Here is a 57671-nt window from a genome sequence, read left to right on the forward strand (position 1 = left end):
ATCCCGCGCCACGACATCTCTTCCGGCCACCATCGCGAACTGCGCACGGCGGCGATGAGGCTGTGGGCGAAAATTGCCCGAGCATGAGAGATATCCGCAGATGGCGTCTTTCGCTGGCCATTCCTCCGTTAAGTTTACGATGCCGTGCCGCTTTCGGTCTCGCCGATGATCCAGCGCACGGTGTCGCCGGCAGCGACGGGCCGGATCCGACAAGCTGCTCACCGGGCTCAAGTGCGATGTCGGCGATCTGACCGGACGAAGGTTACGGCAATAACAGTCAATTGGCAAACGATTGCCAAAAAATACTTGCATAAAAAAACGACTTGTCTACTATCTGGGCACGGCAAACGATTGCCATTTGCAGTGCATTGAAATTATTCGGATAAATTAATGCGGACCTCGCTTCCGCAAGCGATTTCCCGTGCCTGGAGAACGGATAGCGTCATGACTTCAACCGAACGGCTTCGCTTCGGCGTCGATCTCGTCACCTTCTTCCATCCCGGATTCTGGGGTGTCGAGGATTATGACGGCATCATCGCCTTGTCCCGCAGCGAACCCCGCGCCTTCTGGGACAAGATTCTCGACAGCGTGCAGGCCTCCGGCGTCACCGGCGTGGAGCTGACCTTCTCGCCCTTCAACTGGCAGGATGCGACGAAGACCTATGGTTCAGTCGAAGCTTTCGCGGGCGAACTCTCCAAACGCGGGCTGACGCTGGCGAGCGGCTTTTTCGCCGAACTCGAGGCCGCCGGCGATTTCACGGAAGGCGCGGCGCAGGCCGCCATTATCGACAAGGCGAAGAAATATGCCGAATTTCTGAAGGCCTGCGGCAGCGACATCATGGTCATCGGTGGTCCGTTGCGCCAGACGCTTGGCGCCCAGCCGGTGCGATTTTTCGATTTCGAGCAGGCGCGCAAGATCGCCGACTTTTTCAATCGCCTCGGCGCGGCCCTTTACGCCAAAGGCGTTCGCCTGGCGATCCATACCGAGGCACACTCGATCTTTGCATCCGCACGCGACGTCGATCTGCTGATGCTGCTGACCGACCCTGCCTATGTGCATATGTGCCCGGATACGGCGCATATCATTGTCGCGGGGTCCGATCCGCTCCAGCTCGTCGACCGCCATCATGAGCGTGTTATCATCGCTCATTGGAAGGATGCGCTCGGGCCGATGCCGGCAGATACCCCGATCGACAAGCATATCCATGATCGTCATCGCCCCTATTTCTGCGGCTTCGGCCTCGGCCGCGTCGATTGGCCGGGCTGGATCCGGCTGCTGCGCGATCGCGGCTATCAGGGCTGGGCCATTCTCGAGCTTGACGCCGCACCCGATCCGGTCGGCGATATCGCAAACGGGCTGACACTCGTCCGGCAGGCACTCTTGCCGATCTATCGCTGAATTTCATAAACCTAGAACCAACGGCCCCGCCAAGAGGGCCTTTTGAAGAGGTGGAACAATGAAGAACAAAGTGAAACTGCTACTGGCGGGTGCTGCACTGTTTGCAGCCCTCGCTCCGGCCCATGCCGAAGACAAGCCCAAGGTGGAGGTGATGACCTCCTGGACCTCCGGCGGCGAGGCAGCAGCTCTCGACGTCATCAAACAGGAATTCGAAAAGCGCGGCGGGGTCTGGAAGGATTCCTCCATCGCCGGTTTCGGCGCCGCCGACGCCGCTTTCCAGAACCGACTTGTCGCCGGCGATCCGCCGACCGCCAAGCAGAGCGTACTCGGAGTCGCCAACGCCGATTTCGTCAATCAGGGCCTTATGAGCCCGATCGGCGAGGTGGCTAAAGCCGGTAAATGGGCCGATGTACTACCGAAGTCGATCTATGATCTGATCTCCTATAGTGGCCAGGTCTACCTTTCCCCGACCGGCGCCCATGGCGAAAGCTGGGTATTCTATTCCAAGGACACCTTCGCCAAGGCCGGCATAAGCGAAGAACCGAAGAGCTGGGACGAATTCTTCGCGGCGCTCGACAAGCTCAAGGCCGCCGGCGTGCAGCCAGTCGCCTGGGGCGGCCAATCCTGGCAGGAATCCAAGGTCTTCAACATGATCCTGTTGACCCAGGTCGGCATTGACGGCTTCCTCAAGATCTATGCCGACAAGGATAAGGGCGAAGCCTCGACCGCCGGTGTGAAGAAGACCCTCGACATCCTCGGCAAGCTCCGCGCCTATGTCGATGAAGGTGCTCCCGGTCGCAACTGGAACGACGCCACCGCCATGGTCATCACCGGCAAGGCTGGTGTGCAGTTCATGGGCGATTGGGCCAAGGGCGAGTTCATCGCCGCCGGTAAAGTAGCAGGCAAGGATTACGGCTGCATGCTCGCCCCGCAATCGCCGGGCATGGTCTATGTCGCCGATTCCTTCTCCTTCCCCAAGCTTAGCGACCCGGCCGCCCAGAAGGGCCAGGCACTGCTTGCCGAAGTCGCCATGGATCCGGCCGTGCAGGTCGAATTCTCGCTGAAGAAGGGCTCCGTGCCGATGCGGACCGATGTCGACAAATCGAAGCTCGACGTTTGCGCGCAGAAAGGTCTCGAGCTGATGAGCGCCGGCAAGATCGTGCCGGATCAGGCCCTGATCCTGCCCCCGCAGCAGGCCGGCGCGCTCAATGACTTCGTCGACGAGTTCTGGAGTAATCCTTCCGAGGATAGCACCGCCGGCGCGGAGAAGTTCTTCGCGATCTTTGAATAGAGCCGTGCAGCGGGCCGGTTGGAAAGAAAACATCCGATCGGCCCTGCATCTTCCTTTTGAGAAAGTTTGCTTATGCAAGCCAAGCGCAGACGTTCCCCCGCTGCGACCATCGCGCTCCTGCCGACATGGATCGCAGCGATCTTCATCTATATCGGCACCATGGTCTGGTCCGTGAGGCTGTCGTTCACGGATTCTACCATCTTTCCATCGTCCAACTATGTCGGCTTTGCCCAGTATGCGAAGCTGTTTCGGACGTCGAGATGGCTCGCCTCCCTGGAGAATGTCCTGATCTTCGGCGTGCTTTATGTCGCGGGCTGTCTGGTACTGGGCTTCGTGCTGGCGGCGGCGCTTGACCGCAAGGTGCGCTTCGAAGCCGTGTTCCGCACCATCTTCCTCTATCCTTACGCCATGTCCTTTGTGGTCACCGGCCTCATCTGGCAATGGATGCTGAACCCGACCTTCGGCATTCAGGCAACCGTCAGGGCGCTCGGCTGGCAGAGCTTCGCATTCGACTGGATCGTCAGTCGCGACATGGCGATCTACACCGTCGTCTTTGCCGGCATCTGGCAGGGGGCCGGCCTCGTCATGGTCATCGCGCTCTCCGGCATGCGCGGGATCGGCGAAGAGCAATGGAAAGCCGCGCAGATCGACGGCATTCCTGTCTGGCGCATCTACCTGTCGATCATCCTGCCGCAGCTGGGGCCGGCGCTTGCGGCCTCCGGCATGCTGCTCTCCATGGGCGTCATCAAGACCTACGACCTCGTCGTGGCGCTGACCGGCGGCGGGCCGGGCAATGCGACCGAAGTGCCGGCAAAATTCATCATGGACAATCTTTTCGAGCGGCAGAACCTCGGCCTGGCGAGCGCAGCCGCCACGGTGCTGGTGCTCTCCGTCGTCATGGCCGTCGCTCCGTTTCGTTATGCGCTCTACCTGCGCGCCAGAAGAAAGGGAGCGCATTGATGACAGCCCTTCGTCCAAACGGCCCCAAACCATCCAGGCTGACGGTCGGCCGCATCGGGCTCTATGCCTTCCTGATTTTTTCGGCGCTGTTCTTCCTGTTGCCGCTCTATACGATGCTGGTCACCTCATTGAAGACGATGGAGGAGATCCGCCAGGGCCGCATCTTCGCACTTCCCGGCGCCTTCGATTTCAACGCCTGGAAAACCGCCTGGTCGGGCGCCTGCATGGGCACGCAATGCCTCGGTGTGCGCCTCGGCTTCTGGAACTCGGTGAAAATCACCGTGCCGGCGGTGGCGATTTCCGTCTTCATCGGCGCGATCAACGGCTATGCCCTCTCCTTCTGGCGGCCGAAAGGCTCGGGCTTCCTCTTCGGGCTGCTGATGGCCGGCGGGTTGATCCCCTATCAGATCTTCCTCTATCCGCTGGTGCGGCTGCTCGCCAATCTCAGCCTCTATAATTCGGTGGCGGGTGTCGTCCTCGTCCATGTGATCTTCGGCTTGCCCTTGGTGACACTGCTCTTCCGCAACTATTTCGTCGCGATCCCCGAAGAGCTCTGCAAGGCCGCGCGCGTCGACGGCGCCGGCTTCTGGCGGATCTTCTTCGAAATCATGCTGCCCATGTCGGTCCCCATGGTGATGGTCGCCTCCATCTTTCAGTTCACCGGCATCTGGAACGATTTCCTGATCGGGCTGGTCTTTGCCGGGCGGGACAACCTGCCGATGACGGTTCAGCTCAACAATATCGTCAACACCACCATGGGCGAGCGCGCCTACAATGTGAACATGGCCGCCACCATCCTGACCGCCATCGTTCCGCTCGCCATCTACTTCTTTTCCGGCCGCTGGTTCGTGCGCGGCGTGGCCGCTGGCGCAGTGAAGGGATAATTCCATGCAATCCGCTGTTTCCGTCAAGGATTTGAAGATCGCCTATGGCGATCATACCGTGATCGAGAAAATGTCGATCGATATCGCCCCGCGTGAGTTTCTTGTGCTGCTGGGACCGTCGGGCTGTGGAAAATCTACGCTGCTGAACGCCATAGCGGGACTGCAGGACATCACCGGCGGCGAGATTTCGATTTCCGGCAGGAACGTCACCTGGGAGGAGCCGAAGGATCGCGGCATCGGCATGGTGTTCCAGTCCTATGCGCTTTACCCGCACATGACGGTAACGAAGAACCTCTCCTTCGGTCTGCGCGTGGCAGGTCTTCCCAAAGACGAAATCGAGGCGCGCATCGCCCGCACCGCATCGCTTCTACAGCTCGAAAAACTGCTCGATCGCCGCCCGTCGGCACTGTCCGGCGGCCAGCGCCAGCGCGTTGCGATCGGCCGTGCGCTGGTGCGCCAGGTCGACGTCTTCCTGTTCGATGAGCCGCTCTCCAATCTCGACGCCAAGCTGCGCAACGAATTGCGTGTCGAAATCAAGAAGCTGCACCAGAGCCTGGGCAACACCATGATCTATGTGACGCATGATCAGGTGGAGGCGCTCACCCTTGCCGACCGCATCGCCATCATGCGCGACGGCGTAATCCAGCAGCTCGGCAGCCCCTCCGAGATCTATCACCGCCCGGCCAATCTTTTCGTCGCCGGCTTCATCGGCGCGCCAGCCATGAACTTTATCGAAGGTGAGATTGCGTTCAAGGCAGGTGTTCCGGTCTTCGAAAGCAACGGGCTCAGCATCGACCTCTCCGACTATCCCTTTCTCGCAGCTCCCAAAGCAGGTTCGGCCACCCTTGGCGTCCGCCCGGAACATGTCGCGCCGGACGGCCGCGCGAAGGGCTGGCCCACCATCCCGGGCGTGGTTTCCGTCGTCGAGCCGATGGGAGCGGACGCGGTGATCTGGTTCGATTGGGCGGGGCAAAGCCTTTCCTACCGGATCATGGGCGATGCGATGCTCGATCCAGGCGCCGAGATCGCGCCTGGGCTCGATATCGCCAAGGCCTCTATCTTCGGCGCCGATGGTGCACGCCTCTAACACCGCTTTCAGACCATACGGAAATTGCTCATGTCTCAGACTATCTATGATGCGCTGGTGATCGGCTCCGGCGCGGCGGGCTCCTTCGCCGCCAAGGAATTGACCGCTCAAGGGCTTTCGGTGCTGCTGCTCGAAGCCGGGCCTGCCGTTTCGCATAGGGATTTCGATCCATCGCGAAAGAAGGAGCCGGCGAGCAGCATCAATATCTGGGAACGCGCTCGCGCCACGCTCAAGGGCCAGCCCATTCAGGCACGCGCCGCCTTCTTCACCGAACGCTTCAGCCACTTCTTCGTCAACGACCGCAAGAACCCTTACACGACGCCGAAGGATGCGCCGTTTCTCTGGATTCGCGGGCGCCAGAGCGGTGGACGCCTGCACAGTTTCGGCCGCGTGTTGCTGCGCTGGACCGACGATGATTTCAAGATCCAGTCGCGAACCGGCAAGGGCGTCGACTGGCCCGTTTCCTATGACGAACTGGCGCCCTATTATGCCGAGGTCGAATCCTATCTCGGGCTCTATGGCAATCAGGACGGTGTGGAGACCCTGCCGGACGGCGTCTATGCCCATCCCGCAAAACTGACGCCGGCCGAAGAGACCTTCAAGACCGAAGTGGAGGGCCGCTGGCCGGAGCGGAGCGTCGTCTCCTGGCGCTACATCGCCCCGGACGCCGAGCGCACGCCAAAACCCCTGCGCGAAGCGCTGGCGACCGGCCGCCTTACCGTCCGTCACGACGCCATCGTTCGCCGCATCACGACGGACGAGGAGAGCGGCCGGGCGACCGGCGCTGAATTCATCGATCGCGTGACGGGCGGAATTGAGACCGTGCACGCCGCGCTGGTGGTACTTTCTGCCTCCCCGATCGAAAGCGTGCGGCTGCTGCTCAATTCGGCATCGCCCAAGCATCCCAACGGGCTGGGCAACAGCTCAGGCACGCTCGGGCGCTATTTCATGGACCAGTTGCCCTGCCTCGCCTTCGGGTCCTTCCCGAAAGCAAAAGGCTGGGCCGCTGACACTTCCGCACCGGCCGATCCGTTCTATAATCCCTCGGGCGGCATCTTCATCCCGCGGTTCGGGACAAGCGACGCTTCTCGCGGGGACTTCGACTATCAGGGCAGCGTCGGCCGCGCGCCGACGCCGAATGACCAGCCCTCGCGGCTCGCCTTCTTCGGCTTCGGCCGGATGCTGCCCTATGCTGACAACCGCATCACACTCGACCCCAGACGCAAGGATGCCTGGAATATTTCGGTCCCGCATATCCGCTGCGCCATGGGAGAGGAAGAACACGCCCTGCTGCGCCATCAGGAGGAAACACTGATCGAGACGGTGCGTGGCGTCGGCGGTGAGCTGGAGTTCATCGGCTCGCCCACCGGTCTCAAGGAAATGGGCCGCGGCGCATTTCCCGACGCGGATGCCTTCAGCCGCTTCATGTTCCGAAAATGGTTCCGCAAGACCATGTGCATGGGAGCCGCGATCCACGAGACGGGCGGCGCACGCATGGGGGCATCCGAAAAGGATTCCGTGCTCAATGCCTATAACCAGAGCTGGGACGTTCCCAATCTGATCGTAACGGACGCATCCGCCTTCCCCGGCAGCGGCATTGCCGGCACGACGCTGACGGTCATGGCGTTGACGATCCGCGCCTGCCGGAACCTCGTTACCAGATATCGCGCCGGGCAAATGTGATCGCTTAAACAGCCCCGTGCATTGATGCCATGGGCCACGAGTGGCACTATATCTCTAAATACTGCGATTCGCGGTCTGTGGGGGAGTAAGCAGTGCGCTTCTCTGCCCGCGTCTTTCTCGCCCGAAGACCGCTTAAGATATTTGTGGCCGAAGTTGTCAGTTTAGGCTGCGAGCTCTTCGATTTCCCTCTTGTTAACCGATGGTTAACCATAGTCGCGCTTATCTCGATTTTGACGGGCGCATGATTTGCTCCACGAACAAGATGATGGACGACGGCCGCGAATTCAAAGATGCACCTGTTCAAATTAATAGCACTGCTGACGTTGGCTGGATTGGCGACCGGTTGCACAACAACGGGCGGCGTGCGGCAATCGACAGGGCCCGAAACCGTTGCCAATGAAAAGGCGCTGGCATTTCCGCCACCGGGTGGTCCCGCGATCGTCACCGTGGTCGAGCGCAGGCATAAGGATGATGTGGAGCAGACGATTTCGCTTGCCACATCCTCGTCGGTTGTCGGTCAGAATTTTCTGAAAATACAGTTCCTTGGCGTCTCTGGAGGCAGTCCTGGGCAGGGCAGCACGCCTTACAAAGCCGTCAGCGAAAATGCGATAGCGCGCGAGCTGGCCGCGGCAATACCGGGCATCAGGCTCGCTCGCTCAGCGACTTTTGTACAGAACACCTATGGCCCGTTCGGTTACGCTTCCGGTCAAAGCCGCGCTGGCGACACCTGCCTTTACGCCTGGCAGCAGATTCGGGCAGGTCACTCCACGCAAGCGCAATTGCAAAACTTCAGCATGGTTCAGGTCCGGGTCCGGCTATGCGACGCCCATGCCAGCGAGCGTCAGCTTCTGAGCACCGCCTATGGCTATACAATTGCCGGGGGATTTGTGAACGAAGCACTCAATCCGTACGGAACGGTGCGCGGAGCCGACGCGGTGCTCGGCAAACCCGGAGATCCCGTCTATCCGGACGTAACCGGCTATCGAAGCAACGCCACGCCGATCGGCTATGAAGCTGCCCCTCCTGCTGTGCGTTCTGTGGTCGTGCGCCGCCAGGTCGCCGCTTCGCCGCAGACCTTACCAGCCGCGCCCCTCCCGCAGGCAATCGGGCCACGGGTGCCATTGCCGGGGGAACAATATGGCCAGGCCCAGACGAACGCGGTCCCAATGCCGGCAACGACAACAGGACAAGCTCAGCCAGCAGCGATACAGACCTATAGCACTATCGTACCCTCACCGGATTGTATCGGCGCAGCGGCCAACGCCGCCTGCCCGAAATAGATTTTAGTTGTTTGGAGCGCCAGGATGGCGCTCGGCCAGTACCTTTGAAGGAACAACGATGCAGACAGCACGAAGCATCTTGATATGGGCTGCCGCTTCCATATGCGGGCTCGTGCTGATCACCTTGCCGGTCAACCTGCAAACCCAACTTATCGCCAGCACGGTTGTCGTCACCTTCATGGCCGTCATCAAGGTTCTGAAGCGTCAGGGCACCTGGCGGCTGGTTGCCCTTGCCTTGGGCACTTCGATCGTACTGCGCTATGTCTACTGGCGCACGACCAGCACCCTGCCGCCCATCAACCAACCCGAAAACTTCATTCCCGGCCTGCTGCTTTATCTTGCGGAAATGTACAACGTGGCGATGCTGATGCTCAGCCTGTTCATCGTCGCAACGCCCCTGCCCCCACGCCCTGCCCGCGCAGCGAAAGTGCAGCACTTTCCTTCCGTCGATGTTTTCGTCCCGTCCTACAACGAAGATATCAACCTTCTGGCCAATACACTGGCGTCAGCCAAGGCGATGGATTATCCAGCCGACAAGCTTCAGGTCTGGCTGCTCGACGATGGCGGCACATTACAGAAGCGCAACTCCACCAAGGTGCTGGAATCGCAGGCAGCGATTTCGCGCCACGATGAGCTCCAGCGCCTTTGCCAGGAACTCGATGTCAAATATCTGACGCGTGAGCGCAACGAACATGCCAAGGCCGGAAACCTCAACAATGGCCTTCAGCACTCGACCGGCGACCTGATTGCCGTCTTCGACGCCGACCACGCACCGGCTCGCGACTTTCTGCTCGAAACCGTCGGCTATTTTGAAGACGATCCGAAGCTCTTTCTCGTCCAGACCCCGCATTTCTTCATCAATCCGGACCCGCTTGAGCGCAATCTGCGAACCTTCGATAGCATGCCGAGCGAGAATGAGATGTTTTACGGCATCATTCAGCGCGGCCTGGACAAATGGAATGCGGCCTTCTTTTGCGGTTCAGCGGCGGTGTTGAGCCGCAAGGCGCTTGAGTCCCAAAGCGGCTTCAGCGGCATCAGCATCACGGAGGATTGCGAGACCGCTCTTGCGCTGCATGGCGCCGGCTGGAACAGCATCTATGTCGACAAGCCGCTGATTGCCGGTTTGCAGCCCGCGACATTCGCGAGCTTCATCGGCCAGCGCAGCCGCTGGGCGCAAGGCATGATGCAAATCCTGCGTTTCCGCTTTCCTCTGCTGAAGCGCGGCCTCACCTTGCCGCAGCGCCTCTGCTACATGTCCTCGACGCTGTTCTGGCTTTTTCCCTTTCCACGCGCCATCTTTCTGTTTGCCCCGCTTTGCTACCTGTTCTTCGATCTGGAGATCTTCACCGCGTCCGGCAGCGAGTTCCTCGCCTATACGCTGGCCTACATGCTCGTGAACCTGATGATGCAGAACTATCTCTATGGGTCCTTCCGCTGGCCGTGGATTTCGGAACTCTATGAATATGTGCAGATGGTGCATTTGCTGCCCGCCGTCATCTCCGTCATCTTCAATCCGCGAAAGCCGACCTTCAAGGTCACCGCCAAGGATGAATCGATCGCGGTCAGCCGCCTTTCCGAGATCAGCCGTCCCTTCTTCGTTATTTTTGCCGTGCAGCTCATCGCGCTTGTGATCACGATCTATCGCATCTATGCCGAGCCCTACAAGGCTGACGTGACGCTTGTCGTCGGCGCCTGGAACCTCATCAACCTGATCCTGGCCGGCTGCGCATTGGGCGTCGTGTCGGAGCGTGGCGAGCGATCCTCTTCCCGTCGCATCAGGGTCGACCGTCGCAGCGAGCTTGGCGTCAACGGCAAATGGCATACCGCCTCGATCGAAGACGTTTCAGTCCATGGCGCGCGGCTCAACGTGTTCAACAAGGAGCTCGATCCGCTGGTTGTCAGTGCGGAGGCGACACTGCGCTTCCAACCTTATGGCGGTGGCGAGATGCAAACCCTGCCCATCATCGTGCGCAATATCCAGCCGTCCGGCGAGATCACGACGATCGGGTGCCAGTATGTGCCCAAGGGCGCATCGGATCATCGTTTGATAGCGGATCTGGTCTTTGCAAATTCCGACCAATGGACACAGTTTCAACAGGGCCGCCGCCGCAACCCCGGGATTATCCGCGGTACGGTCTGGTTCCTGGGATTGTCATTGTACCAGACAAGCCGCGGCCTGCTTTATTTCTTCCGTGGCATGCGACCGGAACGAGAGGCAGAGCAACAACGGGCAAAGGCAGGTAACGGATGAAAGCGATCCTTTCAGCTGTCATTTTGGCAATAGGTGCCTCGACGCTCGCCTCCGCGCAGACCATGCCTTTCGATATGTCGCGGGAGCGGCCGCAGACATCGGCGCCGACCGTGCCGCGAGCAGCTATACCAGCGCCGGCGACGGCGCAAAGCACACCCGCGCCCAAGGAGGCCCCCGCGACATCCGCCAACAGCGACTTTCAGCGATATGTCGTGCCCTTCACGAACTTTCGGCTGGAAGGCGAATATGATCGAAAGTCATGGTCGATCTACCTGACCCCCGAACAGGCCGCCGCGCCGGCTAAATTCAATTTCGCCTACCAGAACGCCGTGGTCGTCGCGCCCGAGGCGTCACAACTGACGATCTTTCTCAACAACCGCCCGATCGGCCAGCAGCAAATTGGGTCGCCAGACAATCCGTCGACGATCAGCTTCGACGTTCCACGCGGCCTTCTGCAGCCAGGAGCCAATCTGGTGTCGTTTGAAGCGACGCAGCGACATCGCACCGACTGCAATATTCAATCGACCTATGAACTCTGGTCCGATATCGATCCCGCCAGGACCTATTTGAGCTTTGCCGAAGAGAACGCGCAAAAACTGTCCGGCACGGACGCCATTCGCGCCATCGGTGTCGATGGCGCCGGCAAGACGGAATTCAACCTGGTGGTGCCGGCGCTGGCCCAGCCCGGCACCACAAAGCCCCTGCTCAGGCTGACACAGGGCCTTTCGGTGCTCAGCGGAATGCCGAATGAGACTTTCTCCTTCAGCACGGATTCATTGCCGCCGCCCGGCCCCGGAAAGATGACTGTGGTCGTCGGCACGCCCGCCGAACTGCAATCGCTATTTCCGACGCCGGCAGCTGCGCAAAATGCGGCCCTTGCAGCATTCGTCCGAGATCCGCGCTCCGGTTCGACAGTTCTTCTCATCAGCGGGCCGTCGTGGCAGTCGGTTTCGGCAGCGATTGATATCGTCGTGTCCCCCACCGACAGGGATCCGGATGTCCGCCGGGACTTGCTGTTGACCCAGCGATGGACCGCCCCGGATGCACCGTTGATCTTTTCGGAGACAAGCCTTTCCTTCTCACAATTGGGTATCGAGACGACCGAATTTTCAGGTCGCCGCTTCCATACGAGCTTCAATGTGGCGATCCCGGCGGACTTCTATGCCAACGCCTATGGCGAAGCGACTATCTATCTCGATGCCGCCTATGCCAGGAATGTTCGGCCCGGCAGTCATATCGATGTCTATGTCAACGGTAGCATTGCCACCACCAAGCCGATTACCTCCCCCGGTGGCGGTATTTTCCGGAAACTGCCCATTCGCGTAACGATGCGTCACTTCAAGCCCGGCCTCAACACCGTAACATTGGAAGCGATGCTGCTGACCGACGACGACGAAGTCTGCGCGCCCGGCACGACGGCCGACAAAGCGGCGCGTTTCGCGCTTTTCGATACGAGTACTTTTGAGATGCCGGATTTCGCCAGGGTCGCCCAGCGTCCCAACCTCGCGGCTCTCGCCGGCACCGGCTATCCCTATGGCCGCGGCAACGCCCCCACGGCACTGTTCATCGACCGGACCGATCCCGATACCCTGTCTGCGACTGCAACGCTGTTGGGCCAGATGGCAATCGTCGCGGGACATCCAATCGCGGTCGATCTTATTGCTTCGCCGGGCAGCGCCGGAGACCGCAACGCGATCTTTATCGGTCCCATCTCGCAGATACCGACAACGACATTGTCGCAAATGAACGTCGCGGCGGCGAGCCAGGCATCCTGGCGTCCTCCCCTGCCCGGACAAGTGGCCCCGCAGGAGACTGCCGCCACAGTCGACGAATGGCGCTCTCGAATTGGAGGCGGCCTGCTGCAGGTGCAGCTTCGGTCGTTCCAGGACTGGATGCATCGTAATTTCGACATCTCAGGAAGCTCGCTGCAGTTCATTCCGGGGGCCGAGCAGATCTTCACACCTTCAAATCTCAACAGCTTCATGATTGCCCAAGGGGAAGGCGCGACGGCAAACTCTACATGGACGATCGTGGCGGCACCCTCGGCAAAGGATCTGCGCGCAGGCGCCAACGCTATCACGTCGCTCGGCGAATGGTCGCAGATTGCCGGTCATGTGACCGTTTACTCCGCCAAAACCGGAAAGATCGACACCGTGCCCGTAAGCCGCTTCGATTTTGTGACGACGCAACCCTGGTCGTTTACCAACTATCGTCTGATTGCCGCGAACTGGCTTTCAAGCAATATCCTGTCCTATGCGCTGCTGCTGATCGCGTCTTCGTTGCTGATCGGTATAACGACGGCGGGTGTTCTCGCAAAGATCGGCAGGCGCGGATGAGACGCTGGCGCATCATGGCCGCCTTGAGCAGCGTCGTTTTCATGGCGATGAGCCAGCCGATTGCGGCGCAACATGCCGCGATCGATCCGCAAGCCTGGGAGGCCTACAAAGCGAAATTCCTCGACGCAAGCGGCCGGATCGTCGACAATGGGAACGGCAATATCAGTCATAGCGAAGGGCAAGGCTACGGCCTGCTACTCGCCTATCTTTCAAACAGTCCCGCCGATTTCGAACAGATCTGGTATTTCACGCGAACGGAACTGCTCCTGCGCGACGATGGTCTGGCGGCTTGGAAATGGGACCCTGCGACGACGCCTCACGTCGTAGACACCAACAATGCATCCGATGGCGATATACTGATCGCCTATGCATTGGCGTTGGCGGGATCCGCCTGGAGCAAAAAGGATTATTTGAGCGAGGCGTCGCATATGGCGCAGGCGCTGCTTTCCCACGTCGTCGTTCAGGTCGGCGGTCGGACTCTCCTTCTTCCCGGCGCCCAGGGCTTTGGCGCCACCGATCGTGATGACGGCCCGGTGATCAATCCGTCCTACTGGGTTTATGAGGCGCTCCCCGTCATGGCGGTCCTGGCGCCGTCCGACGATTGGCAAAAGCTTGAGACTGACGGTCTCTCGCTGTTGCGCTCGATGCAGTTCGGTCCACGAAAGCTGCCAGCGGATTGGGTGAGCCTGCATGCCAAGCCAAGCCCGGCGGCAGGTTTCGACGCTGAATTCGGCTACAACGCCGTCCGCATCCCGCTTTATCTCGCACGAGCGGGAAAAGCCGACAAGGCGCTGCTGATGCGATTGCAAGCGGGCATGACCGCCGACGGCGATGCCCCGGCCATAATCGACCTCACGACCGGCAGATCGAAGCAGCCGCTGACGGAGGCCGGTTATCGAATTGTTAACGATGTTGTGGCGTGTGTGACGAGTGGGACGAAATTACCCGCGTCGGTTCGCCAATTCGCACCGTCCCTTTATTACCCGTCGACCCTCCAATTGCTGGGCCTGGCTTTCATCGAGGAGAAGCATCCGGAGTGTTTATAAAATCCTCCCTGATTACAGTTTCCTTAGCAGTCGCGGCAACAGCAGTTGCCATGACGATGAGAGACCGTGAGACGATCGAGGACAAGCTCCGAGTATCAGCGGTGCATCATTCCGACATGCCGTCCGGGCCAACCTCGCGCATCAAGCAAGACGATGTGGCGTTCGATACGTCGTCCTCTGACATGAAGGCCATCGCCGATCGCATTCAGGCGAGTGCTCCTTCCGCGGTCTTGCCGAACGCACCGACGGCTATCCAAACCACCACCGATACGCCAGCCGCCGCCGCCCAGGCAGCTCCTCAGTCCGGCGCGCCGCAAGCCGCCGCGGAACAGAAAGTCGACGAAAGTGCGCTGCGCTATTTCGCCAGCCGTGGCGACAAGGCACGGCTTCAGGCCGAGATATCCAGGCTTCAGGCGCTTTATCCGAACTGGGTACCACCCGCCGACCCGTTGGCCATACCGCAAAACAGCGACAAGCAACTTGAAGCGATGTGGCAGCTTTATTCGGAGGGCCGCTATGCCGAGCTGCGCAAGGCGATCACGGATCGCCAAGCAGCGGAATCCGGATGGCAGCCGCCTTCGGATCTGCTGGAGCGCCTGGATGTCGCCGAAGCCCGCACGCGCCTGATCAATGCCTCCGATCTCAAGCAATATGCGACCGTCGTCGAGATTGGCGCCAGCACGCCAAGCCTGCTCACCTGCAGCGACATCGATATTCTATGGCGCGTCGCGGAGGCCTTTATCCGAACAGATCGGGCCAACCGCGGCCAGGACACCTATGCCTATATTCTGAAGAATTGTGTCGCCCCTCAAGAGAGGCTTGCAACAGTGCAGAAGGCCGCCGCCCTGCTGCCGTACCAGCCCATGCAGGATATCCTGGCGCTCGAGAAGCCGGATGGCAATAACGGGCGGGAATTCGACAGCATCCGCACCGACCTTGCGCGCCGGTTTGTCGCCGAGGGCAACGACGATCCGAAATTGGACGTCGCGCCGAATTATCTGGCGGAGGTCGAACGTGTCGGCCAAAGCCAGGGCCTTGCTTCCGACGCCGTTCTTCTTGGTTGGTACTATCTCCGCCGCCAAAACAACGGCGATGCGGAAAAATGGTTTCGGATCGCCCATGACAAGGGAGATTCGGCTACGGCATCGCAAGGCTTTGCACTGGTCCTGATTGCCGACGGCAAGCCCCAGGAGGCAGAAGACGTCATGTATAAGTGGCGCGGCGTCTCCAAGGACGCGACGGCGACCTACCTCGCGGCGACGGCCAATCTGATGGCATTGCAGCCGCCGGCCGCTCTTGGCGAGACCGTGCTCAGCCGCATCGCCACCGAAGTCATCGCCCAGAAATACGTTCCGACCGCGCAGCAGTTCGGCTGGTTTGCGCGCTCGCTGAACCAGCCGCAAACCGCGCTACGCTGGTTTGAGACCGCGCTCAACTGGAAACCCGATGACGAACCGTCAGCCTATGGGCTCGCCATTACCCGAAATCAGCTCAACGATCGGCAAGGCGTTGCGGAGATCCAGAGACTTTGGGCGGGACGGTCCGAGCGCATCGCCAGGCTCAACGAGGTCAAGCCACAAGTGCCTGCCGGCTCCGCGCCGCTGCCTTCGCCAAATCAGGCTGTACCGCAAACGGCGGCGGCCTCGTCACAGACCCCTGCCACACCGCCCGCAAAATCCGAGACCACTGTGACCACAGGCGAAGGCTCTTCGCCACCGGTTGGATATAGCCAATCCCAGAGCCGAACATCGCCGGCACGGCGCGGCCCCCGCCAGCCCCGCGGCTGCTCCACGACGATCAACTCCCAGTTTCTCACGCCGGGGGATGCGCTATCACGCGGCTGGTGCCTGATGGATCTCAACCGCCCGATGGAAGCGATTGCGGCATTCGAAACGGCGATGAACGCGCCTGCCGGCAAGTTGCGGGAGGATGCCGCCTACGGACAAAGTCTTGCCTATCTGCGCGCCGGGCTCACCAACAATGCAGCCGTTGCCGCAACCAAGGCACCTCTCAGCCGTCAGCGCGCCGCCGAGTTGCAGGTTGCGATCCTGGCCAACCGCGCGCTCTCCGCATTCAGCGCCAAGCGCTATCAGGAGACCCTGATCTATCTTGATCAGCGTGCGCAACTGCAGCAGGAGCGGATGGATCTCATGGTGCTGCGCGGTTATTGCTATCTCAATCTCAAAATGTATGACGACGCGGAGCGCATATTCACCGCCGTGGCCGCGACCGGCAGCAAGGACGGGAATCGTGGCCTGACTGATTTGCGGCTTACGCTTCATCCAGACCATGCTGAATGATCGAGGCAGGATGCGATCGGGAGCGGCGAGAAGATTTCGATAAGCCAGCATTCACGGACTTGCCACGATGTCGGAATATGGCAACGCTATTATAACGAATTACAAGTATGGTGACGTGCTTTAAGATAGGTTTTTCCGAGTGACCCAAGCCTCGCCGAAACACACTGAAACCGACGGCAATGTCATCAGACTATGGGCGGAGCTCGAACATCGCACCAAGGTCACCCCCGCGATGCTCCATTCGATCAACAAAGAGGGTCGGCTGATCTCGGTCAGTGATGCCTGGCTTGCGAAACTTGGCTATACGCGTGAAGAGGTGATCGGCAGACCGTCTTCGGATTTTCTGACGCCCGAATCACGCGCCTACGCGATCGAGAAGGTTTTGCCTGCTTTCTTCCAGTCTGGCCGCATCGATGATGCGGAATATCAGATGGTATGCAAGAATGGACAGGTCATCGACGTTTTGCTGTCAGCCGTGCTGGATGATAGTGCCCCCGAAATCGGCAGCGTTTCTCTAGCGGTCGTCACCGACATAACCGCGCTCAAGACGATCGAACGACAATTGGCTGTCAGCGAGGCACGCTACAGAGGCCTGGTGGAAGACCAATCGGAGCTGGTTTCGCTTGCAAGTCCGGAGGGCGTGCTGCGCTTCGTCAATCATGCCTATGCGCGTCACTATGGACTGCAGCCGGATGAAATGATTGGCCGGAGTCTCTTCGATTTCATTCCCGAAGACAGCCGCGACGCGGTAGCGGAGCATCTGAAGCATGTCTGCAGTGTCAATCATAGCGTGGAGGACGAGAACCAGGTAATTCTGCCAAACGGCCAAACCCGATGGATGGCCTGGAGGAATAGAGCGCTCACCGATGCCAACGGACACGTCGTGGCTATTCATTCGGTGGCTCGCGATATTGATGAACGCGTTGCGGCGGAGCAGCGTCTCAAGGAGAGCGAAGCACGCTATCGTCTGTTGGCGGATCACGGCACCGACATGGTGTTTCAACTCGATCGCGATTTGGTCCGCCGTTACGTCTCGCCGGCCTGCCGCGAAATTTTGGGTTACGAGCCGGAGGAGTTGATCGGGAACAAGCCCATAAACTTGGCCCATCCCGACGAGCGCCCGCAAGTGATGCTCACTTTTCAAGCGTTGCTGAACGGCAGCGCCGAGCGACGGTCGATCATCAATCGCTTTCGCCATCGCGACGGACACTGGATTTGGGTGGAGGCACAGCTAAAGGCGGTGAAGGACCCACGGACGGGAACGCCGTCGGGGATCATCGGAACGCTGAGAGACGTTTCGGCTCGAAAGGCTATCGAGGACGAACTGCATGATGCCAATCGGCGTCTGCAAGCGCTTGCCGAGCAAGATGGACTGACCGGCCTGTCAAACCGACGCTTTTTCGACGCCGCGCTCTTGCGCGAATCCAGGCGGGCCTGCCAGGACAAAGTGAGTCTCGGATTGCTCATGATCGACGTCGATTGGTTTAAAGCCTTCAATGATTGCTATGGCCATCCGGCCGGCGATGAATGCCTGAAGAGGATTGGCGCGACAATCCAGCACATCGTCAATAGGCCAGGCGACGTTGCCGCGCGTTATGGCGGAGAAGAATTCGCAGTCCTCCTGCCGGATACCGACGAGCCGACCGCAGCCGCGATCGCCGAGCTGCTTCGGCAAGCTGTGCTTGAGCTTTCGATCGAACACAGGGGTAGCCCGAACCGTATCGCCACCGTCAGCATTGGCGCGGCGGCATGGACGGACGGGGCGACAACCGAACCCGAAAAACTCGTGCATCATGCCGATCGCGCGCTTTATCGCGCCAAGGAAGACGGTCGTAACCGGGTCGCGCGCGGCTCGCATCCGTTTTCCTGAGCCCATCGCAACTTGCCAATTTGATGATGGCAAGCGGCTGCGGTGCAGACCACCGAGATTGAAGCGGTTACAATCTCAGTGGTCCGGGGCCATAACTATTTCCACGCCGAGAGAGAGAACGGAGCGATTTCCCGCCCGCCGAGCACAAATGCCCGCTCGCCGGGAACCGTCCAGATGTCGGGCCCGTAGTTAAACGCGAATGTCAGCTTGCCGGCGCGGCGAAGACGGATGAAATCGGGGATCGCCGTGGTTTGCAGGTCAAGGCTGGCAGCAAGATGGGACATCAGATTGCCCAGGAGCGCACCGTCCGCCCAGCAGGCCAGATAGAGATACCGACCCTTGGACACCAGCGCCGGGCCGCCGTCTTCAAACGTCGCCACGACATTCGCATCCGGTTGCGTCTCGAGATGCTCACGCCATCTTGTCGCCTGGCCGTTGACCGCGCCGGCCAACGAGGCGCTGAGCCCCGGCCGCAGCGAAGCGACCTGCGTGATCCTGACACCGGTGAGTTCGCCGATCGGCCCCGGCGGAAGATTGGCCGGAATGCGGAAATTGCGGTCCCGCGATCCGGTCCTGGGACCAAAAAGGACAGTCCCATCAGCCTGTTCGAACGCGGCCAGAGCCACGTCGGAGACATGCATCAGGCAGGGAACAAGAACAAGCTTGTAGCCTTTCAGCGACTGCCCCGGACGAACGAAATCGACATCGAGCCCGAGCTTCCTGACCGCCTCGTACCAGCGGAAGGCAAGCTCTTCATAGCGGAAATCCTTGCCCTGCGGCTGAATGACGGCGGACCAGTAGCTTTCATAGTCGTAGACGATTGCCACGGGCGCCTGAGCCGCTTCCGGCAACGGGCCGACGGCCTCGATCTCGCGCCCGACGATTTCAGCTTCCTTACCGCCCGGCGAGAGTTCGTCGAGACCGGGCAGGTTCAGGCCGGCATGCATCTGCTCCTGCGCAAACGGCGCCTGACGCCAGCGGAAATAGCTGACGACCTCGGCTCCATGAGCAAGACCTTCCCAGCTCCACAGGCGCACCATTCCCGGCTTGGGGACCGGGTTCCATGGCGCCCAGTTCACTGGCCCTGGCTGCTGCTCCATGATCCAGAACCGACCATTGCCGACGCCGCGATAGAGATCGTGATGAAAAGCGGCGATGTCGGGGTGGGATGTCTCCGCCCAGCGCACGCGCTCTGCCTCGCTGAAGGGAAACTTCTCCACGAAGCCGATCGGATAGGAATCCCAGGATGCCAGATCCAGGTTTTCGGCGACCTTCCAATGATCGAAATCGTTGACGAAGCCCATGAAATTATGGGTGATCCAACGGTTCGGAGAGTGCTTACGAATGATATCGCACTGCATGCGGTCATAAGCGGCGATCTGGTCGGAATGAAAGCGCCAGAAATCGAGCCGGACGGCGGGGTTCGTCTCCGTTACCGTCAGGTTCGGCAGCACGACATCCTCGAAGCTCTGGACCTCCATCGACCAGAAGACGCTGCCCCAGGCCTCGTTCAATTGCTGCGCCGACTGATAGCGGAGGCGAAGCCAGCGGCGAAACGCCTTCAGGTCTTCGGCGCCCCAGGAAAGGCTCGTATCGTGGCATCCATACTCATTGTCGGTCTGCCAGCCAACAATACCGGGATGCTCGCCATATCGCTTCGCGACGACCTCGACGATACGTTCCGACTCCTTCCACCAGACGTCCGATGAGAAAGTGTAATGACGGCGCGAGCCGAAGCCCCGCACCCTGCCCTGCTCGTCCACCGGAGCGATCTCCGGATATTCGTCCATCAGCCACTTCGGCGGCGTGGCGGTCGGCGTGCCAAGCACGACCTTCAGACCGGCGGCCGAAAGCGTATCGATCGCCCGATCGAGCCAGTCGAAATCGAAGGAGCCGCGCGTCGGCTCGAGACGCGACCAGGCGAACTCGCCGATGCGGACATGAGAAATGCCAAGCGCCCGCATGCGACGCGCGTCTTTTTCCCACCAGCTCTCGGGCCAATGTTCCGGATAATAACAAACGCCAAGCATTATTTCGTCAGATCTCCGTTGAGGATGGCATTGCCGGCATCGTCGAACAGATGGCAGGCAGCCGCAGGAATATGAATGGCAAAATCATCGCCGGGCTTGGCCTGCGCGAGACCATCCGCCTTCACCGCAATCTCGGTGCCATCGGCAAGGGCGATGTAGAACATCGTTTCCGATCCCAGATATTCGGCAAGGCGCACCTTGCCCTGAAGCGTCGCGTCACCGCCTTCGCTTCGATCGAGGTGTTCGGGGCGGATGCCGAGAGTAACCGGGCCTTCTTTCACCGAACCGCCTTGCAGCGTGATCGACTGGCCGCCGGGAAGATCGACCTTCACACCGCCATCGACCGGCGAAGCCTTGGTCTTCAGGAAATTCATCTTCGGCGATCCGATGAAGCCAGCCACGAAGATATTCTTCGGGCGATGATAAAGCTCCAGCGGCGACCCAACCTGCTCGACCAGTCCGCCCTGCAGCACGACGATCTTGTCGGCCATGGTCATGGCCTCGACCTGGTCGTGGGTGACGTAGATCATCGTCGTGCGGATATCCTGATGCAGCTTGCTGATCTCCGTACGCATCTGAACCCGGAGCGAGGCGTCGAGATTGGACAGCGGTTCGTCGAAGAGAAACACCTGCGGATTGCGCACGATGGCGCGGCCGATGGCGACGCGCTGACGCTGACCGCCCGAAAGCTGGGACGGCTTGCGGTCGAGCATGGACTTCAACTGCAGCATCTCGGCGGCGGCATCGGTACGGCGAGCGACCTCATCCTTGGAGTGGCCGGTCATGCGCAGGCCGAAGCCGATATTCTCCGCGACCGTCATGTGCGGGTACAAAGCGTAGCTCTGGAACACCATGGCGACACCGCGCTCGGCGGGGCCGACCCTGGTCATGTCGTTGCCGCCGATCTTGAGTTCGCCGGAGGAAATATCCTCAAGCCCTGCAATCATGCGCAGAAGCGTGGACTTGCCGCAGCCGGACGGCCCGACGAAGACGCAGAACTCACCGTCTTCGATCGCCAGATCGACGCCCTTGATGACGCTGGCAGCGCCAAACTGCTTCGTCACGCGGTTAAGCGTTACATTCCCCATGAGACTTAGTCTCCCGTCACTGGTTCGAATTCAAGAAGAAGCCCGCTTTCGGGCCGAAGCATCGGCAGCGGCAAGCCGACATGCCGGAGCGTATCGAGGCTGAAGGTCAGTTCGCCGTTCAGAAGCCGCTGTTGTCCTTCCGATATCCGGATGAACTCGGGCTCGGCGGGATGGATCGCCTTCACACGCCACTTGCCAGTACCTTCACCGCTCACCGGCAGGCGAACCGGTGCCGGCTGCTCGCCAACCATTTGCGGACCCTGCGCGACGAAAGCCACGATACGGCTCTCATCCGCAGCGCCCCAGACGTAACGGCCGTCGAGCGGCGGCAGGCGGAACTGCTTGCCCGGCGCATGCAGGAGCGGGCGCAGGCTCTTGTGAAGCGCGATCCAGCCTTCGAGCTCCTGCTTCTCGTCCGCATCGAGGGTCAGCGGGTTGAGTTCGACGCCCAGATGATAGGCGAGCGCGACGAGCGCCCTGAAGGAAAGCGTCAGCCTGCGGCCGGTCTGATGGTTTGGCGAAGCGGCAATGTGTGCGCCCAGAAGTTCCGGAGGAACGAACTGCAAGGCCCCATGCTGTATTTCGAGCCGTTCGAAAGCATCGGTGCAATCGGATGTCCAGACGCGGTGCGTGTGCCGGAGAACGCCATAATCGATGCGCCCGCCGCCCGATGCGCAGCTTTCGATCTCGACCGCCGGAAACGCCTGCCGGATCCTGTCCATCAGGGCATAGACCGCTCGCGTCTGTTGTGCCGTGCGGGCACGGCCATCGACACCGCCGGCATGGGTCAGGTCGCGGTTCATGTCCCATTTGATATAGGCGATCGCATGCTGGGAAAGTACGGCTTCCATGCATCTGAAGAGATAGTCGCTGACCTCCGGCCGCGTCAGATCCAGCACAAGCTGGTTTCTCGACAGAAGCAGCGGACGCCCTTCGACCTGCAGAGCCCAATCGGGATGGGCGCGAAAGAGCTCGGACTCGGGATTCACATTCTCGGGCTCGAACCAGAGACCGAATTCCATGCCAAGGGAAGTCACATGGTCGACCAGCGGCTTCAGTCCGTCAGGATATTTCCGCTCGTCTATGAACCAGTCGCCGAGGCTGGTGGTGTCATCGTCGCGCTTGCCGAACCAGCCGTCATCGAGAACGAAGCGCTCGATGCCGACGGCCGCCGCCGCATCGGCCTGGGCCTTGAGAGAGTCCATGCGGTGATCGAAATAATTGCCTTCCCAGGTGTTCAGCGTCACCGGCCGGGGCTTCATCTCGCCGCCTGGCCAGGCAATCACGCTCTCTCGCACGAAGGCATGGAACGCTTCGCTGTCAGGCCCCGCAAAGGCCGTCGGGCTGGCATAGGTTTCACCGGTTGCCAGGCGTATTTCGCCTGGTTCGAACAGCTCGCCGAGATGCACCAGCCTGCGCCCGTCATCAAGCGTATCGATCGCCATCAGGTGATTGCCGCTCCAGCCGAGATGGAAGCCCATCCGCTCGCCACCGCATTCGAGGAATGCGAAGGGGAAGCGGTCATGCGAGGTGCGCCCGCGCCGACTTTCCTGCATCCAGAGTCCGTCGGCAATCGCGATGTGGCGTGTCTGGAATTCGCGGCCCCACATGCCTGTGAAGGTGGTCAGCTCCGCCGCACCGGCGGGCATGAGGAAGCTCGCCGCCATGCATCGATCGAGGATATAATCACCGGAACCGAGATTGGTCAGCGACGTCGAAACCGACAGCACCCCGGTCGGGCTGCCTTCGAGGCGAATCTGCAGGCCGATTTCCGCGACGGGATCCTCGGCCTTCAGGACTACGCCAAGGTCGTTTTCCTCGACCTGCCAGTTTCCGAATTCCAGGATGAATGAGCGCCCGTCGCGGTGCCCTGAGATCGCCGGCCAGCCGAAGAAACCGAGCCCGCCGACAGGTAGCAGAACATTTGACGGCACGGCGATATCCATGCCGTTGACACGGCTCGAACGCGGAACGTCAGGCCAGAATTCCGGCGCAAGCGCCCCGCGACCGAAGCCGAGGATCTCGGGCATGCCGCTCGCAGGCAGGCCGAGCGCCAGCGACATCGCGCCGGCTTTGACAATAACAGTCTTGCTCATCCCTTGGTCGCTCCGAGAGTGAGGCCCGCAATAAAGTGCCTCTGCATGAAGAAGAACATCAGAACCGGTGGCATGGCGGCGACGATGGACCCCGCCGACACCAGATGCCACGCCGCAACCCACTGCCCGTTGAGGGAATTAAGGCCGGCGGTAACGGGCATGGCGCTCTGTCCCTGAACCAGCACGGTCGCCCAGAAATAGTCGTTCCAGACGAAGGTGAAGATCAGCACCGACAGAGCCGCGATCGCCGGACGCATCAACGGCAGTACGATATGGACGAAGATCCGCCATTCGGAGACGCCCTCGACGCGCGCCGACTCGATCAACGCGAAGGGCAGGCCCTTGATGAAATTGCGCATGAACAAGGTGCAAAAGCCCGTCTGGAAGGCGACGTGGAACAGCACGAGCCCGGTCACCGTATCGTAGAGGCCCATCTTCAGCGTCATGTCGCGCACCGGAACCATCAGGATCTGGAACGGAATGAAGTTGCCGGCCACGAAGATGAAGAACAGCGCCAGGCTTCCCTTGAAGCGATAGACGGCGAGCGCGAAACCACAAAGGCAGGACAGCCCAACCGCGCCGATCACCGTCGGGATGGTGATCTTGAACGAGTTCAGGATGTAGTGGCCGATCGGCGAATCCCGGAAAACGGCGGTGTAATTTTCCACGCCGGCAAAGCCCGAGGGAATGCCGAAATAGTTGCCGGCCGCCAGATCCCCCGATGGCCGGATCGAGGTGACCGCGACGCCAATCAGCGGCAGGAGCCAGATGATCAGCGCGATCGGCAGGATGATCTGGTAGGTGGTCGACACCCAAGGGGCCGATTTCTGGACAGGTGTTGGAAACATCAGGAATTCCTTTCCTGTCTCAGCATGCGGATGAGAAAGAAGGTGATGAAGATCATCATGATCAGGAAGAGCACGACCGCGATGGCGGCGCCATATCCCATCCGGAAGCCGTATTCGGAGAGCGCTTCCTCATACATGTAATAGGACAGAACGCGGCTCGATCCGTAAGGGCCGCCGGCTGTCATGACGGATACGAGGTCGAAGGACCGAAGCGCGCCGATGACCGTCACCACCACCGCGATGAAGGTGGCGGGCCGCAGCTGCGGCAGGACGATGTTCCAGAACAGATGCCAGCCCTTGGCGCCGTCCATGCGCCCGGCTTCGATCTGTTCCGGATTGATGTTGTTGAGGCCGGTCAGGTAGAGGATCATGCAATAGGCGATCTGCGGCCAGAGGCCGGCGGCGATGATGCCGTAAGTGACCAGGCGCTCATCCGCGAGGATGGCGATCTGCGTCCCCGTCAGAGCCTCCGTCAGCACCGAGAACAGCCCGAAATTCGGCGCGTAGAACCAGGTGAAGATCAGGCCGACGACGACCTGGCTGATCACGAAGGGGAAGAAGAAAAGCGATTTGTAGATGCGGATGCCGGCAACGGTCTGGTTCAGGAACAGGGCCGCGGCGAGGCCCGCCGGGACCGCCAGCAGATAGAGGACGAGCCAGATGATGTTGTTTTCCAGCGACGTGTAGAAGGCGTCGTCGGAGAAAAGCTCGACGTAATTTCCAAGACCAATCCAGGTTTTTGGCCCCAGACCATCCCAGTCGTGAAAGCTGATCCATACGGACTGGAAGACCGGGAGGATCACATAGACCAGGAACATCAGGGCGCCCGGCGCAAGAAAGAGCCAGGGTGCGAAGGTCCGCTGATTGCGTTTCCAGAACCCCGGTAGAGCGGTGCTGCTCGTGCCCACTGTCTGCTCCTATGCAAATGCGAGTAAGAACGCTGCCGGGCGTCGTGAACGTCCGGCAGCGGGTCATCGTTGGAATGGGCTACTTGTAGGCGCGGGCGCGCACCTTATCGAGGCGTGCCAGGATCGCGTCGATCTTGTCGGGCTTCACCATGAATTCCTGGAAGCCTTCCATGCCGGCCTTCGCCATATCGGCCGGGGCGTCGCGGTCGTAGAACTGCGAGAGAGCCTGGGCCTTCGACAGCATCTCGAAGCCTGCCTTCAGGAATTTATCATCCGGCTTGGTCGACTGGTTGTTGACCGGCAGCTGGCCGAGGGTCGCATTCATTTTCGTCTGCGCTTCCGGGGAGGCCAGATAGGCGAGGAACTTCTTCGCGTCTTCCTTGTTCTTCGCACCCGACGGGATGTGGAAGGTGTCGAGCGGCGCTTCCTCGGCGGCAGGCAGGCCAGCCGTGATTTCCGGGAACGGCAGGAAGCCGATCTGGTCTTCCTTCAGTCCGCCATCCTTCATCGGAGCGACGGCGAAGTTGCCCATGAGATACATGGCCGCCTTGCCCTGGACGAATTGCGGCATAGCATCCTGCCAATCGAGTGCCGCATGGTTCTCAAGGAAATAGCCCGGCTTCACCAGTTCCGCCCACTTGGCGAACACGGCCTTCACCTTCGGATCGGTATAGGGCACCTTGCCGGAGGTCAGGTCCATGTGGAACTGGTAGCCATTGACGCGCAGGTCGAGATAATCGAACCAGCCGGCGGTCGGCCAGAGCGCCTTGCTGCCGATCGTAAACGGGGTGATCCCGGCGCTTTTCAGCTTGGCGCAGGCGGCGACCAGCTCATCCCAGGTCTTCGGCGGCGTAATGCCCTTATCCTTGAAGATATCGGCGCGATAATAGATGCCCCACTGATAGTAGGTGTAGGGCACGCCCCACTTCTTGCCGTCGATCGTCATCGATGCCGCGGCAGCCTTCAACTGGTCGTTCAGCCCGTTTGCGACCCAGACGTCGCTAACGTCTTCGAAGAGACCCGCCTTGACGAAGGGCTCCATGCGGTTGCCGGCGTACCAGGCAACGACATCTGGAGGCGTGGCAGTCAGAAAATTGCGGATCGCGGACTTATAGCCTTCGTGATCGAAGTTGTTCCACTTGACCTTGATGTCGGGGTTCTTCGTCTGGAAGTCCGCAATCAGCTGCTCCATCGCCTTTTTCGGCACAGGATCCGATTGGTCGGAATTGAGAACGATTTCGCCGGCGCATGCCGCCGATGCCACCAGCATGTAGCTCAATGCGATCGAGCCGATATTTTTCAAAAGGGTCACGTATATCCTCCACTGACCTGTTACGGCGCGAGCGCCGACCAACACATCGCCCCCAATGCGCGGCGGTTGATATTCATCATCCAAATTCGTAGACCTCTACCGCGATATTAAAGATCGCTTCCGGTTTTCTAAGATCGCGACCGTAGTGGAGACCCTTGCAATGTTGATCGAAGACGAGTCAGTTCCAGTTCACGATGGCCCGACGCGCCATCCCCTCGTCGTCTTCGGCGATCATCGCTTCTGTGCCGGAGAGAGACTGGACGTGCGGCGCATGAGCGGTCCGCATATGCACAGTCAGGTGGAACTCAACTATGTTCTCGACGGCCGTATCACATACTGGTTCGACGGCCGCAGGCTTCAGATCTCGCAAGGACAGCTCTGCCTCTTCTGGGGAATGATCCCGCATCAGGTCGTCGATGTCACCGAGCCGGCGACCTTCGTCTGCCTCTATGTTCCGATGTCCGTGCTCGTCAACCTGCACAGTATGGGCGCCTTTCGCGACGCCGTCTTCCGTGGCGGGTTGATAGAGGCACTGAGCGTCAGGGCGCACGACCGCGATGTTTTTCTGAAATGGCGCGAGGAACTGCTGTCGGGAGATCCGGAGCTGGAGCAGATCGTTCGCGACGAGCTTGTCGCTCGCATCCGCCGGATTGCCCGGGAGGGCTGGCAGGATTTGCGGGAACAGGGCTCCGCCATCGAAGCATCGCGAAATCAGGATCCCGACCGCCTGCCGAGGGTGGAAAAGATGCTCCGCTTCATCGCCGAACGCGCACTCGGCGAGATATCGGCCGTCGACGTCGGATCGGCGGCCGGGCTGCATCCAAACTATGCCATGTCGATTTTCAAAAAGACCGTTGGCCTGACCGTCAATCAGGCAATCACGCGCCATCGGCTCGACACCGCCCAGTCGCTGCTGATCTCCAGCGATCTGCCGGTGGCTGCGGTCGCATTCGAATCCGGATTTGGTTCACTGTCGCGCTTCTACGAAGCCTTCGAAGAGCGCTTTTCCACGACGCCGGCCAAATATCGCAGCGGCTTCGGCCTGGCGACGACCAAGGCGCCTTCGGCAGCCTGAAGCAATTGCATAAAAGCTGTAATCCTGCGTGTGAAGGCCGGCAATTGAGAGCGTCTCGTTCACAATCAGCTCAGCCCTTTGCAATCAATCCGTTAAGGATGACATCCACATGCGCCTCGAAGAACGCCTCCACGTCCTGCGGCTTGCGATCGGCAAAGAGCATCTGCCATACGGACAGCATCATGGTCGCCCCTATTGCAGCATCCGGAATCTTGATTACCGGTCCGTCCCGGAATTCGCCGGCGGCAACGCCTGCTTCGAGGATATCCCTTGCCGCCGCCTTGAACGGCACAATGAATTCTTCATGATGACGATCCACCACCTGCGGAAACCGCGACCCCTCCGTGAGGACGAAGCGCAGCAACTCTCTCGTATTCCGGTCCATGACGATACGGTCGTAAAGCAAGCGGATAAACATCCGGATCCTTTCGGAATAGGATCCGCTCAGGTTTTTTGCATTGGCGCTGATATCGGAAAACGGGACGGAGATATGGCGGATCATCTCTTCGAACAGCCGCTCCTTCGTCTCGAAATAGAAGTAGATCGTCCCCTTGGTGACGCCGACGCGACGGGCGACATCCTCAACGCGCGTCGCCACATAGCCGCGCTCTACGAACTCCTCAAATGCCGCCTCAAGAATTTCCTGAGGACGCTGCGCTTTGCGCTGCGCCCTTTGTCCCAATTGCTTTTCCGCTGGCATGTGACCTCCTCTTTTTCTTAGAGAATCCTGATATAACAATCTTAATTGTAACATATTATTTCATTGACTAGTCAGTCAGTCAATAATATTAGGCAAGCGCAACCGTAAAACCCGCGCTCGGGGGATGTATGAATAGATTGGCACCCATTATGGGGTTGCTCGCACTGACGCTGGCCTTATCGTCCTGCGATCAGAAGGACGCGCCCGCCGCACCGACGTCTCAAAACGTCCGGACCATTGAGACAAAGCTCAGCAAGCCCACCGCACAGACCACCGTCACCGGTGAAGTGAAGGCCCGCATCGAATCGGAGCTTTCGTTTCGCGTCAGCGGCAGAATTATCGAACGCAGCGTGGACGTCGGCGCCAAGGTTAAGGCAGGCGATCTTCTGGCGAAGATCGATGCCGAGGAGCAGCGGGCCGATGTCGATGTTGCCACGGCAAGCCTTCAGGCGGCCGAGGCACAGCTCACCCAGGCGCAACTCGCCGAGACGCGCCAGGAAAGCCTCTTCAAGAACCAGGTCACGACCCGCGCCGCTTATGATTCGGCGCACGAGACGCTTCTAACCGCTCAGGGATCGGAAGAATCCGCCAAGGCCCAGCTCGAGACCGCCAAGGACGCGCTTTCCTATACCGAACTGCGCGCCGACGCGGACGGGATCATCACCGAGCGCAATGCCGAGGTTGGTCAGGTTGCACAGGCGGCACAGTCCATCTTCACGCTTGCCCATGACGGCCCGCGCGATGCGGTTTTCAATGTCTTCGAATCGCTGTTTCTGAAGGAACAGCCCGACAAGCAGGTCGTCGTCACCCTCCTGTCTGGCACACCCAAGCAGGTAACCGCCACGATCAGAGAGATATCGCCGACGATAGATGCCTCGACCGGCACGATAAAGGTCAAGGTCGGGCTCGACAATGGCGGAGACTTGCCGCTTGGCGCGGCCGTCTCCGGAACATTCAGCAAGCCTTCACCGGAAGCCATCCTTCTGCCCTGGAGCGCCATGACTTCGGCCAGCGGCCAGCCAGCGGTATGGGTCGTCGACCCCACAACGAGCGAAGTCTCCTTGCGGAAAATTCAGGTCGCCGAATACGACACCGGACAATTCGCGGTCAGCGGCGGGCTGAAGCCGCAGGAGGTCGTCGTCACCGAAGGCGGCAAATTCCTGCGCGCCGGCCAGCGCGTGGCCAGCTCCCAGGAGGCTGCGAAATGAGAAACAGCTTGATTGCAGCATCGCTATTGCTGGCTGCGTCGACACTGTCGTCCTGCGACAGCAAACCCGCCGAGGCCGAGCAAAAAATACGGCCGGTTCTTTCGACCATCATCAAATCGGTGCCGGTCGTCAGCCTGCAGCTGCCGGGGACGATCGAGCCGAGGATCGAGACGGACCTTGGTTTCCGCGTCCTCGGGCGAGTCATCGCGCGCGACGTCAATGTCGGCGATCTCGTAACCAAGGGGCAAGTGGTCGCCGCTATCGATCCGCTTTCCCTCGAACTTGCCGTCCGCAGCTCGCGCGCCGATCTTTCGAACAGCCAGGCGCAATTGACCAATGCGTCGGCCTCGGAAGAACGCCAGCGCGCGCTTGCCGAATCCAGATCGGGCAGTGAAGCAGCACTTGAAAGCGCCGAACAGGCGCAAAGGTCGGCCGCCGCCTCCGTCGCCAAGGCACAAGCCAATCTGGCGAAGGCGGAAGAGCAGCTTGGCTACGCCCAACTAAAGGCGGAATTCGACGGCGTCGTCACCGCAACCTCGGCGGAAGTCGGTCAGGTCGTCTCCGCTGGACAGACCGTCCTCACCGTCGCCCGCCCCGACGTGCGCGAAGCGGTCATCGACATTCCGGAGGCAAGCCTCGACGGGCTGAAGCCGGGATCGCCCTTCGAGATCTCCCTGCAACTCGATCCGACCATCAGGGTCACCGGCATCGTGCGTGAAATCGCCCCTGAATCGGAAGCGGCTACACGGACAAGACGGACAAAGATCACGCTCAGCAACCCGCCGGATGCGTTCCGCCTGGGCTCGATCATCACCGCCAGCGCCGTCATCAATGCGGAACCCACCATCTCCCTGCCATCGACGGCCATTCTGATGCAGGACGGCAAGCCCAATGTCTGGGTGATCGACACGAACAAAGCGACGGTATCCCGCAAGGCGGTCACGCTGGACAGCTCCTTTACCGATCCTGACCGCGTGCGGATCCTCGACGGACTCAAGATCGGCGACCATGTCGCGATTGCAGGCGTTCATCATCTGACAGACGGCCAGAAGGTCAAACTTACGCAGGAGAACCAGCTTTGAAGACCTTCAACCTCTCCGACTGGGCGCTCGAACATCGTTCGATGGTCTGGTATTTCATGATCGTCTTCATTCTCGCCGGCGTGTTTTCCTATATGGGGCTCGGCCGCGAGGAAGACCCTTCCTTCACCATCAAGACCATGGTCATCCAGGCGCAATGGCCGGGAGCCTCAGCCGAGGAAGTCACCAAGCAGGTGACCGATCGCATTGAGAAGAAGCTGGAGGAACTCGAGTCCCTCGACTACACCCGCAGTGAAACCGTTGCGGGGCAGACGACCATCTTCGTCGAGCTGCTTCCGACGACAAAAGCCAAGAATGTCGAAAGTACCTGGGTTCGCGTCCGCAACATGATCGCGGACATCAAGGGTGATTTTCCGTCGGGCGTGGTCGGTCCGTTCTTCAACGACCGCTTCGGCGATGTCTACGGCAACATCTTTGCCTTCACCAGCGACGGGCTCACCCAGAGGCAGCTTCGCGACCGCGTCGAAGACGCACGCGCCAGAATCCTGACCGTTCCGAATATCGGCAAGGTCGATATCATCGGCGCGCAGGACGAAGCTGTCTATTTGGAATTCTCGACCCGCAAGATCGCGGCGCTCGGCATCGACCGGTCTGCCATCATCTCGACGCTGCAGGCACAAAATGCCGTCACCCAGTCCGGTTTCGTGGAAGCCGGGCCTGAACGCATCGCGCTCAGGGTCGGCGGCCAATTTAGCTCCGAGGAAAGCCTGCGGGCCATCAACCTCAGGGTCAACGACCGTTTCTTTCCGCTGACCGACGTCGCGACGATCAAGCGCGGCTATGTCGACCCGCCCTCTTCGCTCTTTCGCGTCAACGGCGAGCCGGCGATCGGCCTTGCCATCGGCATGAAACAGGGCGCCAACCTGCTCGAATTCGGCAAGGCCCTGGAAAAGAAAGTCGACGAGATTGTCGCCGACCTGCCGGTTGGCGTCGATGTTCACCGCGTCTCGGACCAGCCGGCCGTGGTCGACGAGGCCGTCTCCGGCTTCACGCGCGCCCTCTTTGAAGCCATTGCCATCGTGCTTGCGATCAGCTTCATCAGCCTCGGCCTCAGGGCCGGTCTTGTGGTCGCGATCTCCATCCCGCTCGTGCTTGCCATTACATTCGTGGTGATGGCCTATTCGGGCATCTCGTTGCAGCGCATCTCGCTCGGCGCCTTGATCATCGCACTCGGCCTCTTGGTCGACGACGCCATGATCGCGGTCGAAATGATGGTGGCGCGCCTGGAGGTCGGCGACGACCTGCGCAAAGCGGCCACCTATGTCTACACCTCCACCGCTTTCCCGATGCTCACCGGCACGCTCGTCACCGTCGCCGGCTTCATTCCGATCGGCCTCAACGACAGCGCCGCCGGCGAGTTCACCTTCACTCTGTTCGTCGTCATCGCGGTGTCGCTGCTCGTCTCATGGATCGTGGCGGTTCTTTTCACCCCGCTATTGGGGGTGACGATCCTGCCCAAGACCATGAAGAAGCATCACGACAAAAAGGGCTGGTTCGCCTCGCTGTTTTCGCGATTGCTGACGACGGCGATGCGCTTCCGATGGGCAACTATTGCCCTGACCGTCTTTGCCTTTGCTCTTTCCATCTTCGGCATGGGCTACGTGCAACAGCAGTTCTTCCCATCATCGGACCGGCCGGAGCTCATCGTCGACTGGAACCTGCCGCACAACAGCTCGATTACCGAAACGAACCGGCAGATGGCCCAGTTCGAACGTGAGAAGCTCGCGAACAACCCGGGCATCGATCACTGGACGAGCTATGTCGGACAGGGCGCGCCCCGCTTTATCCTGTCGTTCGACGTTCAGACGCCGGACGTGACCTTCGGCCAGACGGTCATCGTCACGAAGAGCCTGGAGGTGCGCGACAAGGTGCGGGCGGAGCTTCAGGACTACCTCAGCAAGACCTTCCCGGGTACGGATGCCTTTGTGAAGCTGCTCGATATCGGCCCACCGGTCGGCAAGCCTGTACAATACCGGATAAGCGGCCCGGACATCCAGACGGTCCGCGGCATAGCCCAGGATTTTGCCGGCGTCATCGGCAGCAATCCGTCGCTGACCGGCATCATCTTCGACTGGAACGAGCCGGCGCGCGTCGTCAAGATCGACGTTCTCCAGGACAAGGCGCGCCAGCTGGGCGTTTCGTCCGAAGACATCGCCACGACGCTCAACAGCATCGTCGAAGGATCGAGCACGACCCAGATCCGCGACGACATCTACCTGATCGATGTGATCGGGCGTGCCCAGACGTCGGAACGCGGATCCATCGAAACCCTGCAGAATCTTCAACTGCCGGCTTCGAATGGAAAAGCGGTTCCCCTGTCGGCCGTGGCGACCTTCCGCTACGAGCTGGAGCAGCCGACTATCTGGCGCCGCGCGCGCATCCCGACGATCACGATCAAGGCCGGCGTCGTCGGCGCGATCCAACCGGCAACGGTCGTCAACCAGCTTAACGCCAAGGTCGAGCAATTCGAGAAGACGTTGCCGATCGGCTATTCGATCGTCGTCGGCGGAGCCGTCGAAGAAAGCGCCAAGGCACAGGGACCGATCGCCGCCGTCGCACCCATGATGATTTTCATCATGGCGACGATCCTGATGATCCAGTTGCAGAGCTTCAGCCGGCTGTTCCTGGTTTTCGCGGTAGCTCCCACGGCTTTGATCGGCGTGGTTGCCGCCCTGTTGATAAGCAATGCGCCGCTCGGCTTCGTTGCGATATTGGGCGTGCTGGCGCTGATCGGCATCCTGATCCGAAACTCGGTCATCCTGGTGGTGCAGATCGAGCATTTGCGAGAAACCGGGGTCAGCGCATGGCATGCGGTGATCGAGGCGACCGAGCATCGTATGCGACCGATCATGCTGACGGCCGCCGCCGCCACGCTCGCCCTGATCCCCATTTCGCGAGAAGTGTTCTGGGGACCGATGGCCTATGCCATGATGGGCGGCATCGTCATCGGCACGGCCCTGACGCTGTTGTTCCTTCCCGCCCTTTACGTGGCATGGTTCCGGATACCGCGAGAAGAGGCGGTCAAGGAACCGGAAGCATCCGCATAATCCAAGATAACAGACCCGCGCCGCGCTCTTTCGAGCGGCGTGGGTCTGTTGCCAGTCTCTATATCGCTGCCCATGCGCCAAGGATCGGCCATGATCTTTCGCGGTGGATAAGCGCAACCAGGTAGCGAAAAACTTACTTTACTAATACCGTATTTATTGCAACATTCCCGACATTCTAAAAATTGCTCGGGATGCAAATATGAAACGAGTTGTTGGAATTCTGATTGCTTTCACCATGTCGGCCGGCGTGGTCGAAGCCGCCTCGTGCGAAAGCAATTTCAAGACGAGCGGAGTGCCGATGGTCACGGCTGTCAGCTACAAGACCTGGCAGGAACTCCCGAAGGCAAAGGCGGCAGTGGTTCTGAAAACGCTTGCCCAAGCCGTTGCGGCAGAGGGATTTTCCGGCATCAAGATTGACCGGGACCTTTCGGCCATCGACGCCTATCAGGAAACCACGGGGTCCGGCAGAATTCAGACCCTTAGAGTGGTCGCGCGTCAAATCGGCGCCGGAGTGCGCGTCGACGCGATATTCGATATTCAGGCCGGCCAGGTCACCTCGAACAATGCGGTCCGAACCGGTCTTTGCAACATCGTGAATTCCGTATCGCGGTAAAAACCGGACGTTTCCGCTTCCCGCATCCGGTAAGGTGTAAATGATGCGGGAACGCCGATTGCCATTCGGTAACTATACGCTTACCCAATCGTCGCCCAGACGCCTTTGGTCTGGGTGTAGGAGGTGAGCGCATCCATGCATTTGTCGCGGCCGTTGCCGCTTTCCTTCCAGCCGCCAAAGGGGAGCTGCATGTCACCGGTCATATAGCTGTTGATGTAGACCATCCCAGCCTCCACATCGCGCGCGAAACGATGCGCCTTGCCGAGATCCGAGGTCCAGATGCCGGCGGCGAGACCGAAGCTGGTATCATTCGCGATCGAGACCGCCTCCTCGAGACCATCGAAAGCAATGATGCTGGCGACAGGACCGAAGATCTCCTCGCGGGCGATGGTCATCTGGTTGTTGACGCCGGTGAAGATCGTCGGCGAAACGAAGGCACCCTTTTCCAACCCTGCCGGAATGCCGCCGCCGAGCACGCATTCCGCGCCGGCCTGCCTGCCGATGCCGATATAGTTCAACACCCGCTTCTGCTGGCCGAAATCCACCAGCGGCCCCATGCTGGTGCTAGGGTCCAGCGGATCGCCAGGCCGATAGCCCGTTTCGGCTTTTTCGCGGAAGATGTCGATGAAATCCTTGAGGATCTTGCGTTCCACCAGGATGCGCGAGCCGGCACAGCAGACCTCGCCCTGGTTTCCGAAAATGCCCACGGCCGCCCAGGAGGCAGCGGCGTCGAGATCGGTGGCGTCGGCCATGATCACATGTGGAGACTTGCCGCCGCATTCGGTCGAGACCTTCTTGAGGTTCGACTGGCCGGAATAGACCATCATCAGCTTGCCGACCTCGACCGAGCCGGTGAAAGCGATCTTCTCGACATCGCGATGAAGCGCGAGCGCCTTGCCGGCCTCCGGCCCGAAGCCGTTGACGACGTTCAGCACGCCCTCGGGGCCTCCCGCTTCGACAAAGAGGCGCGCGAGAAGAATGGCCGACAGCGGCGACTGCTCGGCCGGCTTCAGCACCACCGAATTGCCCGCCGACAGCGCCGGAGCGATCTTCCACGCGGTCATCAGCAATGGATAATTCCAGGGCACGATGCACCCGACGACACCGAGCGGCTGGCGCAGTACATAGGAAAGGATATCCGGGGAGGTCGCGCCCACGCTTCCCTGCACCTTGTCGATGCATTCGGCAGTGAAGCGAAAGCAGAGAAGCGCGAGCGGAATGTCCACGTTCAGCATCTCGCTGATCGGCTTGCCCATGTCCATGGTGTCGATCAGCGCGAATTCCTCGCGATGCGCCTCGATGAGATCGGCAAAGCGCAGCATCACCGCCATGCGCTCGCGCGGCGCCTTTCGCGACCACACACCGGATTTGAAGGCCTTCAGGCCTGATGCCACGGCGCGATCGATATCGGCGGCATCGCCTTGCGCCACTTCGGCGATCACCGCGCCGTTTGCCGGATTGATGCTTTCGAACAGCTTGCCGGACCTTGCCGGCAGGAGCCTGCCGTCGATGAACAACCCTCCCTCGATCTTCAATTTTTCGGCCTTCTGGTGCCAGGTCGCATGGGTGGAAACAGCGGTCATTTTCGTTCTCCTCAAGCCGCAAGTATTTTCTGGCAGGCGCGCTCGGCAAGCATGATCGTCGGCGCGTTGAGATTGCCGGACACCATTTTCGGAATGGCGGAGGCGTCGGCGATGTGCAGGCCCTCAAGGCCATGCACCTTCATCGTGACGGGATCGGTTACGGCGAACCTGTCGACGCCCATCCGGCAGGTACTGGAGGGATGATAGAGCGTCGTCATATGCCCACGGACATGATCGGCGATCTCGGCATCCGTCTCGCACTCCGCGCTCGGCGACAGCTCATAGTCGATGAGCTCTCTTATCGGCGATTGGGCGAGGATATTGCGGTTGATCCGCACCCCGGCGATCATCGTCGCAAGATCGGTCCCGTCGGGATCGGAGGTGAAATATTTCGGATCGATCGCCGGATGCTCCGTGGGATCCGCCGAACGCAGCCTGATCTCGCCCCGGCTGTTCGGACGCTGGAGAACGCAATGGGCGGTGATACCGGAACGGCCGCCGAGGAACCGGGCATAGTCGCGATGCGGGCTAATGGCGCCATAAAGCTGGAGATCGGGCTCGACGCCTTCCCGACTACAGACATGGGCACCTGCCGCCACCCAGGGCGAGGTGCGGATGCCGCTTCGATGATCACGCCATTCCGCAAAACTGTCTTCAAGGATTTCCTCTGTCCACGCCCCGATCCCCATCGGCTCCTTGGCATAGAAGGATATCGGGATATTGAGGTGGTCCTGCAGATCCTTGCCGACGCCGGGAAGATCGTGAACCGGCGTGACGCCCGCCGCTTCCAGCTCCGTGGCCGGGCCGATGCCGGACAGCATCATGATCTGGCATGTCCCGATGGCACCGGCTGCCATGACCACCTCGCTTGCCGCATAGGATGTTTCCGGAATGCCGTTCACCAGGTAGTTCACGCCGATGACCCGGCCCTTCTCGATGATCAGACCAGTGACGAAAACGCCCTTCTTCAAGGTCAGGTTCGGCCGGTCGAGGACGGGGCGCAGATAGGCCTTACCGGTCCCCCATCTTTCGCCATTGCGGATCGTGAACTGGAAGAACCCGACGCCCTCCTGGCTCTCGCCATTGAAGTCCGGGTTGAATGCGAAGCCCGCCGCCTGGGCGGCTTCGAGCCATAGATGCTCATGCCTGTCGACATAGGGCACGTTGGCGACGTGAAGCGGCCCTTCATTGCCATGATAGGGACTGCCTCGAAAATCGGCATTGCCTTCGGCAGCGAGGAAGGCCGGAAAGACGTCCTGCCAACCCCAACCGGTGCAGCCCATTTCCTGCCAGGCATCATAATCCGATGGCAGCCCGCGAATATAGATCATGGCATTGAGCGCGCCGGATCCGCCGACCATTTTACCGCGCGGCCAGAAGATGCGGCGGCCCCGGCAGCCGGGCTGCGGCTCGGTGTAGTAGCCCCAATCGGCGCCGGTATTAAACATCGTCACCCAGTCGGACGGGATATCGGAGGCGACCGGCGCATCCCGCCCGGCCTCCAGCACCAGAACCTTTCGCTTCGCATCCGCGCTCAGACGATGGGCCGCCACGCAGCCGGCTGAGCCCGCCCCGATAATGATCGTATCGAACATCATCCCATTCTTTCGTTGGAAAATCGGCAAAGAGCCATGCGTTGCCCCGTGCCGGCGCGCTCGACGCCGCCGGCACTTCGGGACTGTCGAAATCAGGCTTTCGCCGATGCCTCGAGCGCCGTCACCAGCGTCACAGGCCCATCCAGGATCGGGCTTGCGATGGCAAAAAACGCAGCCACCGCATCCGACCCATTGTGGCGATCCATGGCGGCGCGGTCCGTGAAGCGTTCATAGGTGGTGAACAGGCACGGATCGTCCTCGCTCTGGGAAATGAAAAAGCCGAGAGTTTCCGGCTCATTCATGGCCACATGCGAGGCGACCGCCATCAGCGCGTCGCGCATGGTCGCCTCCTGCCCGGCCTTGACCCGGATGATCGCGCTGATGGTGTGCATCAGAACGACCTCCAGTCGCCGTCGGCCTCAAACGCGCTGGCCGCACGATAGATCGTGCTCTCGTCATAGTCCTTGGCGATCAGCATCAGGCCAACGGGCAGCCCGTCGACGAGACCGCAGGGCAACGACATGGCCGGATGGCCGGTGACGTCGAACGGGCTGGTGGACGCGGTCATCTCGAAGGCGCGCTCGATGATCTCGGCGAGCGGCGCGTCCTTCTCGGGCAATTTCGTTGCCACGCAAGGCAGGGTCGGCATCAAGAGCAGATCATATTCACCGAACACCGCATCATAGGCAGCCTTTGCCGCGATAGCGATATTGCGGGACTTGGCATAGTAACGCCCGCGATAGTGAGTAAGCCCCCACTGACCAACAAGCATGCACAGCTTGAGGGTCTTCGACAGATCGTCGGCCCGGTTGCGCCAGGACGAATGCGCGTCCAGCAGGCCGACGTCATAGAGCCCCTTCCAGTTGAAGCCCATGCCATTGCCATGCATCATCTGCACCATGAAGCCTTCCAGCGTGATCGGGTTCCAGGCGGCAAGCGCATTGAGATGATCCGGAATGGAGACTTCGGAGATCTCTGCACCGAGGCCGGCCAGACGCTCCGCACCCGCCCGCACCTTGTCGGCAACCGCCTCCTGCATGTTCGACACCGCAAAGCCTTCCTTCAACAGGCCGATCTTCAAGCCCCTGACACCCTTGCTGAGCGCCTCGGTATAGGCCGAAACCTTCGGCGCATACTGGCGCGGATCGAAACCGTCGGCACCGGCAAGCACTTCCAGCAGCAGAGCATTGTCAGCCACGGTCGCGGTCATCGGCCCGGTATGGTCAATGGTCGATTCGATCGGCATGACGCCGGTATAGGGCACGAGACCATGCGTGGCCTTCATCCCGTAGATGCCGCAATAGGAGGCGGGAATCCGGATCGAGCCGCCCTGATCGCCGCCGATCGCCATGTCCACTTCGCCGGCCGCAACCAGCGCGGCACTGCCCGAGGAAGAACCGCCTGCCGAATAGCCCATGCGATGCGGGTTATGCACCGGGCCGGGATCGGAGGTGTGGCTGCCGCCGGAGAGGCAGAAATGCTCGCAGACCGCCTTGCCGACGATGGTAGCACCTGCATCGAGCATGCGGGTGACGATGGTTGCATCGGCCGCCGGCACGAAGCCTTCAAGCGTCGTGGAGCCGTTCATCATCGGAACGCCGGCGAGCGCGACATTGTCCTTGAGGGCGACGGTTCGTCCCTTGAGCTTGCCCTCGGACGCGCCCTTCACCTCGCTCTTGTAGGCCCAGGCTCCATATTTGTTTTCCTCAAGGCCCGGCTTGTAACCCGGAATACGCGGATATTTGGCCGGCGGCAGGGGATTGGGCAGTGAGTCGACCACATCATAGGCATCGAACATGCCACCCATCAAAGAGTGATAGCTGGCGGCCTCTTCGGCGGACATGTTCATGTGCAGGCTGGAGGCCAGCTCGACGACATCGGCAACGGTTGGACGAGTAATGGACATGAGTCATCCTTTCTTGTGAAGACAAGCGTTTGAGATCGAATTTTTGGTGGGAACGGAGCCGGGGCGGCCCCGATTTATTAGACGGGGGCCATGCCTACCTCCCCGGACAGGATGGCATCCCGATCGATTTCACCGGTGATGCGTCCCTTCTGGATATGCAGGATTCGGTCGGACAGCGACGTAATGAATTCGAGGTTCTGCTCGACGACGATCAGCGACAGTTTCCAGCGGCTCTTCAGCGCAATCAGCGTCTCGATGATCTCCTCGATGATTGACGGCTGAATGCCCTCCGTCGGCTCATCGAGCAAAATGAGCCTCGGCTTGGTGCAGAGGCAGCGGGCAAGCGCCAGAAGCTGCTGCTCGCCGCCGGAAAGTGCCCCGCCCCTGCGGTCGAGCAGGCGCACCAGACGCGGAAAATCCTGAAGAACGGTATCGATGATCGATCGATCCTCCTTCCGGGCCGCCACCAGCCCCATCCGCAGGTTTTCATAGACCGAAAGCTCCGGAAAGATCTCGCGCCCCTGCGGCACCAACCCCATGCCGAGCCTCGACCGCTCGAAAGGTTTCATCCCCGTCACGTTGCGGCCGGAGAATTCCACCGTTCCGGCCGTTGCCGGCAGATGCCCCATGAGAGTACGCATGAGCGTCGTCTTGCCCATGCCGTTATGACCGAGGATGCCGAGAAACTCGCCCTCCTCCATCGCCATATCCACGCCCGCTAGGATCGGAATCCGCCCGTAGCCGGATCGTAGGTCCTTCACGCTCAGAAGCTGTGTCATGCGACCACCTTCTTTCCGAGGTAGATGTCCCGAACCCTCTGATCGGCAAGCACGCGGTCGATGGTGTCTTCCACCAGCACTTTGCCCTGATGAAAGACCGTGACCTTCTTGGCGATCAGCTTGATGAAAGCCATGTCGTGCTCGACGACGATGATGGCGCGCGACTGGTTGATGTCGCGGATGATCTCCGCGGTTCTGAGCGTCTCTTCATCCGTCATGCCGGCGGCGGGCTCGTCGAGCAGAATGAGATCCGGTTCGGCGGCGAGCACCATGCCGATCTCGACCCATTGGCGCTGGCCGTGCGACAGCGTCGCGACGACCCTGTCGGCGACGTCGCTCAACCGGATGAGCGCCAGCACGCTTTCCACCATGGGCGCGAGACCCCTGGGCGTCGCCTTGCGGCGGGCCGCCATCCAGATGTTTTCCCTGACACTTAACCCGTTGAAGACGCTCGGCACCTGCGTCTTGATGCCGATCCCCATGCGGGCGATCTCATGCGGGAGCTTTCCCGCGATCGGCTGCCCCCGGAAGGCGATCGCCCCTGATGTCGGCGTCTGCTGGCCGGTGAGCGATTTGAAAAAGGTGCTCTTGCCGGCTCCGTTCGGCCCGATCAGGCAGCGTAGTTCCATCTCCTCCAGCGTGAAGTTGATGTCATCATTGGCGACGACGCCGCCGAAGCGCATGGTCAGATGTTCTGTCTTGAGAAGCAAAGTGGGCTCGGGCATGTCACTTGGCTCCCACAGGCTGGACGGAGGGTTCTGGAGCTGGGTTAGCCGATCTCGGCTCGATCTTGGGGAGGAGCCGCAGCAGAAGGTCACGGACGGTTGGCACCAATCCCTTGGGCAGCAGCAGGACGAAGAAAATGAGAACCGCGCCCAGGACGAGGTTCGAATTCAATGTCTGCTGCGAGCCGATGGCGGCGACGGCATATTCGATCAATATGCAGCCGATGATCGGTCCGAGCAGCGTGCCAAGACCGCCAATGGTGATCCAGATGATGATCTCAGCCGATAGCGATAGGCTGAAGATCGTCGGCCCGACGAAGGCACCCCAATTGACATAGAGGGCGCCCGCCAATCCGGCGATCGCACCGCCGATCACGAAAGTAACCAGCTTGATCAGACGCGGATCGTATCCCAGCAGGGAAGCACGCACCTCGTTTTCCCGGACGGCGACCACGACGCGGCCGAAAGGGCTCGCCAGAATGAGGCGCAGCAGGAGGTAGACGGCAATGAGCGCCCCGCCCGTCACCCACCATGATTGCTCCGGCGACAGCGGGGTCGAAGGATCGAAGGGCATGTTGAAGGTCGGCACCGCCGGAATGCCGTTGAAGCCGCCCAGCATCGCCGTGCCGATGTGATATTCGTCCCCCGAGGTCGAGTTGATGGCGTTGAACAGGATCAAGGTCACCGTCAGGGTGATGACCCCGAGATAGACATCGGAGATCCGCCCATAGAAGACGAAGTAGCCGAGCAGCGCCGAAAACACCGCCGGAATGAACAGCGCCAGCATGATGCCTTGCGTGGAATCCTGGAAGTTGATGGCGGAGATTGCATAGACATAACCGCCGAGGCCGAAGAAGGCCGTCTGTCCGAAAGACAGGATGCCGCCGAAACCCCAGATGAAGGCAAGGCTGAGCGATAGCACCGCCATGGCGGCAAACAGCGTGAACTGCATCAATGTGAAGAGCTCAAGCTGGCCGGGTGCAATGGCTACGGCAATGATGGCGACGAGAACGGCCAGGCTCTGGGCAATCAGGCGAAGACGTGGCGTCATCACAGGTTCCCCTTGAAAAAGCGCCCGGAAATGCCCTGGGGCAATAGCCGGATCAGGACGATGGCGGCGGTGAAGACGATGACCTCGCCATAGACGGGGGTGGTGAGATAGGCACCGATCTGGTTGATGCTGCCGAACAAGGTCGCCGCCGAAAGCGTCCCGGACAGAATGGCCGCGCCGCCGCCGACAACCGTGATGAAGGCCTTGGCGACATAGGCGCCGCCCATGACCGGCGTGACGCCCGATACCGGCGCCAGCAGGCCGCCGGCCAAGCCGGTAATGGCAGCGCCTGCGGCGAAGGTCGTCATGTAGACACGGGCGGGGTTGACGCCGAGCGTATTGGCCATGGCCGGGTTCTGCATGGTGGCGCGCGCGATCAGGCCAAACCTGGTGTAGCGCATAACGGCATAGACCAGCGCCATCATGATGATCGCCATCGCCAGCAGGAACAGTGTGTAGTAGCTCGACCGGTAGGCACCGATGGAGAAGCCGCCGAGCGGCGTCGGAACGCCCTGGATGGTATTGCCGAAGATCGTCGTGACGATGCCGATGATCAGCAGGCTCAATCCCCAGGTCGCCAGCATGCTATCGACCAGCCGCCCGTAGAGGAAGCGGATCAGGCAGCGCTCGACGATCAACCCGACCAGCCCGACGAAAAGCGGTGCGACGACCAGCATCGCGATCCAGATGTTGACGCCCGCATTGGCGGAAATAACCGTGGCATAGGCGCCGAGCATGATGAACTCGCCATGCGCCAGATTGATGATCTTCATCATCCCGAAGATGATCGCCAATCCCAGGCATAGGAGGAACAAAGAGGCCGTGCCGTTGATGACGTCGAGCGCCACTATGATGTAGATATCCAAAATCGAGCTCCTTTCTCGCAAAGACTGCGGATTGCCCAGGCTTTGCCGCGCAATCCGCCGGCGGGCTTTAGAAGCTGATGACGTATTGCTTGTTGTCGGCCGGGTTCTTCACCAGATCGCAGACGCTGGCGGTGTCCAGCGGCTTGACGTCCGGAAAGCTCTCGAGAACGCTCCACTTGCGATCCTTGACCTCTGCGAGGAAGGCATTGCGCGTGGTGTGATGGGTCGCGTGATCGAGGGTGGCGGTGCCAGTCGGACCGGCAAAGGAGAGGCCCGATTCCAGCGCGTCGACGACCTTGGCGCGGTCGATGCTGCCGGCCTTGCGCACGCCTTCTGCCCAGAGCTGCGCCCCTTCATAGGTGGCCGCAGCAAGCTCGCTGATATAGGGCGTATCCGGATGAGCCTTCTTGATCTTCTCGACGAAGCTTTTGCTCGCGGGCGTATCGAGTTCCTCGAAATAGCCGTAGGCGCCCAGGATGTTCTCGCTTTCCGCCGCATCCAGCGTCGTCGGCTCGTTGACGAGGCCGAAGGTGGTGGAGGCGATCGGGATCTGGCCCTTCATTCCGGCAGAAGTCCACTGCCGATAAAAGGCGGTGTGGTTGCCGCCCACGAGAGCCGACAGGATGAGATCGGGCTTGGCCGCCTGGATCTTGGAAATGGTCGGCCCGAAATTGGTGACATCCAGCGGGAAGAAGTCGATCGAAGCGACCTCGCCACCATTGTCCTTGACATATTTGGTCATCCACTTGGCGGTGATCTGGCCATAATTATAGTCGGCGGCGATGATGTAAGCCTTCTTGCCGGCCTTCTTCATGGCCGCGGGTACCAGCTTCTCGACGGTCTGCGCCGGCGTCGTGCCCGTGCAGAACGTATTGCGGTCGCAGACGCCACCCTCATAAAGCACGTTGTAGAAATAGAGCACCTTGAAGCGGTCGAAGGTCGGACGGACGGCCTCGCGCGACGCCGAGGTGATGCCGCCGTGAACAACGGCAACCTTGTCCTTCAGCGCCAGCTGCTGGGCATATTGCGAATACATCTGGATGTTCGACTGCGTGTCGTAGTGCACGATCTTGACCGGCCGGCCAATGAGGCCGCCTGCCGCATTGATCTCATCGACCGCCAGTTGAAGCGCATGCACCATCGGTACGCCGGATGCTGCGATCGGGCCGGACTGGTCGTGCAGGCTGCCGATCAGGATGGGGTTGTCCGCGCCGAGGGCCGAGTGACGAAGGATCATGGGGGCGGTGAGGAGCGTGGCGGAGGCGAGCGCGGAGCGATGCAGGAAGCGGCGGCGAGACAGGTGCATTGAAGAGTTCCCCTTGTTGCTTATGGCGGGGATACTTAAATCTGCAATATTTGAAAAATCAAGTTATTTTATGCGCTGGCGAGAATCTTAAAATCATAGCCGTCCAGGCGCGCGACATGCACGGGATGGCGCCCACCAACCACCGCCTTGGGCTCGCTGCCACGAGCGGTGCGTTGCTGCAGGATGCGGCCATAGAGGCGTCCGAGCTGTTTGGTATCGAAGCCGCCGGCTTCTTCGACAAGGGCGGCCAGGGAGTAGACGCCCTCATAGCAGGATTGCCCGAAGGCATTGGCCGGCGGCGGATTTTCGCCATAGGCCATATGATAGCGCTCCAGGAAGGCGCCGTTGTTGCGAGACCGGATCGATGAGAAATAGGCCGAGCTGACATAGAGATTTTCCGTCTCGTGCGGCGTAAGGCCATAGACGATGGTCTCGTCGATCGCCGAGGTGAAGCGCAAGACACTCGAGCTCAGGCCCGCCGCGCAAAAGGCCCGGTTGAATTCAATGGCGTCGGAGCCGAGAAAATAGGGCAGAACCACATCCGCGCGCGTCGTCTTGATGCGATCTAGGATTTCATCATAGTCGAGCACGCCGACGGGAACGAAGCTCTCTCCCGTGACGATGCCGCCGGTACGCTGGATAAGCTTCCGCGCGATGGAGAGGCTCGAGCGCGGCCAGACATAATCATTGCCACAGAGAAAATAGCGCCGCGCGCCGCTATTTTCTGAAAGCCAATTGATCGCCGGCGCCAGAAGCTCGTCGGCCGTCTCTCCGGTGGTCATCACCTGACGCTCCGGCGCAAAGCCTTCGAATTGCGGGGTATAGACGAATGGCACCGTGTCATTGGTCGCGGCGGCAACAGCCTCGCGCGCGTAGCTCGGCAGCATGCCGATGATACCATGAACGCCATCGAAGTGGATCGCGTGCGCCGCCGCGCGGCCGGCGGTTTCGCTCGTCGACCCGGCATCGATAACCGAAAGCTCGACAGGCCGGCGCAAGATCCCGCTTGCACGGTTGATCTCGTCAACCGCCAGACGGCCGCAGGCCTCGGCAGACGGCGCCCATAATCCCGCCGAACCACTTTGTGCAGTGAGCAGACCAAGCCGAATCGTGAACAAGACCGTTGCCTTTCATCTTCGTCGCTTCGCCAGGGATTTATGAAAGCAGGAAATGTGCCAACCCTTCTTGGCCGTCTGTTTGCACCCGTCGGACGGCCATAGACCGCCGCAAGCCATCAGATTCAGGTCCTTGAGAGGCGCCGGCGGCGATTGTGCACAAAAAATGACAGGGCCGGATGCTCAGTCGTTAAGCATATTAGCTCAATCGCCGGCTTGATCATTTGGGTTGGAAAATTTATATGGAAAGGAAAATATTGAAAATGAATATATGCACGCGAGGACCAACCAAGTGCAACTGACGCGCCTCATCTGCGGCGTCAACCGCAAGCTCGAGCAGGCCATGGAGGCACATCTGAGACCGGTTGGCCTATCCATAGAACAATACAGGATCCTGGAAGCGCTCGACGAACATGACGGCATGTCGATGGGAGAACTGGCAGCCAGAGTCTTCGTCGATTCGCCGACCCTGACCAAGATCATCGACAAAATGGTCGCGTCTTCCGACGTCTATCGCGCTCCCGATGCCAAGGACCGGCGCAAGGTCCTTATTTTCCGCTCGAACAAGGGCAAGGACATTTTCCTGACACTACAGGGCCTCAGCACAAAGGCCCAGCAAGACGTGATGAACATACTGGGCCATAAGGAAGCGGCCGATCTTTCCAATCTGCTCTCCGAAGTTTTCCAAAAGCTGGATCAGTAAGTAATCGGTCATTCGCGCAGACAAACACGAAACGATACCAAGGCGCTCAGAACTGGAGTCTTCCGGATGGCGTCCCGCATGCAAGATAACGCGACATCACCATAAATAGTTTTCAGGCTCTGCCCATTGACAGATAGCCGCCCCGCGGCAATCATTCGTATACAAACGAAGGGCGACTAAGACCCTTGGGAACAGAGCGATGATTATCTTGACAAAGCGCGGCAGCGACTGCTCGGTTTCGCATGGCTTTCCGCCATCTCGGGAGATGACGAACCAGTCCATCGCGCTTGCGACGGGAAGGGAGGCATGGTGAAGACTCGTCCGATCGCCCTTGATGTCAATGGGCGCCGCCACACGCTCGACCTATCCCCCGAAACGCCACTCCTCTACATCCTGCGCAACGATCTCGGTCTCAACGGGCCGAAATTCGGATGCGGCCTCGGCGAATGCGGCGCTTGCGCGGTGCTGATCGGCAAACGCGCCGTGCGCGCCTGCACCATATCGGTCGCGGCTGCCGAAGGGCGCGCCATCGTCACCCTCGAGGGGCTCGGCACAGAGGATAAGCTCCATCCGGTGCAGCAAGCCTTTATTGAGAAACAGGCCGCGCAATGCGGCTATTGTCTGAACGGCATGATCATCGCAACGACAGCGTTGCTTCTTCGCAACGCGCAGCCGGACGAAACCGCCATTCGCACAACCCTCAGCCGCCATCTCTGTCGCTGCGGCACGCATATCGAGATCCTCGCCGCCGCTCGCCGCGCCAGCGAACTGATGGCCGCCCTTCCCTCCTCAGCCATTGCGGAGGATGCGCCATGACCGCGCCGCAGGAGACGCCTCGCACGCGCTATCTCGAAGCGGATGAAATCCTGCTGGTGGTCAAGCCGGGAGATGCGCTCCAGCCCGACATCTTCCTCGCCCTTCATCCCGATGGGACCGCCAGCGCCTTCAACGGCCATGTCGATCTCGGCACCGGCATCCGGACGGCTTTGGCCCAGATCGTCGCCGAAGAGCTCGACCTGCCTTTCGAGCGGGTCCGAATGGTGCTCGGCAGCACGACGGTGGCGCCCGATCAGGGTGCGACGATCGCCAGCGAAACCATCCAGGTGACGGCGATCCCGTTGCGCCAGGCTGCGGCAACGGCGCGACGCTGGCTTCTCCAGCAGGCGGCTCTTCGCCATGGCGTCACGCCGCAGACGCTCTCGATCGAAGAAGGCGTCATTCACCCGGATGCATCGGCCAACTGGTCGGTCACCTTTGGTGAGCTGATCGCCGGGCGGCATGAGCGGATCGTCATCGACGTTACCGCGCCGATCAAGCCGGTAGAAAATTACAGGATCGTCGGCAAGCCACAGCCGCGCAACGACATCGCCGCCAAGGCGACGGGGCAATGGACCTATGTCCATGATGTTCGCGTGCCGGACATGCTGCATGGCCGCGTCGTCCGCCCACCCTATGTCGGCTTCGACCATGGCCCGCATGTCGGCCACAGCCTGATCTCCGTCAACGAAGCCTCAATCGCCGATATTCCCGGTCTGGTCGGGGTCGTGGCGATCGGCGATTTCGTCGGCGTCGTCGCCACGCGCGAGGAAAACGCGGCGGAGGCTGCACGCCGGCTCGAAGTCATATGGCGCGATCCACCACTCCTGCCCGACCTCAACAATCCGGAACAGGCGCTGCGCGACAATCCGGCCAAGAAACGCATTCTTGCCGATCAAGGCGATGTCGAGCGCGCGCTCGAAGGCGCGTGGCCGCGTTTCGACCGCAGCTACGTCTGGCCTTATCAGATGCATGGCTCCATCGGCCCATCCTGCGCCGTCGCCGATTGGCACCCGGAGCGGCTGGTCGTCTGGTCGGGAACGCAGAACCCCTATCCGATGCGCCGCGATCTGGCGCTTCTTCTCGACATGCCGGAAGAGGCAGTCCTCGTCGAGCGGCTGGAGGCTGCCGGCTGCTATGGTCGCAATTGCGCCGACGATGTGACCGCCGACGCGGCGCTTTTGTCGCGCGCGGTCGGGCGGCCGGTGCGCGTGCAGCTCACCCGGGAACAGGAGCACGGCTGGGAACCGAAGGGTGCTGCGCAGGTGATCGACGTGCGTGGCGGGCTCGATCTCGAAGGCGGGCCAGCGGCCTATGATTTCGAGACGCGCTATCCGTCGAACCTGTCGCCGACGCTCGCCCTGATCCTGACCGGCAAAGCCTCGAACGTCACGGCAACATCGGACATGGGCGACCGGACAGCGATCCCGCCCTATGCCTTCAGCAATATGCGCATTGCCGTGCAGGACATGCCGCCGATCGCACGGGCCTCGTGGTTTCGCGGCGTCTCGGCCATGCCGAACAGTTTTGCGCATGAAAGCTACATCGATGAACTCGCGTTTGCGGCCAAGGTCGATCCGGTCGAATACCGGCTGCGCTATCTGAAGGATCCAAGAGCAGTCGATCTGGTCCATGCTGTCACCGAACGCGCCGGCTGGACGCCGCGCACCGAACCGGGAACGATGGGCGGCGAAGGCGACCTGCTGTATGGTCGGGGCTTTGCTTATGCGCTCTATGTCCACGGCAAGTTCCCGGGAACGCCGGCCGCCTGGTCGGCCTGGGTCGCTGACGTCGCCGTCAACCGCAAGACCGGCGAGATCGCCGTCACGCGCGTGACCGTCGGCCAGGATTCCGGCATGATGATCAATCCGGATGGCGTGCGCCACCAGATCCACGGCAACGTCATCCAGTCGACCAGCCGCGTGCTGAAGGAGAAAGTGGATTTCTCCAGCACTGCCGTTGAGAGCGCCGAATGGGGTGGTTACCCGATCATCACCTTCCCGGAAGTGCCTGAGATCGACGTGCTGATGCTTTTGCGCCAGGACGAAGAGCCGCGCGGCGCCGGCGAATCTGCCTCGGTGCCGTCGGCTGCCGCCATCGTCAATGCCGTCTTCGACGCGACCGGCATCCGGTTCCGCGAGTTGCCGCTGACACCGGAGCGTGTGCTCGCCGCCCTCGGTGAAACGCTACCGGCACTCGCTCCTCCGACGCCGATCAAGAAACCATGGTGGCGACGAGGGTCGACGTTCGCAGGCGCGGGCGGCATTGTCGCGGGCGTATTGGCCGGCGGCATTCTTGCGGCCTCGCCCTGGCGCGGCGCTTATCCCGAGATTACACGGCCGGACCCCGGCACCTATAGCGCCGCCACGATCGAGCGTGGACGCCTGGCTGCAGCAGCCGGCGCCTGCAATGTCTGTCACACCGGACAGGACGGGACCCCCTTTGCCGGTGGCCGCGCCTTCGACACGCCGTTCGGCGTGGTCCATGCCACCAATATCACCCCCGACGCCGAAAACGGCATCGGCGCCTGGTCCTATCCGGCCTTCGAACGGGCAATGCGGCAGGGCGTGCGGCGTGATGGAAAACATCTCTACCCCGTGCATCCCTATCCATCTTTCGCCGGCGCCACCGATGCCGATCTTCAGGCGCTCTATGCCTTCCTGATGACTCAGACACCTTCCGCGACAAAGGCCGAAGACAACGCCTTGCGCTTTCCCTTCAACATCCGGCCATTGCTGGCCGGCTGGAACATGCTTTTTGCGGGCGGGCGGACGGTACCGACGGACACAACGAAAAGTGCAAGCTGGAACCGCGGCGCCTATCTCGTTGAGACGCTCGGCCATTGCGGCGCCTGCCACACCCCGCGCAATGCGCTCGGTGCGGAAAAGAAGAGCGGCTTCCATCTTGCGGGTGGCCTCGCCGAGGGCTGGGATGCACCGGCGCTGAATGGCGCGGGCCTCGCCCCTGTCGGCTGGAGCCAAACCGCTCTCTACGACTATCTGCGCACCGGTACCGCCAAAGGCCACGGCGGCGCCGGTGGCCCGATGGGCGCGGTCGTCAAGGCGCTCGCTCCGCTTCCGGACAGCGATATCCAGGCCATGGCGATGTATCTGGCAAGCTTCTCGGGACAGACTGACGAGGACATTGCGGCACAGCAGGCGACCGTGCTTGCCAACTCGAAGGCGGCAGAGGCCACGGCAGCACGAATAGCGCCGGTAGGCGCGCGGCTGTTCGAAGGTGCCTGCTCAGCCTGTCACACCGAGGCTTCGCCGCTCGGATCGCTCGCCTTCAACAGCAACCTGCACGCCGACCGTCCCGACAATGTGCTGCTGACGGTGATGCACGGGGCGCAGGCTCCGGCGCTGCTTGCTGAGAAGGCAGGTAACGATACGTCTGAGATCATGTCGATGCCGGCTTATGGCGAAGCCTTAAGCGATCGCCAGCTCACGGACCTCGCCGCCTATCTGCGCGCACGCTTCGCCCCCGACAAGCCTGCATGGCAGGAACTTGGCGCTGCGATCGAACGCGCTCGCGCCGTCCAGCCGATGGATTGACGGCTTAGCCGACGAAAGCGCGCTCGATGACGAAGGTCGCCGGGGCATTGTTGGCGCCTTCGATGAGACCGAAGGATTCCAGAACAGCCTTGGTATCCTTAAGCATCGCCGCCGAACCGCAGATCATACCGCGGTCTTCGTCTGGGTTGATGCGCGGCAGGCCGGTCTCTTCGAAGAACTTGCCGCTAGCCAGAAGGTCGGTGATCCGGCCCATGCGCGCAAAGGGCTCGCGCGTCGTTGTCGTATGCAGACGAAGGCGGTCGCCGACGAGCTCGCCGATCAACGGGTCGTCCTTCAGCGTCTCGACCATTTCCGTGATGTAGGTGAGTTCATCCACGTCGCGGCAGGTCTGGATGAGGACAATTTCCTCGAATTTCTCGTAGGTTTCCGGATCGCGGATCAGGCTTGCGAAAGGTGCCACGCCAGTGCCGGTCGACAGGAGGTAGAGCCGCTTGCCCGGGATCAGCGCGTCGAGCACCAGCGTACCGGTCGGCTTCTTGCGCATCAACACGGTGTCGCCGGGTACGATTTTCTGCAGATGCTCCGTCAGCGGGCCGCCTGGAACCTTGATGGAATAGAATTCGATCTCTTCGTCCCAGAAGGGGCTGGCAATCGAGTAGGCGCGGAAGACCGGCTTTTCGGCATTCGGCAGGCCGATCATGATGAACTCGCCGGACCGGAAGCGGAATTCCGCCGGCCGCGTGATGCGGAACTTGAACAGCCGGTCGGTGAAATGCCGGACCTCGGTCACCGTCTGGACAAAGACATTGGCGGGGATCGGAAAGGCCGGCGCAGAACCTGCCTGCTGACCGCCGTTGATGACTGCTTCTTCCGTTGACAAGCTCATCCGTCTTCCCTCGCCTTGGTCGCTCATATTCATTTGTACACGAATGAATTTAACTCTGCAATCCATTCCTTCAACCGACGACATGATGTTTCGTCATTGCCGAAGGCAGAGGGATGAGAGCGAGGGCTTTGGACCGGCTGGTCAGCAGATTTTTTGCAGCAATTCGAGGAAGATCATCCGCTCGCCGGAGGTAAGCGGCGCCAATGTCCCCTCGGTTGCCACAAGCGCCGCCCCAACATTCGCGGCAATGACAGCGAGACCGTCTTCGGTCAGCGACAGCACAACCCGGCGCCCGTCATTCCGGTCCGGCGCGGTTGCGACGAAGCCGCGCTTCACTAGGCGATCCACCACTCCTTTGATGGTCGCGACATCCATCGCCGTTTCGCGCCCGAGCTGGTTCTGCGAGCAGGGCTGGATTTCCTTGAGCTTCGAAAGTGCCGACCATTGCGTTGTCGTCAGCTTGTCGCCTATGGCACTGGCGAAGATCGCCACATGCCGCTGGTTGGCCTGCCGAAGAAAGAACCCGACCTGCCGATCGACATGGTATTCGGGCGCGGCGGATTGTTTGTCTTCACCCGATTTCTGCATTTGTCCCGCCCCGGATCTGCGCATATGGTTGCAACATCAATAAGCTGTTCTGGATTCAAGAGATTAGAGCGCCATTGTGTGTTGATGTAAACGCTCGAGGCCGCAAGCCTCTACTTTGAAGACGATATTTGTCAACGCCATCGCCTTCCGATAACCGGACCGGTCGAAGGCAGCGACGACATGCATCTGTCCCGGCGACAGCATTTTCATCAGAGCTCCCCTCCCTCGCTTGACAGGACCGAGAGACGGGCTGATACTCATTCGCATACAAATGAAAAATGGGAACAGTGACGGTCAAATATCTGTCCATGGGCTGATGGCAGCATCATAGGACAAGAGGCCGCGTTAAAATGGAGAGTGCCATGGTCAAGCAACGCGTGGAAAGCGTCGCAAACGGCAAGATACGCTGCGATGCCTGTCCCGTCATGTGCTACATTTCCGATGGCCGCTCCGGGGCCTGCGATCGCTACGCCAATGTCGGCGGCGAGTTGATCCGCGTCGATCCGCTAACAATTATCGAAAACACCATTTCCGAAGGCGGCAATGTCGTGCCGTTTCTGGCCCAGCCGGGCGAGAGCGAATGGGATGGCGACATCGTCCACGCCACCAGAAGCTTCGTCACGGCCGTCGGTGCCGGAACGACCTATCCCGATTACAAGCCAGCCCCCTTCATCGTCTCGCAGCAGGAAAACGGCATCGACATGGTGACCGTCGTCACCGAGGGCATCTTCAGCTATTGCGGCGCCAAGGTGAAGATCGACACCGACCGTTTTCTCGGCCCGGAAACGGCAACCGTACGGGTCGATGGCGAAGCCATCGGCCATGTCACAACAGGCGAATACGGCTCGCAGATGCTGTCGCTCGGTGGCGTCCATCACCTGACCGGCGGCTCGAAAAAAGAAGGCCGTGTTACCTGCGACGCGCTGTTGAAACTCTGTAATGGCGAAGCCGTCGACATGCAGGTCGACGGCGGGGTCAGCCTGACCATCAAGGCAGGCGCTGCACCAGTGATCAACGATGTCGAGGAAAGCCGCATGCGCGTCGGCTGTGGCTCTGCCACCATCGGCATGTTCGCCAAGCAGTGGATGGGCCATGTCGATGAGGTCGTCGTTGTCGACGACCATATCACCGGCGTGCTCTCCGAACACCAGGCCGGGCGCCTGCTCGATGTGCCCGCCACCGGCATCCGCATCAAGGGCCGGCGCTCGACGCCCGGCCGTTATTTCCAGGTCGCCGAGCCCGGCATCGGCTGGGGCGGCACCAACATTTCCGATCCCCTGACGATCCTCGGCGATTTCGACCCCAAGACCGCCTGGCCGGGCATGCGCATCCTGATGGTGTCGACCACCGGCGAACAATATGGCTACTATATTCTCGACGACAATCTGCGGCCGGAGCTGCAGACCATCCTTCCGGCAGCCCTGCAGGAATCGGTCGAGATCATCGCCGAAAACTGTGAGCCGGCGCTCACCTCGGTCCTGTTTATCGGTGGCGCCGGCGGCAGCCTGCGCGCCGGCGTCACCACAAACCCTGTTCGCCTGACGCGTTCCGTCAAGGAAGCACTGACCCATGTTTCCTGCGGCGGCGTCCCGGCCTATGTCTGGCCGGGTGGCGGTATCACTGTCATGGCCGATGTAACGCAGATGCCGAGCAACGCCTTCGGCTATGTGCCGACACCCGCGCTCGTCGCGCCAATCGAATTCACCATGCGGCTCGACGACTACCGCGCGCTCGGCGGCCATATGGAGGCTGTCATGCCGATCGAGCAGGCGCTTGAAGTGGCCGAACGCAAGGTGACGCCGATCGGCCAAGGCCCCTGGCCGACGGAAAGCCGAAACTTCCGGTGGGGCGCCTGACGGCAAAGGGAGTGATAGCATGTCGCGGCCTGTTGCCCGATACCTCGATGGTGGCGATCCGCATGGCCGGCTGCATCTGCAGCACGGGCCGATCGATCTCGTCATTGGCGTCGATGACGGCGGCGCTGCGCGCGCGGGTCAAGCCGAACGGCGTGCTCGTGCTTTTGCGGCTGCCATCGCCCGCTTCCAGACTGTCCTTGACGAGCTTGTGAGCGAGCTGCCTCAGCTGCGCGCTCCCGCCGAAATTGGCAGCGCGATGCCCACGGGCTCGGTCGCCCGGCGCATGATCGTCGCGGTCCGGCCCTTTGCCGCTGATCATTTCATCACGCCAATGGCGGCCGTCGCTGGTGCCGTCGCCGACGAAATCCTGGCGACGATGCTGGAGGCATTCGACAAGGACGACCGCCCTCACCGCGCCTATGTCAACAATGGCGGCGACATCGCCGTCCATCTAGACGGCGATGCGGAGTTTCGTGTCCGTATGGCGCGCGAGGATGGCGCAGCGCTCGGCGATTTCGCGCTCCATTCTTCCAGCCCCAAGCGCGGCATCGCCACCAGCGGACGCGGTGGGCGCAGCCTGTCGATGGGGATTGCCGATTCCGTGACGGTATTGGCCGCGAATGCGGCCGCCTCCGACGCTGCGGTCACACTCGTTGCCAATGCCGTCGATCTCCCTGGCCATGCCGCCATTAGCCGAGCCCGCGCCATCGACGTCGTCGACGACAGCGATCTCGGCGAGCGCCTTGTCGTCACCGGCTGCGGACCTCTGACCGATGCGGAAATCGATAGGGCGCTTTCCCGTGGTCTTGCCAGAGCGGAGCGCTTCATTGCGCTCGGCCTTATCGATCGCGCCGGTCTGTTTCTGAGGAACCAGGGTCTGCTCGCCATGCCGGTCGCAGCCCAGCCATTTACAGCCTCACCTCTTTCAATCGATCAATCCATGGAGCGGTTTTCCAATGCCTGACGTCAAGATCCGCAAGTTCCTCACCGTCATCGAGGAGATTTATCACGAAGGCGGCAAGCCCGTCGCAAAGCCGCTGAAGCGGGGAGCGATCGTCGCCGTCATCGAGAACCCCTTCGCCGGCAGCTATCATGAGGAAATCACCGGTTTCATGAAGGATCTGGAACCGCTCGGCCTCGATATGGCAAACCGGCTGGTCGCGGCACTTGGCGGCGATCCCACCATTGTCGAGGGCTACGGCAAGGGTATCATCATCGGTCAGGCCGGCGAACTGGAGCATGGTGCGCTCTGGCATGCGCCGGGCGGCTACGCTATGCGCGAGGTGCTGGGCGGCGCCAAGGCGATTGTCCCCTCGTCGAAGAAGGTCGGTGGACCCGGCACGCGGCTGGACGTCCCGGTCACCCATATCAACGCCTCCTATGTGCGCAGTCATTTCGACTCGATTGAAGTCGGCGTGCCGGACGGTCCGCGCGCCAACGAGATGGCCGTCGTGCTAGTGATGACCACCGGTCCGCGCGTCCATGCGCGTAGCGGCGGCCTCAAGGCCGAGGACATCAAGGGCGAGGACGGCCTGCGTTGACCGCCGATATCCGCAAGATCACCGTCTTCATCGAGGAGACACTGAGCGAGATGGGTGAAACCATCTCGCCGCCGACGCGCAAGGCTGCCGCTGTGGCCGTCATCGCCAACCCTTTCGCCGGCCGCTATGTCGAGGATCTGACGCCGCTGATCGAGATCGGCGCGGAACTCGGCGGGCTGCTTGGCCGCAAATGCGTCGAAGCGCTCGGGATTTCGCCGGCACAGGCCGAAAGCTATGGCAAGGCGGCGCTGGTCGGCGAGGATGGCGAGCTGGAACATGCGGCCGCCCTTCTGCATCCCTCGCTCGGCAAACCGTTGCGCGAGGCCGTGGAAAAAGGCGCCGCACTCGTGCCGTCCTCAAAGAAGCGCGGCGGCCCCGGCCGACCCCTCGATATTCCGCTCGGGCACAAGGATGCCGCCTATGTGCGGTCGCATTTCGACGGGATGGAGGTGAGCCTCGCCGACGCACCGCGTCCGGCGGAAATCATGGTGGCCGTCGCTGTCACGGATAGCGGCCGGCCGCTTGCTCGCGTCGGTGGACTGAAAGCCTCCGAAGTCGAAGGCAAGGATGGCCTGCGCTAAGGGCACGCTCCAAGATCGTGGCGCCATGGATTCATTTGCATACAAACAATAATGGGAACAGTCGTGACTCAGTCTAATTCGAATGAACCATCGGGCCCGACACCTGAACAATCGCAGGTCGCGGGTATCGACGTCGGCGGTACGTTCACCGATCTCGTGCTCTTCGACACGGTCTCCGGCAAGGTTCGCCTCGCCAAAACGCCGACCACGCTCGACAACCAGGCTTTCGGTGTGCTTAACGCGCTGGATGCGGCGGAAGCCGATGTCGCAGCACTCGACCTGATCGTGCACGGTACCACCACCACCACGAATGCCGTCCTCGAGCGCAATCTCTGCCGAACGGGCCTGATCACCACACGCGGCTTTCGCGACGTGCTGGAACTCGGCCGGCGCACGCGCCCCAACCCCTACGGCATGAAGGGCGAGTTTCGTCCGATCATCCCGCGCGATCTCCGGCTCGAAGTTCCCGAGCGCATGGATGCCGCCGGTAACGTGCTGATCCCGCTCGACGAAGAGGCGCTCCGCATTGCGCTCAAAGCCCTGGTGGACACGGATTGCGAGTCGCTGGTCATCCATTTCCTGCATGCCTATGCCAATCCGGCGCATGAACTGCGCGCCGGCGAGATCGCCGCCGAGATCTGGCCAAACGACAACATCACGCTCGGCCATGCGCTTCTGTCCGAAAGCCGCGAGTTCGAGCGTGGCGTCACGGCGGCCGTCAACGCGTCTGTGCAGCCACTGCTGGCCCGTTATATCGAGCGCCTGGCCGACCAGCTCGCCACCAAGGGCTACAGGCACGACGTTCTCGTCATGAATGGCAATGGCGGCATGGTCTCCGCGCGACACGTCGCCAAGGAAGCCGCAAAGACCGTGATGTCCGGCCCGGCCTCTGGCGTCATGGCCGCCGCCTATACCGGCAGGCGCGCCGGCATCCCCAATCTCATCACCTATGACATGGGCGGCACGTCCACCGACGTCGCCCTGATCCGCAACGCTGAACCGGCGGTTTCGAATGAAATCGAGATCGAATATGCCATGCCGATCCATGTGCCGATGGTCGATGTCCGCACCGTTGGCGCTGGCGGCGGCTCGATCGCGAAGATTACCGCCGCTGGTCTGCTCCAGGTCGGCCCGGAAAGTGCCGGTGCCATGCCAGGGCCGATCTGCTATGGTCGTGGCGGCACAACGCCGACCATCTCCGACGCCAACCTGCTGCTCGGTCGCCTCAACCCTTCCAAGCTCAACTCGGTTCCGGGCGGCATTTCCATCGACGGCATCCGCGACCTGTTCGAGGAAAAGCTCGGCCGGCCACTCGGGCTTGATGCCACGGCGGCGGCCGCTGCCGTCATCCGCATCGCCAATGCCCGCATGGCAGACGCCGTGCGCATGGTCTCGGTCAGCCTCGGTGAGGATCCGCGCGATTTCGCGCTGTTTTCCTTCGGTGGCGCCGGCCCGCTGCACGCAACCGCGATCGCGCGGGAACTTGGCATTCCAAGAGTGCTGACACCGTCCCGTCCCGGGATCACCAATGCGCTCGGCTGCGTCGTCGCCGATCTCCGGCATGATTTCGTCAATACGGTCAACCGCCCGCTCGATGTCGCCGATATGGACGCGGTACACGCGCTCTTCGAAAAGCAGTCGGCGGAAGGACGTCGCCTGATCGGCAAGGAAGCGGTCGCCATTCGCGAGATCCGCGAAATTTACTCCGTCGACATGCAGTTCATCGGCCAGACGCATCTGCTGCGCGTGCCGCTGCCGAGCGCAATGCCAACGCGGGCTGACTTGCAGGCACGCTTCGAGGAGGCTTATTTCAACCGCTTCCATGTCGAGCTCCCGGAAATCCGCGCC

General features: G+C 61.0%; 45 protein-coding genes and 2 pseudogenes (1 of these 47 running past the window's edge). 26 read left to right on the plus strand and 21 right to left on the minus strand.

Translation table 11 applies throughout. The features are described from left to right. Positions 1 to 87: pseudogene (locus tag AB6803_RS24960) on the plus strand (IS6 family transposase); the annotation flags it as partial. A 50-nt stretch (positions 88 to 137) separates the two neighbouring features. Here AB6803_RS24960 and AB6803_RS24965 read toward each other — a convergent pair. Beyond that, positions 138 to 253 (minus strand): annotated as a pseudogene (locus tag AB6803_RS24965) (P-type conjugative transfer protein TrbG); the annotation flags it as partial. 191 nt (positions 254 to 444) lie between these two features. On the opposite strand from AB6803_RS24965, the gene AB6803_RS24970 reads away from it, so the two are divergent. The 12 genes from AB6803_RS24970 (at position 445) to AB6803_RS25025 (ending at position 18386) form a co-directional block, all read left to right on the plus strand. After that, positions 445 to 1398, plus strand: coding sequence for a sugar phosphate isomerase/epimerase family protein (locus AB6803_RS24970; protein ID WP_371111410.1), 954 nt, complete (start codon positions 445 to 447; stop codon positions 1396 to 1398). A gap of 58 nt (positions 1399 to 1456) precedes the next feature. Then, positions 1457 to 2689, plus strand: coding sequence for an ABC transporter substrate-binding protein (locus tag AB6803_RS24975; RefSeq protein WP_371111411.1), 1233 nt, complete (start codon positions 1457 to 1459; stop codon positions 2687 to 2689). A gap of 72 nt (positions 2690 to 2761) precedes the next feature. Then, on the plus strand, positions 2762 to 3649 hold the full coding sequence (locus tag AB6803_RS24980) for a carbohydrate ABC transporter permease (RefSeq protein ID WP_371111412.1): 888 nt from the start codon (positions 2762 to 2764) through the stop codon (positions 3647 to 3649). Further along, on the plus strand, positions 3649 to 4533 hold the full coding sequence (locus AB6803_RS24985; RefSeq protein WP_371111413.1) for a carbohydrate ABC transporter permease: 885 nt from the start codon (positions 3649 to 3651) through the stop codon (positions 4531 to 4533). Before AB6803_RS24980 ends, AB6803_RS24985 begins: the two co-directional genes overlap by 1 nt. Before the next feature lie 4 nt (positions 4534 to 4537). Continuing rightward, positions 4538 to 5620, plus strand: a complete 1083-nt coding sequence (locus AB6803_RS24990) for an ABC transporter ATP-binding protein (protein ID WP_371111414.1) — start codon at positions 4538 to 4540, stop codon at positions 5618 to 5620. Between the two features lie 30 nt (positions 5621 to 5650). After that, on the plus strand, positions 5651 to 7303 hold the full coding sequence (locus AB6803_RS24995) for a GMC oxidoreductase (protein ID WP_371111415.1): 1653 nt from the start codon (positions 5651 to 5653) through the stop codon (positions 7301 to 7303). Positions 7304 to 7593: 290 nt separating this feature from the next. Further along, positions 7594 to 8583 (plus strand): cellulose biosynthesis protein BcsN, encoded by a 990-nt coding sequence (gene bcsN / locus AB6803_RS25000; RefSeq protein WP_371111416.1) that lies wholly within the window; start codon positions 7594 to 7596, stop codon positions 8581 to 8583. Positions 8584 to 8641: 58 nt separating this feature from the next. Beyond that, positions 8642 to 10834, plus strand: a complete 2193-nt coding sequence (gene bcsA / locus AB6803_RS25005; protein ID WP_371111417.1) for a UDP-forming cellulose synthase catalytic subunit — start codon at positions 8642 to 8644, stop codon at positions 10832 to 10834. Further along, positions 10831 to 13170, plus strand: coding sequence for a cellulose biosynthesis cyclic di-GMP-binding regulatory protein BcsB (locus tag AB6803_RS25010; RefSeq protein ID WP_371111418.1), 2340 nt, complete (start codon positions 10831 to 10833; stop codon positions 13168 to 13170). The genes bcsA and AB6803_RS25010 overlap by 4 nt, the downstream gene beginning before the upstream one ends. Further along, entirely contained in the window at positions 13167 to 14216 is a 1050-nt protein-coding gene (locus tag AB6803_RS25015; protein ID WP_371111419.1) for a glycosyl hydrolase family 8, read from the plus strand. Before AB6803_RS25010 ends, AB6803_RS25015 begins: the two co-directional genes overlap by 4 nt. Positions 14217 to 14266: 50 nt before the next feature. Beyond that, a complete protein-coding gene (locus AB6803_RS25020; RefSeq protein ID WP_371111420.1) occupies positions 14267 to 16516 on the plus strand; it encodes a cellulose synthase in 2250 nt (749 codons plus the stop codon). Positions 16517 to 16655: 139 nt separating this feature from the next. Continuing rightward, on the plus strand, positions 16656 to 18386 hold the full coding sequence (locus AB6803_RS25025) for a PAS domain S-box protein (RefSeq protein ID WP_371111421.1): 1731 nt from the start codon (positions 16656 to 16658) through the stop codon (positions 18384 to 18386). Between the two features lie 95 nt (positions 18387 to 18481). Here the strand turns inward: AB6803_RS25025 and AB6803_RS25030 are convergent, their stop codons facing one another. The 6 genes from AB6803_RS25030 to AB6803_RS25055 form a co-directional block, all read right to left on the minus strand. Further along, positions 18482 to 20416, minus strand: coding sequence for a beta-galactosidase (locus AB6803_RS25030; protein ID WP_371111422.1), 1935 nt, complete (start codon positions 20414 to 20416; stop codon positions 18482 to 18484). Next, positions 20416 to 21504, minus strand: a complete 1089-nt coding sequence (locus tag AB6803_RS25035) for an ABC transporter ATP-binding protein (protein WP_371111423.1) — start codon at positions 21502 to 21504, stop codon at positions 20416 to 20418. Before AB6803_RS25035 ends, AB6803_RS25030 begins: the two co-directional genes overlap by 1 nt. Before the next feature lie 5 nt (positions 21505 to 21509). Further along, complete coding sequence (locus tag AB6803_RS25040) at positions 21510 to 23600, minus strand: alpha-galactosidase (protein ID WP_371111424.1); 2091 nt, start codon at positions 23598 to 23600, stop codon at positions 21510 to 21512. Beyond that, positions 23597 to 24448, minus strand: a complete 852-nt coding sequence (locus tag AB6803_RS25045) for a carbohydrate ABC transporter permease (protein ID WP_183687572.1) — start codon at positions 24446 to 24448, stop codon at positions 23597 to 23599. The genes AB6803_RS25040 and AB6803_RS25045 overlap by 4 nt, the downstream gene beginning before the upstream one ends. After that, positions 24448 to 25266 carry a carbohydrate ABC transporter permease gene (locus AB6803_RS25050; RefSeq protein WP_012649910.1) on the minus strand — a complete coding sequence of 273 codons (819 nt, stop codon included), beginning with the start codon at positions 25264 to 25266 and terminating at the stop codon, positions 24448 to 24450. The genes AB6803_RS25045 and AB6803_RS25050 overlap by 1 nt, the downstream gene beginning before the upstream one ends. A 169-nt stretch (positions 25267 to 25435) precedes the next feature. After that, on the minus strand, positions 25436 to 26626 hold the full coding sequence (locus AB6803_RS25055) for an extracellular solute-binding protein (protein ID WP_371111599.1): 1191 nt from the start codon (positions 26624 to 26626) through the stop codon (positions 25436 to 25438). Positions 26627 to 26828: 202 nt separating this feature from the next. Between AB6803_RS25055 and AB6803_RS25060 the strand changes: the two genes are divergently transcribed. Further along, the gene (locus tag AB6803_RS25060) at positions 26829 to 27743 is read left to right on the plus strand and encodes a helix-turn-helix domain-containing protein (RefSeq protein WP_371111425.1); all 915 of its coding nucleotides are present in this window, start codon (positions 26829 to 26831) and stop codon (positions 27741 to 27743) included. Positions 27744 to 27813: 70 nt separating this feature from the next. On the opposite strand, the gene AB6803_RS25065 is transcribed toward AB6803_RS25060, so the two are convergent. Continuing rightward, the gene (locus tag AB6803_RS25065) at positions 27814 to 28443 is read right to left on the minus strand and encodes a TetR/AcrR family transcriptional regulator (RefSeq protein ID WP_371111426.1); all 630 of its coding nucleotides are present in this window, start codon (positions 28441 to 28443) and stop codon (positions 27814 to 27816) included. A 128-nt stretch (positions 28444 to 28571) separates the two neighbouring features. Here AB6803_RS25065 and AB6803_RS25070 point away from each other — a divergent pair, with 128 nt between their 5' ends. From AB6803_RS25070 to AB6803_RS25085, 4 genes are all read left to right on the plus strand, one after another. Next, on the plus strand, positions 28572 to 29651 hold the full coding sequence (locus AB6803_RS25070) for an efflux RND transporter periplasmic adaptor subunit (RefSeq protein ID WP_371111427.1): 1080 nt from the start codon (positions 28572 to 28574) through the stop codon (positions 29649 to 29651). Further along, positions 29648 to 30733: an efflux RND transporter periplasmic adaptor subunit gene (locus AB6803_RS25075; RefSeq protein WP_371111428.1), complete on the plus strand. Its 1086-nt coding sequence runs from the start codon at positions 29648 to 29650 to the stop codon at positions 30731 to 30733. The genes AB6803_RS25070 and AB6803_RS25075 overlap by 4 nt, the downstream gene beginning before the upstream one ends. Continuing rightward, complete coding sequence (locus AB6803_RS25080) at positions 30730 to 33798, plus strand: efflux RND transporter permease subunit (RefSeq protein ID WP_371111429.1); 3069 nt, start codon at positions 30730 to 30732, stop codon at positions 33796 to 33798. Before AB6803_RS25075 ends, AB6803_RS25080 begins: the two co-directional genes overlap by 4 nt. A 199-nt stretch (positions 33799 to 33997) precedes the next feature. Further along, a complete protein-coding gene (locus AB6803_RS25085) occupies positions 33998 to 34411 on the plus strand; it encodes a hypothetical protein (protein WP_371111430.1) in 414 nt (137 codons plus the stop codon). Between the two features lie 80 nt (positions 34412 to 34491). Here AB6803_RS25085 and AB6803_RS25090 read toward each other — a convergent pair whose 3' ends face one another. The 10 genes from AB6803_RS25090 to AB6803_RS25135 all read right to left on the minus strand — a co-directional run bounded on the left by AB6803_RS25090 (position 34492) and on the right by AB6803_RS25135 (position 45340). Beyond that, positions 34492 to 35994, minus strand: a complete 1503-nt coding sequence (locus AB6803_RS25090; RefSeq protein ID WP_371111431.1) for an aldehyde dehydrogenase — start codon at positions 35992 to 35994, stop codon at positions 34492 to 34494. An 11-nt stretch (positions 35995 to 36005) separates the two neighbouring features. Continuing rightward, the gene (locus AB6803_RS25095; RefSeq protein ID WP_371111432.1) at positions 36006 to 37592 is read right to left on the minus strand and encodes a GMC family oxidoreductase; all 1587 of its coding nucleotides are present in this window, start codon (positions 37590 to 37592) and stop codon (positions 36006 to 36008) included. A gap of 89 nt (positions 37593 to 37681) precedes the next feature. Beyond that, on the minus strand, positions 37682 to 37981 hold the full coding sequence (locus tag AB6803_RS25100; protein WP_371111433.1) for a putative quinol monooxygenase: 300 nt from the start codon (positions 37979 to 37981) through the stop codon (positions 37682 to 37684). Then, a complete protein-coding gene (locus tag AB6803_RS25105) occupies positions 37981 to 39495 on the minus strand; it encodes an amidase (protein ID WP_371111434.1) in 1515 nt (504 codons plus the stop codon). Before AB6803_RS25105 ends, AB6803_RS25100 begins: the two co-directional genes overlap by 1 nt. A 77-nt stretch (positions 39496 to 39572) precedes the next feature. Beyond that, on the minus strand, positions 39573 to 40274 hold the full coding sequence (locus AB6803_RS25110) for an ABC transporter ATP-binding protein (protein ID WP_371111435.1): 702 nt from the start codon (positions 40272 to 40274) through the stop codon (positions 39573 to 39575). Continuing rightward, positions 40271 to 40999, minus strand: a complete 729-nt coding sequence (locus AB6803_RS25115; RefSeq protein ID WP_371111436.1) for an ATP-binding cassette domain-containing protein — start codon at positions 40997 to 40999, stop codon at positions 40271 to 40273. The genes AB6803_RS25110 and AB6803_RS25115 overlap by 4 nt, the downstream gene beginning before the upstream one ends. 1 nt (position 41000) lies before the next feature. Continuing rightward, positions 41001 to 42050 (minus strand): branched-chain amino acid ABC transporter permease, encoded by a 1050-nt coding sequence (locus AB6803_RS25120; RefSeq protein WP_371111437.1) that lies wholly within the window; start codon positions 42048 to 42050, stop codon positions 41001 to 41003. Then, positions 42050 to 42916, minus strand: a complete 867-nt coding sequence (locus tag AB6803_RS25125; RefSeq protein ID WP_174053196.1) for a branched-chain amino acid ABC transporter permease — start codon at positions 42914 to 42916, stop codon at positions 42050 to 42052. Before AB6803_RS25125 ends, AB6803_RS25120 begins: the two co-directional genes overlap by 1 nt. 67 nt (positions 42917 to 42983) lie before the next feature. Then, positions 42984 to 44222: an ABC transporter substrate-binding protein gene (locus AB6803_RS25130; protein WP_007698255.1), complete on the minus strand. Its 1239-nt coding sequence runs from the start codon at positions 44220 to 44222 to the stop codon at positions 42984 to 42986. Positions 44223 to 44290: 68 nt separating this feature from the next. Continuing rightward, positions 44291 to 45340, minus strand: a complete 1050-nt coding sequence (locus tag AB6803_RS25135; protein WP_371111438.1) for a substrate-binding domain-containing protein — start codon at positions 45338 to 45340, stop codon at positions 44291 to 44293. 289 nt (positions 45341 to 45629) lie between these two features. Between AB6803_RS25135 and AB6803_RS25140 the strand changes: the two genes are divergently transcribed. The 3 genes from AB6803_RS25140 to AB6803_RS25150 all read left to right on the plus strand — a co-directional run bounded on the left by AB6803_RS25140 (position 45630) and on the right by AB6803_RS25150 (position 50410). Next, entirely contained in the window at positions 45630 to 46040 is a 411-nt protein-coding gene (locus tag AB6803_RS25140; RefSeq protein ID WP_371111439.1) for a MarR family winged helix-turn-helix transcriptional regulator, read from the plus strand. A 306-nt stretch (positions 46041 to 46346) separates the two neighbouring features. Then, the gene (locus tag AB6803_RS25145; RefSeq protein ID WP_371111440.1) at positions 46347 to 46856 is read left to right on the plus strand and encodes a (2Fe-2S)-binding protein; all 510 of its coding nucleotides are present in this window, start codon (positions 46347 to 46349) and stop codon (positions 46854 to 46856) included. Next, positions 46853 to 50410 (plus strand): molybdopterin cofactor-binding domain-containing protein, encoded by a 3558-nt coding sequence (locus AB6803_RS25150; protein WP_371111441.1) that lies wholly within the window; start codon positions 46853 to 46855, stop codon positions 50408 to 50410. The genes AB6803_RS25145 and AB6803_RS25150 overlap by 4 nt, the downstream gene beginning before the upstream one ends. A 4-nt stretch (positions 50411 to 50414) precedes the next feature. Here the strand turns inward: AB6803_RS25150 and AB6803_RS25155 are convergent, their stop codons facing one another. The 3 genes from AB6803_RS25155 to AB6803_RS25165 all read right to left on the minus strand — a co-directional run bounded on the left by AB6803_RS25155 (position 50415) and on the right by AB6803_RS25165 (position 52055). Beyond that, positions 50415 to 51257, minus strand: coding sequence for a ferredoxin--NADP reductase (locus AB6803_RS25155; RefSeq protein ID WP_371111442.1), 843 nt, complete (start codon positions 51255 to 51257; stop codon positions 50415 to 50417). A gap of 141 nt (positions 51258 to 51398) precedes the next feature. Next, positions 51399 to 51845 (minus strand): MarR family winged helix-turn-helix transcriptional regulator, encoded by a 447-nt coding sequence (locus AB6803_RS25160; protein ID WP_371111443.1) that lies wholly within the window; start codon positions 51843 to 51845, stop codon positions 51399 to 51401. Between the two features lie 63 nt (positions 51846 to 51908). Beyond that, positions 51909 to 52055 (minus strand): hypothetical protein, encoded by a 147-nt coding sequence (locus AB6803_RS25165; protein WP_371111444.1) that lies wholly within the window; start codon positions 52053 to 52055, stop codon positions 51909 to 51911. A 152-nt stretch (positions 52056 to 52207) separates the two neighbouring features. Between AB6803_RS25165 and AB6803_RS25170 the strand changes: the two genes are divergently transcribed. The 5 genes in view from AB6803_RS25170 to AB6803_RS25190 are tightly spaced (at most 51 nt apart) and all read left to right on the plus strand, a layout consistent with a single transcriptional unit that may run on beyond the window. Beyond that, positions 52208 to 53701: a 6-hydroxynicotinate reductase gene (locus tag AB6803_RS25170; protein WP_371111445.1), complete on the plus strand. Its 1494-nt coding sequence runs from the start codon at positions 52208 to 52210 to the stop codon at positions 53699 to 53701. A gap of 19 nt (positions 53702 to 53720) precedes the next feature. Next, positions 53721 to 54665, plus strand: a complete 945-nt coding sequence (locus AB6803_RS25175) for a UPF0280 family protein (RefSeq protein WP_371111446.1) — start codon at positions 53721 to 53723, stop codon at positions 54663 to 54665. Next, entirely contained in the window at positions 54658 to 55242 is a 585-nt protein-coding gene (locus AB6803_RS25180) for an amino acid synthesis family protein (protein WP_371111447.1), read from the plus strand. Before AB6803_RS25175 ends, AB6803_RS25180 begins: the two co-directional genes overlap by 8 nt. Beyond that, positions 55239 to 55823, plus strand: a complete 585-nt coding sequence (locus AB6803_RS25185; RefSeq protein ID WP_371111448.1) for an amino acid synthesis family protein — start codon at positions 55239 to 55241, stop codon at positions 55821 to 55823. Before AB6803_RS25180 ends, AB6803_RS25185 begins: the two co-directional genes overlap by 4 nt. Before the next feature lie 51 nt (positions 55824 to 55874). Continuing rightward, positions 55875 to 57671 carry the 5' portion of a hydantoinase/oxoprolinase family protein gene (locus AB6803_RS25190; RefSeq protein ID WP_371111449.1) on the plus strand. It continues 303 nt past the right edge of the window, so 1797 of the gene's 2100 nt are visible here — the first part of the coding sequence; it begins with the start codon at positions 55875 to 55877; its stop codon lies beyond the right edge, outside the window.

It is taken from the genome of Rhizobium sp. RCC_161_2 (assembly GCF_041355235.1).
Classification (GTDB): Bacteria; Pseudomonadota; Alphaproteobacteria; order Rhizobiales; family Rhizobiaceae; genus Rhizobium.

Bases quoted from the DNA above. Each gene is read 5' to 3' on its own strand.
- AB6803_RS24970 (WP_371111410.1), top strand. From the start codon at position 445: ATGACTTCAACCGAACGGCTTCGCTTCGGCGTCGATCTCGTCACCTTC.
- AB6803_RS24975 (WP_371111411.1), top strand. From the start codon at position 1,457: ATGAAGAACAAAGTGAAACTGCTACTGGCGGGTGCTGCACTGTTTGCA.
- AB6803_RS24980 (WP_371111412.1), top strand. From the start codon at position 2,762: ATGCAAGCCAAGCGCAGACGTTCCCCCGCTGCGACCATCGCGCTCCTG.
- AB6803_RS24985 (WP_371111413.1), top strand. From the start codon at position 3,649: ATGACAGCCCTTCGTCCAAACGGCCCCAAACCATCCAGGCTGACGGTC.
- AB6803_RS24990 (WP_371111414.1), top strand. From the start codon at position 4,538: ATGCAATCCGCTGTTTCCGTCAAGGATTTGAAGATCGCCTATGGCGAT.
- AB6803_RS24995 (WP_371111415.1), top strand. From the start codon at position 5,651: ATGTCTCAGACTATCTATGATGCGCTGGTGATCGGCTCCGGCGCGGCG.
- bcsN (WP_371111416.1), top strand. From the start codon at position 7,594: ATGCACCTGTTCAAATTAATAGCACTGCTGACGTTGGCTGGATTGGCG.
- bcsA (WP_371111417.1), top strand. From the start codon at position 8,642: ATGCAGACAGCACGAAGCATCTTGATATGGGCTGCCGCTTCCATATGC.
- AB6803_RS25010 (WP_371111418.1), top strand. From the start codon at position 10,831: ATGAAAGCGATCCTTTCAGCTGTCATTTTGGCAATAGGTGCCTCGACG.
- AB6803_RS25015 (WP_371111419.1), top strand. From the start codon at position 13,167: ATGAGACGCTGGCGCATCATGGCCGCCTTGAGCAGCGTCGTTTTCATG.
- AB6803_RS25020 (WP_371111420.1), top strand. From the start codon at position 14,267: ATGACGATGAGAGACCGTGAGACGATCGAGGACAAGCTCCGAGTATCA.
- AB6803_RS25030 (WP_371111422.1), bottom strand. From the start codon at position 20,416: ATGCTTGGCGTTTGTTATTATCCGGAACATTGGCCCGAGAGCTGGTGG.
- AB6803_RS25035 (WP_371111423.1), bottom strand. From the start codon at position 21,504: ATGGGGAATGTAACGCTTAACCGCGTGACGAAGCAGTTTGGCGCTGCC.
- AB6803_RS25040 (WP_371111424.1), bottom strand. From the start codon at position 23,600: ATGAGCAAGACTGTTATTGTCAAAGCCGGCGCGATGTCGCTGGCGCTC.
- AB6803_RS25045 (WP_183687572.1), bottom strand. From the start codon at position 24,448: ATGTTTCCAACACCTGTCCAGAAATCGGCCCCTTGGGTGTCGACCACC.
- AB6803_RS25050 (WP_012649910.1), bottom strand. From the start codon at position 25,266: ATGTTCCTGGTCTATGTGATCCTCCCGGTCTTCCAGTCCGTATGGATC.
- AB6803_RS25055 (WP_371111599.1), bottom strand. From the start codon at position 26,626: ATGCTGGTGGCATCGGCGGCATGCGCCGGCGAAATCGTTCTCAATTCC.
- AB6803_RS25060 (WP_371111425.1), top strand. From the start codon at position 26,829: ATGTTGATCGAAGACGAGTCAGTTCCAGTTCACGATGGCCCGACGCGC.
- AB6803_RS25065 (WP_371111426.1), bottom strand. From the start codon at position 28,443: ATGCCAGCGGAAAAGCAATTGGGACAAAGGGCGCAGCGCAAAGCGCAG.
- AB6803_RS25070 (WP_371111427.1), top strand. From the start codon at position 28,572: ATGAATAGATTGGCACCCATTATGGGGTTGCTCGCACTGACGCTGGCC.
- AB6803_RS25075 (WP_371111428.1), top strand. From the start codon at position 29,648: ATGAGAAACAGCTTGATTGCAGCATCGCTATTGCTGGCTGCGTCGACA.
- AB6803_RS25085 (WP_371111430.1), top strand. From the start codon at position 33,998: ATGAAACGAGTTGTTGGAATTCTGATTGCTTTCACCATGTCGGCCGGC.
- AB6803_RS25090 (WP_371111431.1), bottom strand. From the start codon at position 35,994: ATGACCGCTGTTTCCACCCATGCGACCTGGCACCAGAAGGCCGAAAAA.
- AB6803_RS25095 (WP_371111432.1), bottom strand. From the start codon at position 37,592: ATGATGTTCGATACGATCATTATCGGGGCGGGCTCAGCCGGCTGCGTG.
- AB6803_RS25100 (WP_371111433.1), bottom strand. From the start codon at position 37,981: ATGCACACCATCAGCGCGATCATCCGGGTCAAGGCCGGGCAGGAGGCG.
- AB6803_RS25105 (WP_371111434.1), bottom strand. From the start codon at position 39,495: ATGTCCATTACTCGTCCAACCGTTGCCGATGTCGTCGAGCTGGCCTCC.
- AB6803_RS25110 (WP_371111435.1), bottom strand. From the start codon at position 40,274: ATGACACAGCTTCTGAGCGTGAAGGACCTACGATCCGGCTACGGGCGG.
- AB6803_RS25115 (WP_371111436.1), bottom strand. From the start codon at position 40,999: ATGCCCGAGCCCACTTTGCTTCTCAAGACAGAACATCTGACCATGCGC.
- AB6803_RS25120 (WP_371111437.1), bottom strand. From the start codon at position 42,050: ATGACGCCACGTCTTCGCCTGATTGCCCAGAGCCTGGCCGTTCTCGTC.
- AB6803_RS25130 (WP_007698255.1), bottom strand. From the start codon at position 44,222: ATGCACCTGTCTCGCCGCCGCTTCCTGCATCGCTCCGCGCTCGCCTCC.
- AB6803_RS25145 (WP_371111440.1), top strand. From the start codon at position 46,347: ATGGTGAAGACTCGTCCGATCGCCCTTGATGTCAATGGGCGCCGCCAC.
- AB6803_RS25150 (WP_371111441.1), top strand. From the start codon at position 46,853: ATGACCGCGCCGCAGGAGACGCCTCGCACGCGCTATCTCGAAGCGGAT.
- AB6803_RS25155 (WP_371111442.1), bottom strand. From the start codon at position 51,257: ATGAGCTTGTCAACGGAAGAAGCAGTCATCAACGGCGGTCAGCAGGCA.
- AB6803_RS25160 (WP_371111443.1), bottom strand. From the start codon at position 51,845: ATGCAGAAATCGGGTGAAGACAAACAATCCGCCGCGCCCGAATACCAT.
- AB6803_RS25165 (WP_371111444.1), bottom strand. From the start codon at position 52,055: ATGAAAATGCTGTCGCCGGGACAGATGCATGTCGTCGCTGCCTTCGAC.
- AB6803_RS25170 (WP_371111445.1), top strand. From the start codon at position 52,208: ATGGTCAAGCAACGCGTGGAAAGCGTCGCAAACGGCAAGATACGCTGC.
- AB6803_RS25175 (WP_371111446.1), top strand. From the start codon at position 53,721: ATGTCGCGGCCTGTTGCCCGATACCTCGATGGTGGCGATCCGCATGGC.
- AB6803_RS25180 (WP_371111447.1), top strand. From the start codon at position 54,658: ATGCCTGACGTCAAGATCCGCAAGTTCCTCACCGTCATCGAGGAGATT.